This window comes from Amycolatopsis sp. NPDC049688 (genome assembly GCF_040674975.1).
Lineage (GTDB): Bacteria > Actinomycetota > Actinomycetes > Mycobacteriales > Pseudonocardiaceae > Amycolatopsis.
Genome location: NZ_JBFANY010000009.1, coordinates 57018 through 113953, shown reverse-complemented (window position 1 = coordinate 113953; position 56936 = coordinate 57018). Strand labels below are relative to the sequence as shown.

The following is a 56936-nucleotide window of genomic DNA, read 5'->3' as shown; positions in this document are numbered from 1 at the left end:
CACGAAGGCGAAGAGGTCGCTGTCGCCGTCGTCACCGGGGACGGCGTGGACGCGGAAAAGGTGCTGTTCGCGGCCAACGAAGCCCTGCGCGCGCACGGCAAGCCCGAGCTGTCCGTGGTGGAGGTCGCCACCGCCGACGAGGACTTCCCGCTCGGCGTCACCGGCAAGTCCCTCAAGCGCTACCTGCGGGACAAGTACCGCGACCTCGCCGTCCACGTCCGGGACCGCCGGGGCCGGCACCTCGCGACGATCGACGCGCTCGCATGACCGCGGCGCAGGCGCAGCAGGACCTGCTGCTCGTGTTCGACGAAACCGTGACCCGCGCCGACGTCGACGGCTGGCTGCGGCACCTGAGCTTCGCCGGCGCGCCGACGCGGGTGTACCGGCTCGGCGCCAGCCACGTGCTGCCGGTGTCCGGAGTGGACAGTGAAGAACTGCTCGCGGCGGCGCCCCACCTGCCCGCCCCGACCCGGCAGGTGGTGCGCGGCGGCGCGGCGTGGCTGGGCGGCCGTCCGCTGCGGCCCGCCGGGACCCGGGTGTCCCTGGGGCCGGCCACGATCGGCGACGGCTCGGTGGCGGTGATCGCCGGGCCGTGCGCGGTCGAGACGCCGGAGCAGATGACGGCCACCGCGGAGCTGGTCGCCGAGCACGGGGCCGTCGCCCTGCGCGGCGGGGTGTTCAAGCCGCGCACCTCGCCGCACTCCTTCCAGGGCCTCGGGTTCGGCGGGCTGGACCTGCTCGTCGAGGCCCGGCGGCGGACGGGCCTGCCGTTCGTCACCGAGGTCGTCGACGCGGAGCACGTCAAACGGCTGGCCGAGGTGGTCGACGGGTTCCAGATCGGCGCCCGGAACATGCAGAACTTCGCGCTGCTGAGCGCGGTCGGCCAGACCGGCCTGCCGGTGGTGCTCAAGCGCGGGTTCGGCTGCACCGTCGAGGAGACCCTCGCCGCCGGCGAGTACCTGCTGCTGGAGGGCAACGACCAGGTCGTGCTGTGCGAGCGCGGCATCCGCACGTTCGAGCCGTCGGCGCGGTTCACCCTCGACCTGACGGCGGTGGCGCAGTGGAAGCAGCACACGCACCTGCCAGTGATCGTGGACCCGAGCCATTCCGGCGGCCGCCCGGAACTGGTCGAGCCGCTGTCGCTCGCCGCGGTCGCCGCGGGGGCGGACGCCCTGCTGATCGACGTCCACGTCCAGCCGGAGCAGGCGCTGTGCGACGCGAACCAGGCGTTGCGGCCGGAGCAGTTCGCCGGGCTGATGACCCGGCTCGCCGGGGCGGCGGCCGGGCTGGGCCGAAGCCTGCAGGAACGCCGAAGCCGGCAGGAACGCTGAGGGCCCGCGCGGCCAGGGAGCAGGAGAACAGTGTCCGGTGAGACGTCGGAGATCGCCGTGGTCGGGCTCGGCCCGCGCGGGCTGTCGGTGGCGGAACGCCTGTGCGCCAACGCCGTCGGGCTCGTGCCGCCGGGACGGCGGCTCGTCGTCCACCTCGTCGACCCGCACCTGGCCGAGGGCGGCCGGGTGTGGCGGAGCACGCAGGACCGCCTGCTGCTGATGAACACCGTCGCCTGCCAGGTGACCATGTTCGTCGACGAGAGCGTCGGCTGCGCGGGCCCGGTCGTGCCCGGCCCGAGCCTCTACGAGTGGGCGCGGTCGATCGCGCTGCTCGGCACGCCGCACGTGCCCGCCGTCGTCCGGGCCGAAGCCGCGGCGCTCGGGCCGGACGACTACCCGTCCCGGGCGTTCTTCGGCAGCTACCTGCGCTGGACGCGGCGGCGGCTCACCCGGATCGCGCCGCCGTCGCTGCGGTTCGCGGCGCACGAGGCGCGGGCCGTCGACGTCCGGGACACCGGGGCCGGGCGGCAGGAGGTCGTCCTGGACGACGGCACGGTGCTCGGCGGCCTCGACGCCGTCGTGCTCGCCCTCGGGCACCTGCCGCACGAACTCGGCCCGGCCGAGGCGGAGCTGAGCCGGTACGCGGACCGGCACGGCCTGCGGTACCTGGCCCCGGGCAACCCGGCCGACACACCGCCGTGCGACGCCGCCCCCGGGGAACCGGTGCTGCTGCGGGGGATGGGCTTGAACTTCTTCGACCACCTGGCCCTGCTGACGCTCGGCCGCGGCGGCGCGTTCACCCGGACGCCGGCGGGCCGGCTGACCTACGTGCCGTCCGGCCGGGAACCCCGGCTGGTCGCCGGTTCCCGGCGGGGCGTGCCGTACCAGGCCCGGGCCCGCAACGAGAAGGGCGCCTTCGGCCGCCACGAGCCGCGGTACCTCACACCCGCGGTGATCGAGCGGCTGCGCAACGGCGGGGACTTCCGCCGGGATGTCTGGCCGCTGATCGACCAGGAGGTCCGGACGGTCTTCTACGCGGCCCGGGTGCGGGAACAGGGGTGTGCCTGCGACGCCGGTGAGTTCACCGAGGCGTTCGCGGCCGCCGGACCGGCGCGCGTGCCGCCGGCCGGGGATCCCCTCGACGTCCGGGAGACCGAGGCCCAGCGGATCGTCCTGGCCAAGTTCGGGCTCGAAGGGAGCTGGGACTGGCGCACCCTCGCGAACCCGTACGCGGCCGCCGACCTCGCGTCGACGCCGGCGTTCCGCCACCGCCTCCGGTCCCTTGTGGACAGTGAGCTGGCGGAGGCGGCGAAGGGCAACGTGACCGGGCCGCTCAAGGCGGCGGCCGACGTCCTGCGCGACCTCCGCAACGAGATCCGGCTGGTCGTCGACCACGGCGGGATCTCCGGCCGCTCCTACCGCGACGACCTGCAGCGCTGGTACATGCCGCTCAACGCGTTCCTGTCGATCGGGCCGCCCGCCGAGCGCGTCGAGCAGTTCGGCGCGCTCCTCGACGCGGGCGTGCTCGAGGTGCTCGGCCCGGACCTGCGGGTCGAGGGCGACGGCGGCCGGTTCGTGGCGTGGTCGGCGGCGTGCCCGGACGTCACCGTGTCCGCGACGACGCTGATCGAGGCCCGCCTGCCGGAGACCGACCTGCGGTGCACCACCGACCCGCTGCTGCGGGCCCTGCTCGCCCGCGGGGAGGGGCGCCCGTACCGCAACGGGGAGTACGTCACCGGCGGCCTGGCGGTCACCCGGCGGCCGTACCACGTGCTGGACGCGCGGAACCGGCCGCACCCGCGGCGGTTCGCGTTCGGCGTGCCGACCGAGGCGGTGCACTGGGTGACCGCGGCCGGCATCCGGCCGGGCGTCGATTCGGTGATCCTCGGCGACGCGGACGCCATCGCCCGCTCGTGCCTGCAGGTGGCGGCGGACGTCGATTCGGGGAGGGCGGCATGAGCGGATGGCTGGCTCCGGCGTGGGCCGGGACGGGTGCCGAGGCGCTCGTCGACGACCGCGCCCTGCTGACCGCGATGCTCGCCACCGAGGTCGCTCTCGCCGAGGCGCAGGCCGAGCTGGGCGTGATCCCCGCGTCGGCGGCGGCGGCGATCCGCGCCGCCGCGGTGCCGGAGCCGGACCTGGCCGCCGGGGTGCGGGCGACGGCGAACCCGGTGGTGGCGTTCGTCGCCGCGCTCACCGCGGCCGTCGGCTCGGACGCCGCCGAATACGTGCACCGGGGCAGCACCAGCCAGGACATCCTGGACACCGCCCTGATGCTGCTCTGCCGGGCCGCCTTCGGCCGCATCGAGCGTGACCTGCTCACGACCGCCGCGAGCCTGGCCGGGCACGTCCGCGCCCACCGGGACACGCCGATGGCCGGGCGCACCCTGACCCAGCACGCGGTGCCGGTCACCTTCGGGCTCAAGGCCGCGACCTGGCTGCACGGGGTGCTCGACGCGGTCGAGCGCCTGCGCCGGGTCGCGCTGCCGGTGTCGCTCGGCGGCGCGGCCGGAACCCTGGCCGCGTACCAGGAGTACAGCTCCGCCGAGGCGGCACTGCGGCTGCCCGACCTGGTCGCGCGACGGCTGGGCCTGGCCCCGCAGGTGCTGCCCTGGCACGGGATCCGCACGCCGATCGCCGACGTCGCCGCCGCGCTGCTGGTCACCACCGGCGCCCTCGGCAAGATCGCCGCCGACGTGCTGGTGCTGTCCCGCACCGAAATCGGCGAGGTCATCGAGGCCCCGGCGCCGGGCCGCGGCGCCTCCTCAGCCATGCCGCAGAAGCACAACCCGGTGTTTTCGACGCTGGTGGCGACGGCGGCCCGGCAGCTGCCGCCGCTCGCCGTCGTGCTCTTCGGGTCGATGGCCGCCGAGGACGAGCGGTCCGCGGGCGCCTGGCACGCGGAGTGGCAGCCGCTGCGGGACGCCCTGCGCATCGCGGCCGGCGCGGCGGCCAACGCGGCCTGCCTGGCGGAGTCGCTGCAGGTCTCACCGGCGGCCATGACGGCGAACCTGCAGCTCACCCGGGGCGCGATCGTGTCGGAGCGGGTCAACGCGGTGCTCGCGCCGAAGCTGGGCAAGGCGGCCGCCAAACGGCTGCTGGCCGAAGCCGCCGCCGAGGCCGGAGGACGCGAACTGGCCGAGGTGCTCGACATGGACGTACCTCCCGGCGTGTTCGATCCGGCCGCCTACACCGGGTTGTCCGGCCCGCTGGCCGACCGCGTCCTGGCCCGCTACGACGTCGTGAAGGAGAGCCGATGACCGCGCTCGAGCACGCCGGGCCCCGGCCCGCCGAAGAACGGGAAGCGCTGCTGCGCATGCCCGGGTTCGGCTCGCTGTGGTCCGATCACATGGTCACCGCGCGGTGGACCGCCGCGGACGGCTGGCACGACGTCCGCACCGGCCCGCTCGCCGCGTTCACGCTCCACCCGGCCACCATGGCGTTCCACTATGGACAGACGATCTTCGAGGGGCTCAAGGCGTTCTGGCGGCCGGACGGACAGCGCGCGCTGTTCCGCCCCGGCGACCACGCCCGCCGCTTCGCCCGGTCGGCGCGCCGGATGGCCATGCCCGAACTGCCGGAGGCGGACTTCCTCGCCGCCGTCACGGCCCTGACGCGCGTCGACCGCGAGTGGGTGCCGCAGGCCCGTGGCCACAGCTTCTACCTGCGGCCGTTCATGATCGCCGCGGAGACGCACCTGTCCAACCGGCCTGCCGAGGAGTACCTGTTCGCCGTCATCGGCAGCCCCGCGCGGCCCGCCACCGCCGAACCGGCGCCGATCCGGCTGTGGGCGTCGCCCGAGTACGTCCGCGCCGCCGACGGCGGCACCGGCACCATCAAGTGCGGCGGCAACTACGGCGGTTCCTACCTGGCCCAGCGCGAGGCCGCGGAGCACGGCTGCCACCAGGTCGTCTGGCTCGACGCGCGGGAACGCCGGTACGTCGAGGAGGTCGGCGGGTCCAACCTGTTCTTCGTCGAGGGCGACCGGCTCGTCACCCCGCCGCTGAGCGGCACGCTGCTGGCCGGCGTCACCCGCGACTCGATCCTGCGGCTCGCCGGCCGGCTCGGGCTGGCCGTCGCCGAGGAACCGGTCACGCTCGAAGACTGGGAACGCGGCTGCCGGGACGGCCGCATCACCGAGACGTTCGCCTGCGGCACCGCCCGCGCCGTCGCGCCGGTCGGGCACGCGGTCACGCCCGAGGGGGAGTGGGCCGTCGGCGACGGTGGCACCGGCCCGGTCACCCGCCGTCTGCTGAACACGCTGCTGGACATCCAATACGGCCACGCTCCCGACGACTTCGGCTGGCTGCACCCCGTCCGAGAGGAACCCTCGTGAAGGTCGACTTCTACTTCGATCCCGCCTGCCCGTTCGCCTGGATCACCTCGCGGTGGATCCTCGAGGTCGAACAGCGGCGGGACATCACCCTGCGGTTCCGCGTGATGAGCCTCGGGGTGCTCAACGAGGACCGCGAGCTCGAGCCGTGGTACCGCGAGTTCTGCGACCGCGCCTGGGGCCCGGTCCGCGTCTGCGTCGCCGCGGCGCAGACCTGCGGCGAGGAGGTGCTGCGCGACCTCTACACCGCCCTCGGCACCCGGATCCACAACGGACGGAACAAGGACTTCCCCGACGTCGTCGCGCAGGCGCTGGCCGAGGTCGGGCTGCCCGCGTCGCTCGCGGACGCGGCCGAAAGCACCGACTACGACGAAGCTCTGCGCAAGAGCCACGCCGAAGCGCTGGCGCCGGTCGGCGCGGACCTCGGCACCCCGGCCATCCACCTCGACGGCGTCGGCTTCTTCGGCCCGGTGCTCAACGCGATCCCGCGGGGCGAGGAGGCGGCGCAGCTCTTCGACGGGGCCGCCGCGCTCGCCCGCAACCCGCACTTCTTCGAGCTGAAGCGCTCGCGCACACCCGGTCTGAACTACGAGTGAGGGAACGGCGATGAAACGCATCGGGTTCGTCGAGTCGAACCGGGCCGGCTCGGGGTTCGACGCCCTGCGCGCGGCCCGCGCGCTGGGCCTGCACGTCACCTTCTTCAGCAGCGGGCTCGAGCGCTACCACGCCACGCCGGGCGGCACCGAGGTGCTGGAGAACTGCGTCGACGAGTTCGTGTCCTGCCCGACCCACGAGCTGGAACCGCTGCTGGCGGCGGTCAAGGCCGTGGACGCGCGGCAGCCGCTCGACGCCCTGCTCTCGGTGGCCGAGTACGAGGTGGTGCAGACCGCGGAGGCGGCCCGGCAGCTCGGCCTGCCCGGCCCGGACCCGGCCGCGGTCCGGATGGCCCGCAACAAGGCCGCCCAGCGGCGGCGGTGGGCCGAGCGGGGGGTGCCGGTGCCGGCGTTCCGCGTGGTCACCACGATCGCCGAGGCGGTGCGGGCGGCGGGCGAGGTCGGGTGGCCGTGCGTGGTCAAGGCGGTCGACGAGACCAGCGGCGCCCACGTCGTCCGGTGCACGACGCCGGGGGAGGTGGTGGCCGCGTTCGGCGCCATCCGGGCCGAGCCGGCCAACCGGCGCGGGCAGGCACGGGCGGCCGAGGTGCTCGTCGAAGAGTGCCTGGTCGGGTTCGAGGTCAGCGTGGAGGTGCTGGCCGATACCGGCGGCGTCCGCGTGCTCGGGGTGACCGACAAGATCGTCGGCGGCCGCAACCGGTTCGTCGAGCTCGGGCACAGCTTCCCGACGGCCCTGCCGGACGACGTCCGCCGTGAACTGGAGGCGGCCGCGGTGGCCGCGACCACCGCGGTCGGCTTCGACCTGGGCCTCGCGCACGTCGAGGTCAAGTACACCGCGGCCGGGCCGAAACTGGTCGAGCTCAACCCGCGGCCGGGCGGGGCCCGGATCACCGCGCTGATGGACCGCAGCTTCGGGCGGTCCACGATGGAGCTGCTGATCCGCCAGTCCCTCGGCGAGCCGGTCGCGGACCTGCCCACGCCGGCCCGCGGCGCGGCGATCCGGTACCTGACGGCGGAGCCCGGAGTCGTGGAGAGCGTCAGCGGCCTGGAGATCGCGGCCGCGGTGCCGGGCGTGTGCGAGGCGGTGGTGTCCGTCGGACCGGGCGCGCGCGTCGGACCGTTGCGGGTCAACGAAGACCGGATCGGGCACGTCCTGGCGACGGCGGCCGGCCCGTACCTGGCCGGCCGGCTCGCCGAGGCGGGGGCGCAGCAGATCGTGGTGACCACCCGCCGGGACTGACCGATGCGCGGCCGATGTCCCGCCGATGGCCGCGTCGGCGAGGCTGGTCACCGGAGTGCGACAGGAGGAGCGAGATGGCGAACCTGGTCATGGTCATGCCGTACCAGGCGTACCTGGCGAAGGCCCGGGCGGAAGGCTTCCGGGTGACCGCGCTGTGGGACACCACCGAAGCCCGCCGGCTGTTCGGCGCCGGGGCAGCGGAGTACCTCCGGCAGGTCGAGGCCCTCGCCGACGGCTTCCGCCTGGTCGAGTTCGCCGACCGGGCGGCCTACGCCGGCGCGATCCGCGCGGCGGTCCGGGAAACCGGGGCCGACCACGTCTGGCACGTCGGCAGCGAGGAAAGCATGCAGCTCGCCTACGGCGTCGCCGAGGAGCTCGGGCTGGCCGTCAACTCACCGCGGTCGATCGCCCTGCTCAACGACAAGCTCGTGATGCGCACCCTTCTGCGGGACAAGGGGATTTCGACGGTCCGGTTCGCCACCGCGGACCACTGGACCGGGGTCGCCGGCCTGCTGAAGGACTTCGAGCTGCCGGTCGTGGTCAAGCCGGCCGCGCTCTCCGCCAGCCGCGGGGTGCTGCTGCTCACCGACCCGGCGCAGCTGCCCGCGTGGGGCCGCGAACTCGGCGGCTACGCCGGGCCCGTGCTGGTCGAAGAGTACCTGCGGGGCCAGGAGTTCAGCGTCGAGACGATGACCGTGCGCGGCGAGCACCACGTCGTCGGCGTCACCCGCAAGCTGCTCGGCCCGCTGCCGCACTTCGTCGAACGCGGCCACCTCTTCGGCGAACCGGAAACGCCCGGGACGCGGCAGGTGGCCGCCCTCGCGGTGGAGCTGCTCGACGCCGCCGGGTACCAGTGCGGGCCCGCGCACACCGAGGTCATCCTGACCTCCGGCGGCCCGCGGATCGTGGAGTCGCAGGCAAGGCTCGGCGGGGACAAGATCCCGGACCTCATCGCGATCGCCCGCGGCTTCGACGTCAAGCGCGCGATGTTCGCCGCCCTCGCCGGGCGGACGTCCCTGCCGGAACCGGGCGGGCCGGTCGCGCACATCGCGTACTTCTCCTTCCCCGCGGGAACTCTGGCCCGAGTGTCCGGTTTGGACAAGGTCCGCGCCCTGGACTTCGTGCACACCCTGCACTTCCCGTTCGCCCCCGGGGACGTCCTCCCGGAGACGGTGAGCTCCAAGACCCGGCACGGCCACGTGATCCTCGCGGGTTCCGCGGACGCCGCCGAGGCCCAATCCCGCGCCGACCGCGTCCGCGCCCTGATCGAGGTGGAGGTCCGATGAGGCACTTCTTCGCACTGCACCGCAACGTCCGGCTGCGGATCGGCCTGGCGTTCGTCCACAAGCTGATCGACGCGATGATCCTCACCTTCATCGCGATCTACCTCGCCGCGCACGTCGGCGTCGCCCTGGCCGGCGCGCTGATCCTGGTGTTCGCCGTGTTCGCGGTGTTCGGCATGCTGACCGGCGGCCACCTGTCCGAACGGTTCGGCCGGCGCCCGGTGCTGATCACCGGTGACGTCGTCGGCACGACGTTCCTGGTGGTGATGGCGGTCGCCTACCACGCCGGCTGGGGCGCGCTGGCGGTCTACTTCAGCTACGCGATCGTCAAGTTCGGGACGAACCTCGCGCTGCCCGCGAACGACGCCACGATCATCGACGTCACCCCGCCGGCGGACCGCAAGTTCGTCTACACGGTCAACTACTGGATGATCAACCTAGCGCTGGGCACGGGTGCCCTGCTCGGCGCGTTCCTGTACAGCGCGCACTTCGGCGCGGTGATCATCGGCGGCGCCGTCGCCATGGCCTTCGCCCTCACCGTCACCGTCACGCTCGTGGCGGAGACGAAACCGGAGACGCCGCGGCCGCCCGTCAAGCTGACCGGGCTCGCCCAGTTCGTCGAGGGCTACAAGGTGGTGCTGGCCGACTCGACGTTCCGGCGGCTGATCATCGCCGCCACCCTGATCCTGACCCTGGAAGGGCAGCTGAGCACGGCGATCGGGATCCGGCTGTCGACGCACTTCCCGGTCCAGCCGGTGTTCGGGTTCGGCGCCGTCGACGGCGTGCAGATGCTCGGCATCCTCAAGGCGGTCAACACGGCCCTGGTCGTGGTGTTCGCGCTGGTCGTCAACACGCTGCTGCGGCGGATGCCCGACCGCACCCGCCTCTACGCCGGCATCGCGCTGTACGCGGGCGGGTTCGCCGTCCTCGCCGTCACGAACGACGCCTGGCTGCTGCTGGCCGCCGTCGTCGTGCTGACCGTCGGCGAGCTGATGAACCTGCCGGTCCAGCAGGCGCTGCTGGCCGAGCTGGCCCCCGAGGAGGGCCGGCCGCGGTACCTGGCCGCGTACTACCTGCACATCCGGTTCGGCCAGGTGGTCAACTCGGTGCTGATCAGCCTCAGCGCGGTGCTCGCCGCGCAGGCCATGGCCGCGATCTACCTGCTCTTCGGCGTCGTGGTCGTCCTGCAGTACCGGGTGATCCTGGCCCGCCGTCCGGCGCCGGCCGAGGCGTCCGTCTCCGTCTGAAACCCCCTGGGAGGGAACCATGTCGGCACGTGCCGATCGGGTCACCGAGGCCTACCTGGCCGGCTGCGCGGCGCCGGACGGCCCGCTGCGCCACGCGCGGGAGCAGCTGACGCTGTCGGACGCCCAACGCCGGTCGTGGCCGCGGCTGCTGCCCCGGCCGATCATCGTCGACGAGGCGGAGTACCGGGCGTTCGGCCGGGACCTCGTCACCGTCTTCGACCTGGTCACCAGCCTGCCGCAGCGGGTCTTCGACGGCGACTTCGCCCGGTTCCGGACCGCGCTGGGCATCGACGACCGGCACGCCGGGTTCATGTCCCGCCTGCTCGGCGAGGGGCCGCCGCCGCTGTACGGCCGGGCCGACGTCTACTACGACGGCACGGCGTTCAAGCTGCTGGAGTACAACATCGGCAGTGCGCTCGGCGGCCTGGACATGGTCGGCGCGCTGCCCAAGGCGTACCTGCGGGTCCCGGCGGTCGCCGAATTCGCCGGACAGCACGGCCTCGGCTACCTCGACATGGGCGCCGACCTCGCCGCGGCCCTGCGCAACGCGGGCAAGACGATCGGCGCGGGCGAACCGGTGGTCGCCATCCTCGAAAGCCCGGGCGGGCTGGAAACCTACGGCCGCCAGCGGCGGTCCGCCGCGGAAATGCTGCGGGACAACGGGCTCGACTGCCGGGCCGGGGAAATCGGCGACCTGGAGTTCCGCGGCGGCAAGCCGTACCTGGACGGCACCGGCGTCGACGTCATCCTGCGCTACTACGGGCTCGAGGAGATGCTCGGCCACCCGGACTGCGACGAGCTCCTGGAGCCGGTCTTCCGCGCCCACGAGGACGGCGAGGTCGTCGTCTGGACGCCGAGCAACGTGTACGGCAACAAGGGCACGCTGGCCATGCTCTCCGAACACGTCGAACTGTTCACAGTGGACGAACAGGCGGCGATCGGCCGCGTGCTGCCGTGGTGCCGCATGCTCGGCCGCCCCGGCGCCGGGCCGGACGCCGTCCGCATCGAGGAGTGCATGCAGCGGCAGGACCGGCTGGTGTTCAAGCCGACCGGGCTGTACGGCGGCCAGGGTGTCGTCATCGGCCGGGAGGTCGACGCGGCGACCTGGCGCGAGACCCTCGATGCCGGTTCGCGGACCGGCTCGCTGGTGCAGGAGATCGTCCGCCCGAACCTGGAGACGGTGATCGACCCGGACACCGGCGCCCGCAGCGAGTGGTACGCGCTCTGGGCCGCCTTCATGACGCCGTCCGGCCTCTCCGGCGGCGGGATCCGCGCGATCCCGCCCGGCGGCACGACGGTCATCACCATGAGCAACAACGCCAGCGTCCGCAACACGTGTCTTTTCACCTGCTGAGCAAGGAGATCCTCCGGTGGCCCGACTCGTCGACCTGACCCACGGCTTCTACGACGGAATGCCGTCCTACCCCGCCGACTGGTTCCCGAAGTTCGTCAGCGAGCATTCGATGACGCCGGAGACCGACCCGTACGGCACCAAGCGCACGTTCTCCTACCTGCACGTCTTCCCGCACAACGGGACCCACATGGAGTACCGGCTGCACTTCTACCCCGGTGCCGAAGGCATCGACGAGGTCCCGCTGGAGACGCTGATCGGCCGCGCCTGCGTCGCGGACCTGTCGGGCAAGGGCGAGCTGGAGCCGGTCACCGGCGAGGACCTGGAGCGGACGCTGCGGCCGGTGTGGCAGCCGGGCGACCGGCTCCTCGTGCGCACCGACTACCTGCGGCACAACTGGGGCCGCCCCGACTACTGGGACCGGCCGCCCTACCTGACGCCGTCGGCCGCGGAGTGGGCCATCGAAAACGGCGCGAGCCTCTTCGGTCTCGACTGCCTCACCGAACGACCCGGCGACGCCGAGTCGCCGGTGCACCACGCACTCCTCGCGGCCGGAATCCCGCTGCTGGAGTACGTCACCAACATGCACGAGCTGACCCAGCAGGTCGTGCAGCTGTTCGCACTGCCGACGAAGGTCGCCGGAGCCGAGGCGGCCCCGGCCCGCGTCATCGCCCTGGAGGAGACGGATGACTGAGCAGGTCGCCCTCACGGCCGTCGGTGACGACGCCGGCGTGCCGGACGGCCTGGACCGGCTGCTCGAGCTGCTCGGTGCGCCGCTGTCCGGGCTGCGGGCCGGGGACGAGGTGCTGATCAAGCCGAACCTCTTCCAGACGGCTCCGGGGTTCCACGTCCGCCCGGCGCTGCTGGCGGCGATCGCGAAGGTGGTCGCCGCGCACGGCGCCCGGCCGGTGATCGCCGAGCGCACGCACGCCATCTACGAGCTGCTGAACGACCACGAGGCCGCGGAGTACGCCCGGATCGTCAGCTTCGACGACCTGCCGCTGCGGATCACCGGCATCCCGGGTGCGACGTCGCTGCGGGTGCCGATCGCCGTCCCCGAGCTGATCCTCGACTGCGACTTCTTCATCGGCGTCCCGCAGCTGCGCACGCACGCGAGCGTCGTCTACTCCAACGCGATGAAGAACCTGGTCGGGCTGCTGCCCGGGTACACGACCCGGATCGTGCACATGGCGGGTGTCGACGAGTCCACTGTGGACCTGAACCTGATGCGGCCGCAGGACCTGGTGGTGTGCGACGGCACGACGGTGATCGAAGGCAACTACCCGATGGACGGCCAGGCGCGCGAGGCCGGGTTCCTCGCCGCGAGCCGCAACGCCGTCGCGCTCGACGTCGCCGTCGGCACGCTGGCCGGCTTCGACCCGGACAGCGTCGCGTACCTGCGGGACGCGCACGCGCGGGGGATGGGACCGCTGTCGCCGGACGACATCGAGCTGCTCGGCACGCCGCCGGCCGAGCTGGCGTTCGACATGGTCAAGGCGCCGGTCGAGATCGTCGTGCCGCGCGAGGGCATCCACGTCTACGCCGAACACGCGTGTCCGGCGTGCAGCCGGTTCGTGGCCGGGGCCATGAAGGCGCTGGCCGGTGAACTGTGCGCGTGGGACGGGGAAATGACGGTGATCTCCGGGCCGCAGGTGTCGCTGCCGCCGTTGCGCGGGGAAGTCGTGCTCGTCGGCAACTGCCTCTACGAGCGCCGGGACCTCGGGATCTTCGTCGAAGGCTGCCCGCCGCGGGCGATCCAGCTCGCCGCGTTCCGGTACGCCATGGGCAAGCCCGTCGGCGACCACGAGCGGACGCAGTTCCGGGTGCCGCCGAGCCGGGCCGTGGCCCGATGATCACGTCCGAGCTCGCCCCGGGGGACCGGCTGCACCGGCACGTCGTCCCCCTGGCCTCGGCGGTCGACCCGGTGGCGGCCGCCGCGGCCCTGCGCACGGCCGGGCGGGTCATGCTCACCGCCGGGGCCGGTGGCGCGGACCCGGTCCTCGCCGCCGGTGAGCTGGCCGTTCTTTCGCACCCCGGCGGCGGCACGCCGCTGACCGCCGCCGTGGACCTCCTGCAGGGCCTGGACCTCCCGCCGGAGGCCACCGGCGCCGAAGCCGCCTGGTTCGGCTTCCTCGGCTACGACGCCGCCCGCGACTTCGAGCGGCTGCCGAGCCGCCACCCGGCGACCGGCCGTCCGGGGTACGAGTTCTTCCTGCCCGAGGTACTGGTCCGGTTCGCCGAGGGGCAGGTGATCGGCCGCGGCGCGACCGCCGCGGCCGCCCGCACCGCGGCCGAGCAGGTCGCCCGGACGCTGAACGGCCTGGCGATCGCGCGGCTCGGCACGGTCGCCGTGGGCACCGGCCGGTTCGGGTTCGCCTACGACGAGTACGTCGACGCCGTCCGCCGCGCCCAGCAGCACATCCTCGACGGCGACGTCTTCCAGCTGGTGCTGTCGAACGGCTGGACCGCACCGGCCACTGTGGACGGACTTCGGGTCTACCGGCGACTGACGGAGATCAACCCGTCGCCGTACCACTTCTGGTTCGGCGGGCCGCACTTCGAGGCCGTGGGCGCGTCGCCGGAGCCGTGCCTGACCTTGACGGACGGGAATGCGCTGATCCGGCCGCTCGCCGGCACCCGGCCGCGCGGCCGCGACGAGCGCACCGACCGGCTGGCCGAAGAGGACCTGCGCGCGTCGGTGAAGGAGCTGGCCGAGCACCGGATGCTCGTCGACCTGGCCCGCAACGACCTCGGCCGGGTGTGCCGGGCGGGCAGCGTCTCGGTGGGACGGCTGATGGCCGTCGAGCGGTACTCGCACGTCATGCACCTGACGTCCGACGTGTGGGGCGAGCCGGCACCGGAGCGGGGCACCGACGAGCTGATCCGGGCGACGTTCCCGGCCGGGACGATGACCGGGACGCCGAAGGTGCGCGCGATGGAGATCATCGACACGCTGGAGCCGGCGCGGCGCTGGCTGTACTCCGGCGCGGTGGGCTCGTTCGGGGCGTCCCATGTGGACCTGTACCTGACGATCCGCAGCATGGTGTGGTGCGACGGCGAAATCCGCCTGCAGGCGGGCGGCGGCATCGTGCACGACTCCGACCCGGCGGAGGAGTACGCGGAAGTCCTGGCGAAGCTCGGCTCGGGCGCGCGGGCGCTCGGCGTGACGGTGGAAGGGACGGCCGCGTGATCTGCGTGCTCGACAACTACGACTCGTTCGTCTACAACCTGGTGCAGTACCTCGGCGAGCTGGGGGCGTCGTGCCGGGTGTTCCGCAACGACGAGGTGACCGTTGCGGAGATCGCCGCACTGGCCCCGGAGCTGGTGGTGATCTCGCCGGGCCCCGGTGCCCCGGCGGACGCGGGCATCTCGGTCGAGCTGGTCCGCGGGCTCGCCGGCCGCGTCCCGATGCTCGGGGTGTGCCTGGGCCACCAGGCGATCGCGACGGCGTTCGGCGCGAACGTGGTGCACGCGGCGGAGCCGATGCACGGCAAGTGTTCGGCGGTGGCCCACGACGCCCGCGGCGTGTTCGCGGGCCTGCGCAACCCGGTGACGGTGGCCCGCTACCACTCCCTGGTGGTGGACCCCGCGTCGCTGCCGGCCGACCTCGTGGTGACGGCGTGGTCGGACACGGGCGAGATCATGGGTCTCCGCCACCGGACGTTCCCGATCGAGGGCGTGCAGTTCCACCCGGAGTCGCTGTTCACCGAGGACGGCGTGGCGATGGTGGCGAACGCGATGCGCTCGCCGTCCTTGGTGCGCAGCTAGGCGAGTTCGGCGGAGACGACAGCCGGGAGCGTGCGCAGCCGGTCGAGCAGGGGCTCGGTCTCGTCGCCGGCCAGCAGGACGGAGCAGACCATGCTGCTCTCGCGGACACCGTCCTTGACGTCAACGGAAAACTCGTGGACGAGACGGCCTTCGAGCGCGCCGACCAGCGCGGGGATCTCTTCGGCACCCCCGACGAAGTAGGCGGCGATCCGGCGGCGCAGCAGCATGGCCGAGCGGGAGGCGGGAACGGCGAACGAAGTGGACATGGCGGATCTCCCGGGTTTCGAGAAGGGATGAGATCGGGGCCAGGTCCCGGAAAGCAGAGGTCGCCGACGCAGCGCGCCGGCGACCTGGGTTCAGCCGGCGCGCCGGGTTACGAGCCGCAAGGACGGCAGAAGGCGCTGCACGGCGACAGGCTAACACGGCCTCGGACGGCCGCGCACGGTTCGGTGGTCTCCCGCGGCCTCGTGAGTGGGAAACAGCGTTAGAACACTGTTTCCCACTCACGAGAGCCGCGGCAGACCCGTCAACTGGCGCGGATCAAGCCCAGCCCCAGCGGCGTCAGCTCGTGCATCTGCGACTTCCCCGACCGCGAACTGCTGATCAGCCCGCTCGCCCGCAGTACCGACGCGTGCTGGCTCGCCGTCGCCGGGGAGATCCCGGTCAACTCCGCCAGCTCGCTCGTGTTGCAGCGGGTCTTCGCCACCGTCACCAGCACCCGCGCCCGCGTGTGACCCAGCAGCGCCGCCAGGGAGGGGCCCGGCTCCGCGTCGGTGTCGAACCGCTGGTGGCTGATCGAATACACCAGGACCGGGGGCCGGTCCGGGTCCTTGTACGTCGTCGGCATCCCGTGCGCGAAGAACGCCGGGACCAGGCGCAGCCCGCGGCCGTCGAGGTGGAGCTCCTGCTCGATCGGGAACCGGACCCGCAGCACCGGCGGGGACCACGTGATGTCCGGGTGCAGCGTCGAGAGCAGCAGCTGGGGGCCGCCGCGGTCCAGGGCCGACTGCAGGCGGTGGCGGTCGTGGGCCACCGCCCTGCGCACCGCCGTCCAGTCCGGGGCGACGCACTGGCGGTAGTAGTCGTGCAACGCCGTGCCGAGGCGGCGCAGCTCGCGGGGCTCGCCGTCGGCGACGCGGCGCAGCCACACCGGGACGCGGGTGCCCTGGGCCGCCAGCTCGGCGACGTCGGCCGCCAGCGCGCGCTCCGGCGTCTCCAGCACCGTCGCGATGCCCTCGTCGATGCTGCGGGCGCCGGCCGGGGTCAGGAAGTCCGGGCAGTAGCCGTACGGCGGGACCGCGGACATCACCAGCCGGCCGGACGCCGGGACCGCCGAGCGCGATCCCCGGCGCCAGCGGCCGAAGAACGGCTCACCCTCCGGCCGCCGGATCCGGTAGCTGCTCATCAGCAGCTCCCACATCGGGTCGGCGTCCCCGGCGATGGTCACCTTCGCCAGGTCCGCTTCCGTGAAGTGAACTTTCAACACGCCGGGCGCACCCCCTTCCGGCCCGAGCGTAACCGCCGCCCCGCGGCCGCGATCAAGGGTGGTCGCCGGAAATTCACGCACCCGGCCGGGAATTCCGTCCGAATCCCGCCCTTCTTCACCCTCTGCAAGGGTAAAAAGCCGCGCCGTGGCAGTTCACGCTGTGTCATTGGTGCGTACGGGGGAAACGACCGGCGTTCCTTGACAACACCACCGCCGCCGGAGTTACGTCTTCGGCTGAATTCCGCGGAAAAGGAACCGGAAATCGTTCTCGGGCCACCGGTACGAATCGAGCCAAGCCACCGATGAAAGAAGACGAACCCCCAGCACGCCGTCCCGTCGCATCCTGGAATCCCGGCAGCTGGCGGTTGCGCACCAAGATCTCCGTCGTGCTGTTGCTGCCCGTCCTGGTCGCCCTGCTGCTGGCCGGCGGCCGGGTGCAGGGCGAGCTCGCCCGGGCGGGCGGGCTCAGCGCCGTCCGCGACCAAATGCCGATCGTGCAAGGGATCGCCGAGCTCGGCGGGCTGGTCGACGACGAGATGATCCACGACGGCGGCGCCGCGCAGACCGCCGCGGTCGACGAGAAAGCCGCCGTGGTCCGCCACGACGCCGCCTTTTCGCAGCTCAGCCCGCAGCTGTCCCGGACATTGGAAGATCAGCTGGGTAAATTGGCCGACCTGCGCCAGCAGACCGGTTCCCCGGCGGCGAAAACCGCGGCTTACCACGACTTCACCGTCGCGCTGAGCGAGGTGATCGCGGGCATCGTCGAGCAGGCCGGGAATGGTGATCTCGACGCGTCGGCAGGCATCGCCGAATCATTGGTGCAGGTGCGCACCAGCCTGGCGGGCCAGGAAGCGCTGGCGGGCCGCTCCGAAGCCGCTTCGGTCACCGCCGCCGAACGCGCCGCGGCCGAAGAAACCGTGCTCACCGGCCAGATCCGCCGGGCCCTGCCGCCCGGCGCGGCGGCCGCCCGGTTCGCGGCGGCGACCAGCCCCGGCGCCGGCGGCCCCGACGCGAAGCGGGCCACGCTCGGCACCATCCTCGCCGAGCAGGTCAAGGCGCTTTCGGACGCGGTCGGCGCGCAGACCAACACCGCCCGGTCCGACGCGCTGCGCGACGCCGCGCTGGTGCTCGCGTCCCTGCTCGGTGCCCTCGCCGTCGCGCTGGCCGTGGCCCGCTCGGTGGTCGCCCCGATCCGGCGGCTGCACGCGGCCGCCCTCGACACCGCGCGACGGCGGCTGCCGGACACGATCGAACGCATCCGCGAGGGCGAGGACGTCGACTGGCACGCGACCGCGCCGCTGCCGGTCGACTCGGAGGAGGAGATCGGGCAGCTCGCGCGGGCCTTCGACGACATGCACCGGCAGGCCGTGCGGCTGGCCGTCGGCGAGCAGGCCGAGATGCGGATCCAGGTCAGCGAGATGTTCATGACGCTGTCCCGGCGCAGCCAGTCGCTGGTGGAGCTGCAGTTGTCGGTGATCGAGGACCTCGAGGCCGACGAGCAGGACCCGCAGCGGCTGGCCGAGCTGTTCCAGATCGACCACATCGCCACCCGGCTGCGGCGCAACGGCGAGAACCTGCAGGTCCTCGCGGGCGGCCGGCCGGTGCGCCGGGACGTCGGCCCGGTCGCGACGGTCGAGCTGCTGCGCGCGGCGACCTCGGAGGTCAAGGACTACCAGCGCGTCTCGCTCGGCAACGCGCCGCGCGGGTCGGTGCAGGCCGAGGCGGCCGCGGACGTCGTGCACATCCTCGCCGAGCTGCTGGAGAACGCCATCCGCTCGTCCCCGCCGGACGAGCGGGTGGTGCTCACCGCCGACCGCGGCTTCGACGGCGGCCTGCTGATCGAGGTCGTCGACGTCGGGCTCGGCATGACCCGCGAGGACCTCGACGCGGCGAACGCCCGGCTGGCCGCCGGCGCCGCGGTGAGCCCGGAGACCACCCGCCGGATGGGCCTGTTCGTGGTCAGCAGGCTGGCCGCCTCCCACGGCATCACCGTCCGGCTGCGGCCCACGACCACCCGGACCGCGAGTGCCGGCATCACCGCCAGCGTGCACGTGCCGGGCGTGCTGATCCTGGTCGACCTGCCGCCCCGGGCCGTGCCACCCGCGCTCGGCCCGGCGGCCGGCCCGGTGAACGGCACCGCCCGGCACGAGCTCGAACCCCGGTGGCCGGCCGAAGAACCGCCGCCGGTGGCCGTGGCGGACCCGCCGACGCCGATCTTCGACCAGATGCTGTCGCACTGGTTCGCCGAGACCCCGGCGAAGGCGGAGCGGGCGGTCGCCTGGGCGTCGCCGGCCGACCAGGTCCGCCAGGCCGCCGAAGCCGCGGTCGTCGGCACCCTCGACGACTTCGACTTCACCAGCTCGGGGCTGCCGACGCGGGAGCCGGGCGCGCAGCTCGCGCCGGGTTCGGCGGCCCCGCGCCGCGCGCCGCAGGCGGACGCGTCCTTCCGGGACCCGGCCGCGGTGCGGAACAACCTTTCCCGGCACTACAGCGGCATGCGCGCGGCCCGGCACCGGGTCGCGGGCGAGCCGGAGGCGGAGCAGTGATGAGCACCCGGCAGGAAGGAACACAAGTGGCCGAGGGGTCCCGGAACTGGCTGGTCTCGGCGTTCACCCAGGAGGTGCCGGGCGTCGCGCACGCCGCGCTCGTCTCGGCGGACGGCCTGCTCGTGGCGGCGAACGACAGCCTGCCGCGCGACCGCGCCGACCAGCTCTCGGCGATCGCGTCCGGTCTCGCCAGCCTCGCGCTCGGCACCGCGGACCTGTTCACCGCGGGCCGGGTCGTGCAGTCGGTGATCGAGATGGAGCAGGGCTTCCTGCTGCTGATGAACGTCGGCGACGGCTCGAACCTGGTGGTGCTGGCCAATCCCGGCTGCGACATCGGCCTGGTCGGCTACGAGATGACGTTGCTGGTGGACCGGGTCGGGAAGGTGGTCGAGACCCCGGCCCGGCCCGCGGCGTCCCCGGGGGCGGCCCGGTGACCGAAGGCCGGCGACGCGGAGGCGGGCGGCACGCGGCGTCGCTGGCCCGCCCCTACGCGTGGACCTCCGGGCGCACCCGGCCGAAGGTCGACCTGGCGGTGGAGGCCCTCGTGGAGACGACGGCGGAGGGCCGCACCGCGCCCTTCAGCCCGACCAACCCGCTGGCCGCGGTGACGCAGCTGTGCCTGCACCAGCGGTCGGTCGCGGAGGTGGCCGCCCACCTGGGCGTGCCGCTCGGGGTGGCCCGGGTGCTCATCGGCGACCTGCTGGCCGCCGGCCAGGTGTCGATCCGCGACACGCTCACCGCGGACGCCTCCTGGGACGAACGGAACGACCTGCTCGAAAGGGTCCTCAGTGGACTACGTGCGCTCTGACAAAAGGATCACCTCGGCGAAGATCGTCGTGGCCGGGGGATTCGGGGCCGGCAAGACGACCTTCGTCGGTGCCGTCTCGGAAATCGACCCGCTGCGGACCGAAGCGCTCATGACGAGCGCGGCCGTCGGCGTGGACCGGACCGAAGCGGTGCCGGGGAAGTTCGCCACCACGGTGGCGATGGACTTCGGCAGGCTCACCCTCGCCGACGACCTGATCCTGTACGTCTTCGGCACGCCGGGCCAGCACCGGTTCTGGTTCATGTGGGACGACCTCGTCTGCGGCGCGGTCGCGGCGATCGTCCTGGTGGACACGCGCCGGCTGGCGGACTCCTTCGCTTCGATCGACTTCTTCGAGTCGCGCGGCCTGCCGTTCCTGGTGGCCATCAACCAGTTCCAGGACACCCGCCAGCACGGGCCCGAGCAGGTGCGCGAGGCCCTGAAGATCCCGCCGGAGGTGGACGTCGTCACGTGCGACGCGCGCTCGCCGGAATCGACGAAGCACACCCTCATCGCCGCGGCCGAGCACGCGCTCGCCGAACACCACGCGCCCAGAACACGCAACGCCTGAAGGAGTGCGGAAAATGCCCATGGACCACCAAGACTTCGCGATGGGCAACTGGCTCGTCGTGCTCGCCTACCTCACCTCGGTGGTGGGCTGCGCCCTCGGGCTGGCCTGCACGCTGCAGGCGCGCTCCACCGACAACCCGCGCACCCGGCTGACCTGGCTCGTGCTGGCGGCCGTGTCGATCGGCGGGGTCGGCATCTGGGTCATGCACTTCATCGCCATGCTCGGGTTTTCCACGCCCGGCCTGCCGGTGCGGTACGACATCCTGCGCACGGCGCTGTCGGCGGTCCTGTCGGTGGCGGCGGTGTTCTGCGGGCTGCTGGTGTTCGGCGTCCGCAACCGGTTCGCGTGGAAGCGGCTGCTGCTCGGCGGCCTGCTGACCGGGCTCGCGGTGGCCGTCATGCACTACACCGGGATGTGGGCGGTCCAGATCAAGGGCACGATCGGCTACGACCCGACGACGGTGGTGCTCTCGGTGGTCATCGCCGTCGTCGCGGCCACGGCGGCGCTGTGGTTCACGGTCGGGCTGGACAAGCTCCTGCCGCGCCTGGCGGCGGGCCTGGTGATGGGCGCGGCGGTGACGGGCATGCACTACACGGGCATGGCGGCGGTGCGCCTGCACCTGGACCCGGCGGCCCCCGACCCGTCCGGCACGGAGGTGTTCTCGTTCCTGTTCCCGGTGTTCGTGCTGGCGGCGCTGGCGATGGCGGTCCCGATCTGCGCGGTGCTGATGGCGACGTCGAGCTCGGAGGCACCGCGGCACACGACGCTGGTGCCCTAGTCCGATGTGGACACCGGGAACCGGTCGGCGCTGAAGTGGACGAGGATCGCCGTCGCCGAGGCGCAGACCACCTCACCCGCCTTGAGCTCGGCGGTGGCGTGGAGCTTGCGGCCGTCGCGGCGGACCAGGCGGCCTTCGGCCGTGAGGGGCACCGCGTACGGCGTCCCGTGGTGGTAGTCGACGGTCAGGGAGGCGGTCATCCCCGGGAACCCGGCGGCGGCGGTGGCGCGGCCGAGCACGTGGTCCAGGACGGCGGCCACCCAGCCGCCGTGCACGCGGCCGGGCGGCCCTTCGTGCGCGGCACCGAGCAGGACGTCGGCGCACACGGACTCGCGGTCCACGTGCACCCACGACAGCGGCGGGGCGAGGGGGTTCCCCGGCCCTTCGAGCGGGTTGTTGATGCTCAGGTGACCCCCGCCTTCGAGGGCGGCGAGCAGCAGCGGTTTCGCGCTGCCGGCGGCCCGCAGGGCGGCGGTGACGGCCTCGACCCGGCTCGCCGCGGCGGCGAGGTCGGCTTCGTCGTCGCGCACGCAGACGGAGGCTTCGATCAGCTCGCGGATGCGGTCGCCGAGCAGCGCCCGTCCCGGAGGAATGCCGTCGACGACCGGAAACGGGTTTTCGGACATCGCGCGCTCCCCGGGCCCGGAACTAGAACACGTTCCATTCTAGCAGGCGGACGGGATCACCAGGTCGGGCGCGCCGTGACCCCGCCGTCGACGATCAGGTCGTGGCCGGTGATCCAGGACGCCAGCGGCGAGGCCAGGAACAGGCACGCGTTGCCGACGTCGGCCGGTGTCCCCAGCCGGCCCAGCGGCGCCGCGCGACGCCAGCGTTCGACACCCTCCGGCCAGTCCTCCGCCAAGCCCGGCCGGGAGATCAACCCGGGCGAGACGGTGTTGACCCGGATCCCGCGCGGCCCGTATTCCAGGGCCGCGCCGCGGGCGTGCATCACCAGTGCCGCCTTGGCCGCGCTGTAGTGGACGTGCCCGGGCGCCGGCTGCCGGGCCTCGATCGACGCGATGTGCGTGACGCTCCCGCCGTCGCGCAGCACCCGTGCCGCGGCCTGGGTGCAGGAGAACGCGCTGGTCAGGGTGCTGTCCAGCATCTCCTGCCAGCGCGCTGCGGTCAGCTCGCCGAGCGCCTCGACCGGCTGGATCCCGGCGTTGTTCACCAGCGCGTCGAGCCGGCCGCCCCAGTCCGCCACGGCGTCGAGCAGGCGGTGGCAGGCCTGGTCGTCGGTGAGCTCGGCGGCGAACGCGCGGGCCCGCCCGCCCGCGGCTTCGATCGCCGCGACGACGTCGTCGGCCGCGCCGGGGCGGCGGTGGTGCACCGCGACGGCCGCGCCCGCTTCGGCGAACCGGAGCGCGATTCCGCGGCCGACGCCGCCGGACGCGCCGGTCACGCAGGCGACCGCGCCGGAGAGGTCGGGGATCATCGCGCCGATCGTAGCTGTGCGCTCCGGTCCGTCGTAGGTTGTGGGGCATGGCCGAAACCCGGAAGTTCGCCGAACTGCTGCGGACGCAGATCCGCCACGAGTTCACCGCCGCCCAGCAGTACATCGCCCTGGCCGTCTGGTTCGACGCCCGTGACCTGCCCCGGCTGGCCAAGCGCTTCTACCGGCAGGCGATCGAGGAGCGCAACCACGCGCTGGCGATGGTCCGCTACCTCCTCGACCGCGACGAGCCGGTGGCGATCCCCGGCAGCGGCGACGTGCGCAACGACTTCTCCAGCGCGCACGAAGCGATCGAGCTGGCCCTGGCGCAGGAACGAGCGGTCACGGCCGACATCGAGGCGATGGCGAAGGCGGCCCGGACCGAGGAGGACTACCTCGGCGAGCAGTTCGTGCGCTGGTTCCTCAAGGAGCAGGTGGAGGAGGTGGCGCAGATGTCGACGTTGCTCACGGTGGTCGAGCGGGCGGGTGGCAACCTGTTCGAGGTGGAGAACCACCTGTTCCGCGAGTCGGCGACGGAGGTGGCGGACGCCCCGGACATGCCTCCGGTCGCGGGTGGCAAGCTCTGACCGGCGGCGCCGGCCGTCGAATGCGGTGAAATGACTCCCTGACCGCATCCCGGCCCATCCGGTTGCCCGTTGTCACCTTTCGCGCTGCGTATTAAACTGACCTCCCGCTGCGAATGTTATCGCTAACACTCGTAGCGAAAGTTTCGAGGCTTCGTCGATTTTCGGAGCCGATGGCGAAAGTTTCGGCCGCCACCGGTTCACTTCCGCCTGCCTCAAGGAGGTTCCGTGAAATTCCGGCCCCTGCTGGTCCTCGCGTCGGTGCTGCTCGCCGCGCTGGGGACCGCGCCCGCCGCGGGTGCCGCGCTGCCGGGGAGTTTCCGGTGGAGCTCCAGCGGTGTGCTGATCAGCCCCAAGTCCGACGCCACGCACAACATCGCGGGCATCAAGGACCCGACGGTCGTCTACTCCGGCGGCAAATACCACGTGTTCGCCAGCACCGCGAACGCCGCCGGCTACAACCTCGTCTACCTCAATTTCACCGACTGGTCGCAGGCCGGTTCGGCCACCCAGCACTACCTGGACAAAACCGCGATCGGCGCGGGTTACCGGGCGGCGCCGCAGGTCTTCTACTTCGCGCCGCAGGGAAAGTGGTACCTCGTCTACCAGAACGGCAACGCCGCCTACTCCACGAACAGCGACATCTCGAATCCCAACGGCTGGAGCGCGCCGAAGAACTTCTACGGCGCGATGCCGGACATCATCAAGCAGAACATCGGCAACGGCTACTGGGTCGACATGTGGGTCATCTGCGACGCCGCCAACTGCTACCTGTTCTCCTCCGACGACAACGGGCACCTCTACCGGTCGCAGACCACCGTGGCGAACTTCCCCAACGGCTTCGGCAACACGGTGATCGCGATGCGGGACTCGAACAAGAACAACCTGTTCGAGGCGAGCAACGTCTACAAGATCGCCGGCCAGAACCAGTACCTGCTGCTGGTGGAGGCGATCGGCTCCGACGGGCGCCGCTACTTCCGCTCCTGGACGTCGTCGAGCATCGCCGGCAGCTGGAGCCCGCTGGCGGCCAGTGAAAGCAACCCCTTCGCGCGGGCGAACAACGTGACCTTCCCCGGCGGCCAGTGGTCGAAGGACATCAGCCACGGCGAAATGATCCGCTCCGGCAACGACCAGACGCTGCCGGTCAACCCGTGCCGGCTGCAGTACCTCTACCAGGGCAAGGACCCGAACGCGGGCGGCGACTACAACAGCCTGCCCTGGCGGCTCGGCCTGCTCACCCAGACGAACTCGACCTGCTGAGGAGGACGGCGATGAAAACCCGGCTCCTGGCCGCCGCGGCGGCACTGGCCCTGGCGTTCACCGGCCTGACCGGTGTCGCGAACGCGGAGTCGAACGGCGGCGTGCGGATCATGCCGCTGGGCGACTCGATCACCTACGGCACCGGCGTGCCCGGCGGCTACCGGATCGGCCTGTGGCAGCGCCTGGCCGCCGGCCGCTACACCAACGACTTCGTCGGCTCGCAGTTCAACGGGCCGGCCAGTCTCTGGGACCACGACCACGAGGGCCACCCCGGCTGGCGCATCGACCAGATCGACGCGAACATCACCGGCTGGCTGCGCACCTACAACCCCCGCTCGGTGCTGCTGCACATCGGCACCAACGACATCCTGCAGAACTACAACGTCGGCGGCGCGCCCGGCCGGCTGTCCACGCTGATCGACCACATCACCGCGACCGCGCCGAACGCCGACGTGTTCGTCGCCCAGCTCATCCCGATCGGCTGGGCGAGCGGGGACGCCGCCGTGCAGACGTTCAACAACGCGCTGCCCGGGATCGTGCAGGGCAAGGTGAACGCCGGCAAGCACGTGCACCTGGTGAACCTGCACAGCGCGGTGTCCACCGCCGAGCTGCCCGACGGCGTCCACCCGAACGCGGCAGGCTACGACAAGATGGCGGCCGTCTGGTACAGCGCCCTGCGGTCGGTCCCGGGCAGCATCGGGAACCCGCGGCTCGCCGCGGCACCCGGAGGAGTGTCATGAAGCGCGTGCTCACCGCGGTCCTGGCCCTGCTGGTCACGATGGCCGGCCTGGCCGCGCCCGCCCACGCGGCCGCGCTGACCAGGGTGACGAACTTCGGTAACAACCCGACCAACCTGAACATGTACGTCTACGTGCCGGACCGGGTCGCGGCCAAGCCGGCGCTGCTGGTGCTGGTGCACTACTGCGGCGGCTCGGCGAGCTCGGTCTTCGGCTGGAACGGCAAGGACTACGTCACCGCGGCCGACCGCTACGGCTACGTCATGGTGCTGCCCGAGGCGACCCGCAGCGAGAAGTGCTTCGACGTCTCGACGCCGAACGCGCTGCGCCGCAACGGCGGCGGCGATTCGACGGGCATCATGTCGATGGTCGCCTACGCCAAGTCGCGCTACAACGTCGATCCGGCGCGGGTCGTCGTGAGCGGGTTCTCGTCCGGGGCGATGATGACGAACGTGCTGGCCGCCCAGTACCCCGACGTGTTCGCCGCGGGTTCGGCGTTCTCCGGCGTCCCCGCCGGGTGCTTCGCCACCACGAACGGCTCGCTGTGGAACAGCACCTGCTCGGGCGGGCAGTCGATCAAGACCGCGCAGCAGTGGGGCGACCTGGCCCGGGCGATGTACCCCGGCTACACCGGCCGCTACCCGCGGATGCAGCTGTGGCACGGCACCACCGACACGACGCTCGCGTACCCGAACTTCGGGGAAGAGATCAAGCAGTGGACCAACCTGGACAAGGTGGGCCAGACCCCGGCGTTCACCGACCACCCGCAGTCGTCGTGGACGCGGACCCGGTACGGCTCCACGAGCACGCAGGCCACGGTGGAGGGCGTCAGCATCGCCGGCGTCGGGCACCAGCTGCCGCTGACCGGCCAGCTGGCGTACGCGATTTCGTTCCTCGGCCTCGACCACTGAACAGGGGGAAGCGGCACCCCCAGTGCCGCTTCCCCCGTGGTTTCAGTGGCAGAAGGTGACTTCCGGATAGCCCGGCTGATCGAGCACCGGCCGCGTTTCGCCCCGCAGGTGCCGGTCGAAGAACGCGTTCACGTACGTCCGCGTGATCTCCTGGGTCCGCAGCGCGGACGTCGTCGCGCCGTAGTCGGCCCCCAGCTCGTCACCCACCAGGCCCACGTCGGTGAACGACGCGTGCTGGGCGCCCCGCACGTCGGCCCAGCGCCGCCAGCCGGTGAGCTGCGGCCAGTCCCGTTCCCACGTCGGGTCGCCCGGCACGCAGGCGGTGGCCCCGAGCTGGTGGCCGAGGAACATGAACGGCCGGGACAGCCCGGGCGGGGTCAGCGGGACGTGGGTCGTGCCGTCGATGTCCATCCCGGCCTTGATCCTGCGGTCGGAGACCATCGCCGGGATGGTGCTCGCCCCGCCGATCGAGTGCCCGGCCATGCCGATCCGGGAGCTGTCGATCAGCGGCGCCCACCGCGAGTGCGTCAGCGAGTCCAGCACGAACGACACGTCCTTCGCCCGGCCCAGCTCCAGTTTCTCCCAGAACGCGTCGTCGTGCGGGACGTCGCAGGACGCGCACCCGGCGAAGTGCCCGTCCGGGAAGCTCTGGCCGGCGTTCTCGTAGGTGTGACCGACCAGCGCGACGGCGTACCCGTGGCTCGCCAGGTCCTCGGCCAGCGCGCTGAGCGTGGCCCGGGGCTTGGTGTACCCGGGCGACAGCACGATCAGCGGCAGCCGGTGTCCCGCCGGCCGGGCGTCGGCCACGGAGTTCGTCACCATCGTGGTGAGCAGGTCCGGCGGCACGTCGAGGCCGCTGCCGGTCAGCAGGGCCGCGGACTCCGCCGCGGTCAGGTACTGCGTCTTCGGCCCGTCTCCCGAGGCGGCCGGGTAGAAGAGCGAGACCATCAGCTCCCGGTAGGGGACCGACGGCACCCAAGGGTCGGGGCGCGAAGTGTCCTTCAGGTACACGGACGTGCTGCCCACCGGCCGGTTCCCCGTCGGGGCGGGCAGGTACGGCGTGGTGGTCATGGTGGGGTGGGCCTCCTGGTGGGGGGTGTCCGCCGACGCGGGCGGCGCCGTGAGGGCGAGGGCGGCTGCGGTGGTGGCCACGAGGCTGCCGATTCTCATCCGATGAAGCTCACTTCCGGGTAGGCGGGCGAGGGCGCGGCCAGCAGCGGCTGCGGACGGCAGCGCAGGTGCTGGTCGAAGAAAGCGCTTACGTAGTTCCGCGTGACGGTCAGTGCGCGGTAGGGGTCGATCGAGTCGCCGATGTCGACCCCCAGCTGCGCGGCGAGCACGCCGAGGTCGGTGAACGACGCGTGGACCGTGCCGGAGACCATGATCCAGCGCTTCCAGCCGGTCAGGTGCGGCCAGTCGGTTTCCCAGTCGTCGTACGGCCCGGGCGCACCCGGGGTGTAGTTGTCCATGCTGCCCACGAACAGGAACGGCCGGGCCAGCCCGGACGCCGGGAGCGGGACGTGGATGCTGCCGTCGAGGTCGGCACCCGCGCGGATGCGCCGGTCGGCCAGCATCGCCTGGGTGGTGATCGCGCCGCCCGCGGAGTGGCCGGTCATGCCGATGCGCTGCGGGTCGATCAGCGCGCCCCACTTCGAAGCCAGCAGCTCGTCGAGCACGAACGTCGTGTCCTTCGTCCGGGCCTGCGCGAACTTCTCCCAGAAGCCGGGCCGGTCGTCGACCTCGCAGGCGGCGCAGCCGGTGACGTGGCCGTCGGGGAAGGTCGTGGCGCGGTTTTCGTAGGTGTGGTCGATCGCCGCCACGGCGTACCCGCGGCTGGCGAGGTCCTCGGCCAGCGCGGTGAGCGTCGCCCGGGGCTGCGTCCAGCCCGGGGACAGCACGACCAGGGGCAGGCCGTGCCACCGCCCGGCCGGCCTCGCGTCGGCGACGGCGTTCGTCCGGACCGTGCTGAAGACGTCCAGCGGGAGGCCCGGGATGTTCTGCCGCTCGAGGTTGCGTTCGGACTCGAGGGGAGTCATGTACTGTTTCTTCGGCCCTCCTCCCGAGGTCGCCGGGTAGAAGAGCGAGACCATCAGCTCCCGGTAGGGCACCGACGGCACCCACGGGTCCGGGCGTGAAGTGTCCTTCATGGACAGTGTGGTGACGCCGACCGGCTGGTGCCCGGTCGGGGCGGGCAGGAACGGCGTCGTGGCCGCCGAGGCGGGCGACGCGGACAACGTGAGCGTGATTGCGGTGGCCACCGCGAGAGTGCGCATGGTTCCCCCAGTCGGAATCGGTCAGGACAGGTGGCGGAGACGGCGGAAGCAGAACCAGGTGAGCAGGGCCGTGACGGCGAGGTAGAGCGCCAGTTCGAGCCACTGCAGCGGCCAGAACCGCGAACCCGGCTGGAAGGTCAGCCGCTGCTGGTAGCCGTGGGTGCCCAGCTGGGCCACGCACGCTTCCAGCGTGCCGCGCTCCGGCGGGCCCTGACCCGGTTTCGGGGAGCAGTCCTGCACGAAGGACGGCAGCGGGTCGGCCACGTTCCCGGCCGGGTCCACGGTTTCGTTCGCCAGTTCCCAGGCCCCGGCCGGTTTCCGCACGCCGATCTCGGTGATCCCCTGCTTGTCGTTGCCGGTGATGTTCGTGACGTCCTCCGCGACGATCGGGACCGTCTGGACCTGCGGCGGCAGCAGGTACGGGCGCACGAAGGCCGGCACCAGGACCAGCACGGCGGCGAGCGTGACGAGCGTGACGGCCATCGCGGGCACGGTCCGCTTGAGCAGCATCCCGACCGCGACGCCGAGGACGAGCGCGAAAGCCGCGTACCCGATCGGGACGATCCCGCGCGCGCCGAACACCACCGGCGAGATGCGCGGCAGCATCCCGCGGTCGGTCTGGACCGCGGCGAGCGCGTCGATCGGGCTCGCCCACCACGAGACCGCCCAGCCGAGCAGGGCCGCCGCGATCATGGCGGCGAGCAGGCCGAACCCGAGTTTGGTGGTGAGCCACCGCCTGCGGGTGACGGTCTGGTTCCACACGAGACTGTGCGTGCCGCTCTCCAGCTCGCGGGTGATCATCGGGACGCCCCAGAAGACGCCGATCACCGCGGGCAGCAGGTACAGCACCAGGATCGTCCCGCTGAAGAGCACGTCTTCGTCGTTGAAGTCCGTGCGGCCCACCAGTTCCGGCCCGGTGATCGCGAGCACGACGGCGATCGCGATCAGGGCGGCGAGCACCGACAGCGCGGGCGTGCGGAACTGGCGCCAGGTCAGCCAGGTCATCGGAGGACCTCCAGGGCGGGGCGGGCGGCGACGGGGTTGCTCATGTACTCGAGGACGAGGTCTTCGAGGCCGATCTGCCCGACCGTCCACGCGGGATCGAGGATCGGCGCCTCGGTGCGGACGAGGACGGTCGTCTGGCGGTCGGTGTGCTTCGCCGAGACGACGTGCTGGTCCGCCGGCAGCGTGTCGAGGTCCCGGCGCGGCCCGGAGAGCCGGTGGTGCGTGGCGAGCAGTTTCTCCACCTCGCCGATCACCCGGACCTGCGAGGCCACCAGCACGACGAGGTGGTCACAGACCCGCTCGAGGTCGTTGACCAGGTGCGAGGACATCACGACCGACAGCCCGTGTTCGGCGACGGCTTCCATCAGGTCCTGCAGGAACTCCCGGCGCGCCAGCGGGTCCAGCGCGGCGACCGGCTCGTCGAGCAGCAGCAGTTCGGGGCGCTTGGCGATGCCGATCGTCAGGGCCAGCTGGGCGCGCTGGCCGCCGGAGAGCTTGCCCGCGTGCTGCTTCGGGTCCAGCCCGAGGCGTTCGACACGCTTTTCGGCGAGCGAGGCGTCCCAGCCCGGGTTGAGGTGGGCGCCGAGCCGCAGGTGCTCTTCGATCGTCAGTCCACTGTAGACCGGTGTGTTCTGGGCGACGTAGCCCACCTTGGCCAGCTGCTCCGGGCCGCTGCCCGGTACCCCGCCGCACACCTCGATCGTGCCGGTCGTCGGCTCCAGCATGCCGGCCGCGATGTTCAGCAGCGTCGACTTGCCGGCCCCGTTGGGCCCGACGAGCCCGGTGACGTGGCCGGCTTCGATCTCCAGCGTGCAGCCGGTAAGCGCTTGCTTGCGCTGGTAGTTCTTGCCCAGTCCCTGGGCCTTCAGGACGATCACGCTATGTCCTCTCTGGCGGAGTCGCGAAACGTGGACATCAGCAGGGCCTCGATGCTCTCTTCGTCGAGGCCGGCCCGGCGCGCCTTGGCCAGCCAGCGGCGGAGGTCCTGCCGCAACGGCGCCATCGCGGCGAACGAGGCGCCGTTCAGGGTCGCCGTCACGAAGGTGCCGACACCGGGGCGGGCCGAGACGAGGCCGTCGTGCTCCAGCTCGCGGTAGGCCTTCAGCACGGTGTTCGGGTTGATCGCGAGGCTCGCGACCACGTCCTTGACCTTCGGGAGCTGGTCCCCCTCGGTGAGCAGGCCGAGGCGCAGCGCGTGCCGCACCTGCTGGACCAGCTGCTGGTACGGCGACAGGCCGGACCTCGTGTCCAGGTGGAACTCGATCATCGGCAACTCCATTTATCTAGTTAACTAGTACTATAGCTAAGTGCTCCGGTTGTCCGCCAGAGATCTTTTTCGCCCCGGCGATCAACCTCGCCACCCCCTCGCCCGTCTGGAGGGATGATCGTTCCCTTCCCGAGAGGATTTCTCGTGCGTCGTTTTCCTGGGGGAGGCATCGTGCGCGGCCTCGTCGTCGCGCTCGGTGTCTCGATGGCCGTCTCGGCGGGTCCCGTGGTCGCGTCCGCGGCACCGGTGTCCGTCGACAAAGTGCCGACGCCACAACTGAGCTGGACCGGCTGTGAAGACGGGTTCCAGTGCGCCACCGCTTCGGTGCCGCTGGACTACGACCGGCCGTCCGGCGCGAAGATCGACCTCGCGCTGATCAAGCTGCCCGCCACCGATCCCGCGCACCGGATCGGCTCGCTGTTCGTCAACTTCGGCGGCCCCGGCGCGTCCGGCCTGCAGCGGCTGCGGGAACGCGGCAAGTGGCCGTGGCTGTTCTCCGACGAACTGCGCGCGCGGTTCGACCTGGTCTCGTGGGACCCGCGCGGGATCGGCCACAGCACCGCCGTCCGGTGCTTCGACTCCCTGGCCGAGCAGGAGTCGTTCTTCGGATCGTTCCCGGAGATGCCGGGTGACCCGAGCGGGAACGCGGCCTTCTACGCCAAGTCGAAGGAGCTGGCCGACCGCTGCTCGGCCAAGGCGGGCCCGATCCTGGAGCACGTCTCGACGGCCAACACCGCCCGCGACCTGGAGCTGCTGCGCCGGGCGGTCGGCGACCCGAAGCTGAACTACCACGGCATTTCCTACGGGACGCAGCTCGGCGCGACGTACGCGAACCTGTTCCCGAACCGGATCCGGGCGATGGTGTTCGACGGCACCATGGACTTCGCCGGCAACGCGACCGGCCAGAACGGCAACGGCAAGAGCGTCCCGCTGGACACCCGCCAGGACGTCGCGACCGGCATCGCGCAGACCTTCGAGCAGTTCCTGCGGCTGTGCACGGAAGCCGGCCCGAAGTGCGCGTTCTCCTCGGGTGACCCGAAGGCGAAGTGGGTGGCGCTGACGGCTCGCGCGAAGCAGGCTCCGATCGTCAGCAACGGCGAGACGTGGACCTACTCCGGCATCATCAACGCGGCCGCCGACCTGTCCGACTCGCGCGGCTGGCCGGACATCGCCGCGCTGCTGCAGCGGCTCTACGACGCTCCGGCCACGCCGGCCCTGCGCTCGGCCGCCGTCAAGGGTGAGCAGTACACCTCGAACCGCACCGAGGCGTTCAACGCCATCCAGTGCAGCGACAGCGACGTGCCCACCGACCCGGCGGTCTACAGCCGGTACGCCGAGTCCGAAGACCAGCGCGTGCCGTACTTCGGGCGGATCGCGGTGCTGGACATGATGAGCTGCGCTTACTGGAAGGCGAAGGACACCGACCGGTACACCGGCCCGTGGAACCGCCCGACGTCGGCGGAGATCCTCGTGCTGAACAACCACTACGACCCGTCCACGCCGCTGCCCGGCGCGCGCGACGGCGCGGCGGAACTGGCGCGGGCGCGGGTGTTCGTCACCGAGGGCTACGGCCACTCGTCGATGTACGTGCCGAGCACGTGCACCGAGAAGGTCAAGCGGGACTACCTGATCTCGGGCACCTTCCCGGCCGCGGGCCAGACCTGCGGGATCGACGCGAGCCCGTTCGCGGGCTGATGGTCGGGGCGGGCCGCATCGGTGACGGTGCGGCCCGCCGCCACGAAGGCGTCCCGCGGGTGCTGCACCGAAGCCAGGCTGAGGATGTCACGGCCGAACAGCGCCTGCGTCAGCCACACCGCGAGAACGCGGACCTTGCGTTCCCAAGTGGGCACGGCCAGCACGTGGTAGCCGCGGTGCATCAGCCACGCCGGGAGTCCGGTGAGGACGATCCGCTTGTACTGGAAGATCCCGCGCCCCAGGCCGAGCGTGGCGATCGCGCCCAGGCTGTGGTGGACGTACGGCTTCGGTTCCCGGCCGCGCAGCGTCGCGACGATGTTGCGGGCCAGCAGTTTTCCCTGCCGGTAGGCGTGCTGGGCGTTGGGTACGGTCCGCGCGCCCGGCATCGTCAGGTCGGGCACCGCGGCGGCGTCGCCCGCGGCCCAGGCGTCGGCCACACCCTCGACCCGCAGATCCGGGCGCACCACGAGGTAACCGCGGTCGTCGACCGGGAGGTCGGTGTGCCGGCCGATGACCGGGTTGGCGCCGTTGCCGGCGGTCCAGACGATGAGCCCGGCGTCGAACTCCTCGCCGGTCGAGAGCGTCACGTGGCCGTCTTCCGCCGACGTCACCAGGGTGTTCAGGTGGACGCGGGCACCCCGGCGTTCCAGTTCCCGCACGACCCAGCGGCCCGGCCGGTCGGTGACCTCGGGCAGGATGCGGCCCGACGCCTCGACGAGGTGGAACCGCAGTTCGTCGCGGCGCAGTTCCGGGTAGTGCTCGAGCAGCGCGGTCGCCAGCGACAGCAGCTCGCCGAAGCCCTCGACACCCGAGAAGCCGCCGCCGACGAACGTGACGGTGAGCAGCTTCCGCCGTTGTGGCCCTGCCGGCAACGCGGCGGCGCGGTCGAACCCGGTGAGCAGCCGGTCGCGGATGGCGACGGCCTCTTCGACGTGCTTGAGGCCGATGGCCTGCTCGGCGATGCCGGGCACGGGCAGCGTCCGGGTGACCGCGCCGGCGGTGACGACGATCAGGTCGTAGCCCAGTTCCCGGGGGCCGCCGTCGGCCGGCTGCACGGTGACGACACGGTGGCCGTGGTCGATGGCGGTCACCGCCCCGGCGACGACCCGCGTGCGGCGCAGGTGCCGCCGCAGCGGCACGGCGGCGTGCCGCGCCTCGACCGAGCCGGCCACGACCTCGGGCAGGAACGGCTGGTAGGTCAGGTAGGGACGGGGATCGACGAGCGTGACCTCCGCCTCGCCGTGCCGCAGCTGCTTCTCGAGCTTCCAGGCGGCGTAGAACCCGGCGTAACCCCCGCCGACGATCAGGATTCGGCGCATTTCGTCCTCTTTTCTCGCTTCACCCCCTGGACGAGGCAGCGGACGAGGCTGTGACGGCGACCCGCGTCACACCCCTGGATGCGGCAGACTCCGGGGGATGGCGTACACCGTCCGAGCCCTCGACGCCTCGACGTGGGCGGCGTTCGCGGAACTCGTGGAACGCAACAACGGCATCTTCGGCGGCTGCTGGTGCCTCGGGTTCCACCCGGAACGCGCGCAGCGCGGCCCGGTCCGCCGCGCGATCAAGGAGGACCGCGTCCGCACGGGTGGCGCGCACGCGGCGCTGGTGCTGGACGACGACGGCGTCGCCCAGGGCTGGTGCCAGTACGGCAGCCCCGCCGAGCTGCCCGGGATCAAGCACCGGCGGGCGTACGACAAGGCGACGCCGCCCCGGCCGGACTGGCGGATCACGTGCGTCTTCGTCGACCGGAAGCACCGCGGCCGCGGCGTCGCCCGCGCGGCGCTGGGCGGGGCGCTGGCGCAGATCGCGCAGGACGGCGGCGGGCTCGTCGAGGCGGTCTCCGAGGTGACGGCGGGCCGTGCCGCGCCGGCCCGGTTCCTGTTCAGCGGGACGGTGGAGCTGTTCGAGGAACACGGGTTCACGCGCGGGCGGCAGCTGGGCGAGCACGCGTGGATCGTGAGCCGGATGATCTCGCCCGGGTGAGGTCCGCCCGTCCGGCTTGACAGCGGGGCCGGTCGTCTCGCACTATGCGAACAAGTGTTCGATAAGTGTTCTGGGTTCGCCTGTGGCTTCCTCACGCGGGTGTCTCCGGTACGAGTACGTGGTGCTGGAGGTGGGTGGTGGCGGTGCCCGAGGCGCTGGCCGGGCTCACGGCGATTCCGGGGGTCGGCACGGCCGCGCAGCTGCGTGAGCCGTCCCCGGACGCGGAGCTGCTGGCGGTGCTGCCCCCGCTGGCGGCGCTGCTGCCCGGCGGCGGCCTGCGCCGGGGAAGCACGATCGCGGTGCGCGGAGCGACCTCCCTGGTGCTGGCCCTCCTGGCGGCGCCCACCCGCGCCGGTTCCTGGGCGGCGGTGACGGGCCTGCCGGAACTGGGCCTGGCCGCGGCGGCGGAACTCGGCGTGGACCTGGAGCGGATCGCGCTGGTCCCGGACCCCGGAGCGGAGCTGGTGCCGGTGGTTTCGGCCCTGGTGGACGGGTTCGACGTGGTGGTGCTCGGCCAGGCCCGCGGGCTGGCCCCGGAGACGGCCCGCCGGCTGGCGGGCCGGGTCCGCAACCGGGGCACGGTCCTGCTGGCGGTGGGGTCCTGGCCGGGCGCGGACCTGGAGCTGAGGGTGTCGGGACGACGCTGGCACGGCCTCACCCAGGACGGCCACGGCCACCTGAGAAGCCGCGAGGTACTGGCGACGAGCCACGGCCGCGGCGCGGCGGCCCGCCCGCGGACGGTCCCGTTGCAGCTCCCGGCCCCGGAGGGAACGGTAGCGCCCGGCGCCCAGCGGGGGCGGCGGCTGGTCGAGGTGGCAGGGTGAGGCGCGCGATCGCCTTTGCGCCGCTGCACCCCGCCCCCCGCCCACACGGGCCGCGAGCTCCCCGGCAGCCGCGCAGTGGCCTGCGGCTTGCTGGTCGGGTGCGCGGTGGGCTGCGGCCTGCTCGGCGGGCGCTCGGCGCGCAGCGGGAGTGGCGGCTGGTCGAGGTAGCGGGGTGTGCCTTTGCGCCGGTGCACCCGGCCGACCGCCCGCGCGGGCCGCGAGCTGTTCGGCAGGTGTGCGGTGGGTTGCGGGTTGCTCGGCAGGCGCTCGGCGCGCAGCGGGAGTGGCGGCTGGTCGAGGTGGCGGGGTGAGGCGCGCGATCGCCTTTGCGCCGCTGCACCCCGCTACCCGCCCACACGGGCCGCGAGCTGCTCGGCAGGCGCGCGGTGGGTTGCGGCTTGCTGCTCGGGCGCGCGGCGGGCTGCGAGCTGCTCGGCGGGCCCGCGATGGGCACCCCCTCACCGACCAAGCCCGCCGCGGCCACGAGTGCCGAGGCCGGGGAGGGCGGCAGCATCGTGTCGTCCCTCCAGTCACGCGTGTCGACCCTCCAGTCACGCGTGTCGACCCTCCAGTCACGCGTGTCGTCCCTGCAATCACGCGTGTCGTCCCTCCGATCACGTGTGCTGCCCGCCGCGCGGCGTCCGGGGATGACTGATGCGCCACGGCTGCTCGTCCTGTGGTGTCCCGACTGGCCGGTCGTCGCCGCCGGGGCTGCAGCCGGTACTTCGCCCACTTCGGCCGCCGCCGTCTTCTCCGGGAGCCGCGTTGTTGCCTGCTCTGCCTCCGCGCGGCGCAGTGGCGTCCGGCGGGGGATGCGGCGGCGGGATGCCCAGTCTCGGTGTCCGGAACTCGTTGTGCACCAGCATGATCCCGATCGTGATGCCCGGCTCTTCGAACCCGTCGCCGCCGCCGTCGAGGCGCAGGCCGTCGGGGTCGAGGTCGTGCGGCCCGGTGTGGTCGCCGTTCCCGTCGACGGGGCCGCCGGGTACTTCGGCGGGGAAGCCGCGCTCGCCGAGCTGCTCATCGACGAGGTTGCCGCGCGGGCCGGGGTCGAGTGCCAGGTCGGGGTCGCCGACGGGCTGTTCGCCGGGACCCTCGCCGCCCGCCGGTCCGCCGTCGTTGCGCGCGGGCGGGCGGCGGAGTTCCTCGCGCCGCTGTCGATCGCCGAACTGGACCAGCCCGGTGACGACCGGGGCGAGCTCGTCGACCTGCTCAAGCGGCTCGGCCTGCGCACCCTCGGTGCGTTCGCCGCGCTGCCCGAACGCGACGTCGCCGGCCGCTTCCCGAAGGACGCCGTCCTTGCCCACCGCCTCGCCCGCGGCCTCTCCGAACGCCCGCCGCTGCGCCGCGCCCTGCCGCCGGACCTGGCCGTCACCGAGACGTTCGAGACGCCGCTGGCCAGGGTCGACGAAGCCGCCTTCGTCGCGAAGACGCTCGGCGAACGCTTCTTCGCCGGCCTGGCCGACCACGGCCTCGCCTGCACGCGCTTGGCCATCGTCGCCGTCACCGAAGCCGGCGAAGAACGCGTACGCGTCTGGCGCTGCGCGGAACCCCTCACCGCCCGCTCGACGGCGGACCGCGTGCGGTGGCAGTGCGAAGGCTGGCTCACCGCCCGCGACCGGCCCACGGCGGGCATCGTCCGGCTGCGCCTCGACCCCGAAGAGGTCGTCGGCGGGCAGGCGCTGCAGCTGCAGCTGGGTTCGGTGGGCCGCGACGCCGACGCCGCCGAGCGCGCCGCCCGCGCGCTGGTGCGGATCCAAGGCCTGCTCGGCCCGGACGCGGTGGTCACCCCGCTGCTGGACGGCGGCCGCGGCCCGGCCGAACGCGTCCGGCTGATCCCGTGGGGCGAGCCGCGCCGCCCGCTGGCCGCCGACCGCCCGTGGCCCGGCCGGCTGCCGGCCCCCTCGCCGACGGTCGTGCCCCGCCGCCCGGTCCCGGCGGAGGTTCTCGACGCGGTCGGTGACGTCGTCCGCTGCACCACCCGCGGCGAACTCGGCTACCCGCCGTCCACGGTGGCCGTCGACGGCGGCCCGGCCCGCCGCGTCCTCGGCTCGGCGGGCCCGTGGGTGGTCCACCCGGCCCTGCCCACCCGCCGCGGTGAGCGGCCGCTCGTGCGGCTGCAGGTGGTGCTGGAAGGCGACGCCGACGGTGATATCGCTCTGCTGCTCACGGCTCCCATCGGTGATAGTCCACAGTGGATAGTTGAAGGGTGTTACGACTAGGGGCGGCTCACGGACACACTTCGAGATTACCGGCTCTCGAACACCTGTCATCACACGAAAAGGTGGCCGACGTAGATCCGCCCCGGAAGAGTGAGAGTGCGTCACCGACAGAAACCGTTCCACCGAAAACAACCCCACATCGGGGAGAGCACATCAGACTTCCGGCCGATCGACCACGCCCGGACCGGCGCCTATAACGGAAAGACGCGCGGGGAAAGGAAGCCAACGTGCCCGGTTCGACGGTTCTGCTGGCGTTGAACGACATCCCGCCGGGGTCGGTGCTCGACGCCCAGCTGGCCCGGATCTGCGCGCACCTCGCCGAAGACGGCCACGACGTCGTGCGCGCCGGCACCGGCGACGACGCCCTCGCTCTCGTGCAGAGCCGGGCCGACCTCGCCGCCGCGCTCGTCAGCTGGGACCTCGGTGACGGGGAAGGCGTCCTCAAGGCCCTGGTCGGGCGGTTCACCCGGCTGCCCGTCTTCCTGGTCACCGCCGCCGCGTCGGTGGACGACCTGCCGCTCTGGGTTTCCGAGGTCATCTGCGGGTACGTCTGGCTGCTGGAAGACACCCCCGGGTTCATCGCCGGGCGGATCGGGGTGGCCGCCCGGCGGTACCGGGACGACATCCTGCCGCCGTTCTTCCGGGAACTGCGGCGGTTCGACGACACCCACGAATACTCCTGGCACACCCCCGCCCACGCCGGCGGCGTCGCGTTCCTCAAATCCCCCGTCGGGCGGGCGCTCTTCGACTACTACGGGGAACGGCTGTTCCGCACCGACCTCTCGATTTCCGTGGCCGAGCTCGGGTCGCTGTTCGAACACAGCGGGCCGATCGGCGACGCCGAGCGCAACGCCGCCCGGATCTTCGGGGCCGACCTCACGTACTTCGTGCTGCACGGCGATTCCACCGGCGACCGCATCGCGCTGCACGCCAGCGTGGCCACCGACGAACTCGTGCTCGTCGACCGCAACTGCCACAAGGCGATCTACCACGGCCTGACGCTGACCGGCGGAAGGCCCGTCTACCTCGTGCCCACGCGCAACGGCTACGGGCTGATGGGCCCGATCCCGCCCGCCGCGCTCGCCCGCGACGCCGTCGGCGAGCTCGTTCCGGCCAGTCCGCTCGCCGCCGAGGCCGCGGCGCCCGATCCCGTGTACGCCGTCATCACCAACTCGACCTACGACGGTCTCTGCTACGACGCCGTCCGGGTGGCCGAGCTCCTCGGGGCCAGCGTGCCGCGGCTGCACCTGGACGAGGCGTGGTTCGCCTACGCCCGGTTCCACCCGCTCTACGCCCGCCGCTTCGGCATGGCCGTCGGCAGCGACGTGGTGCCTGACACCGTCCGGCCCACCGTGTTCAGCACCCAGTCCACGCACAAGCTGCTCGCCGCGATGTCCCAGAGCGCGATGCTGCACGTCAAGAACTCGCCGCGGTCGCCGGTCGAGCACCGGCAGTTCAACGAGACCTTCATGATGCACGCGACCACCTCACCGCTGTACCCGATGATCGCCGGTCTCGACGTCGCCGCCGGCATGATGGACGGGCCCGGCGGGCGGTGGCTGGTCGACGAGGCCGTCACCGAAGCCATCCGGTTCCGGCAGGCGGTGGCCCGCATCGGCCGCCGCATCGCCGCGGCCGGGGACCGGCCCGCCTGGTTCTTCGGCACCTGGCAGCCGGACGAGGTTGACGACCCGCGCACCGGGCAGCGTCATCCCTTCGCCGACGCCCCGCTGGAGCTGCTGCGCACCGAGCCCGCCTGCTGGGGCCTCGAACCGGGCGCGGCCTGGCACGGCTTCCCCGGCCTGGAGCCCGGCTACTGCCTGCTCGACCCGGTCAAGGTCAGTGTCACCTGCCCGGGCACCGACGCCCGCGGCACCGCGGCCGAGCAGGGCATCCCGGCCCGGATCCTCACCGCCTACCTCGAGACGCGGCGCATCGTCGTCGAGAAGACCGACGCCTACACCTGCCTGATCCTCTTCTCCATGGGCATCACCAAGGGCAAGTGGGGCACCCTCGTCGACGGCCTCCTCGACTTCAAGTCGCTCTACGACGGCGGCGCGCGCCTCGCCGACGTCCTGCCCGCCCTGGCCGGCGCCCACCCCGCCCGCTACGGCGAGCTGACCCTGCGGGACCTGTGCGACCAGATGCACGCCCACCTGCGCAAGAGCGACCTGATCCCGCTGCTCGACGCGGCCTTCACGCACCCGCCGCGCCCCGAGCTCACCCCGGCGCAGACGTACCAGCGGCTGCTGCGCGGCGGCACCGAGCCGGTCCGCCTCGCCGAACTCGCCCACCGCACGGTCGCCACGCAGGTCGTCACGACGCCGCCGGGCATCCCGGTCCTGATGCCGGGCGAGAACGCCGGCGGGCACGACGAGCCCACGCTGCGATACCTGCGGGCGCTGGAGGACTTCGACCGCCACTTCCCGGGGTTCCCCAGCGAAACCCACGGCGTCACGCGCGGCCCCGAAGGCGACTACTGGATCACCTGCCTGCGCGCCGGGTGATCGTTGTGACGGACGTGACTTCGCACCGTCCACAGTTGACACCGGCCGCGTCCCGCCGCAGGATCGGACCACAGCAGTAGTACGTGTGTTCGAACAATGGTCGCTGGCTTCCCCACAGCGAGATCGGTGGGAGCTGGCCTTGGCGTTCAACAATCCGCGCGTTCCGTGGTCCGAAGTGGAACGGATCGCCTCCGGGCGCCCGCCCGTTCCCGGGGACGGGAACGACGCCCCCGCGTGGTCGCGCAAACGCGAAGGGTATCCCGGGGCGCCGGCCGATCTCGCCGGACGGCGGGGCCGCGACGACGGCGGGGACCGGATCCGGGCGCCCTACGCCGAGCTGCACGTCCACTCCAACTTCAGCTTCCTCGACGGCGCGAGCCACCCCGAGACGCTCGTCGAGGAGGCCGCGCGCCTCGAGCTCGACGCGCTCGTCCTCACCGACCACGACGGCATGTACGGCGCCGTGCGGTTCAACGACGCGGCGCGGGCGCTCGGGGTCCGGGCCGGGTTCGGGGCCGAACTCTCGCTCGGGCTGCCCGGTCCCCAGGCCGGCGTGCCCGACCCGGCCGGTTCGCACCTGCTCGTGATCGCGCGGCAGCAGAGCGGTTACCACCGGCTGTGCCGGGTCATCTCCCGCGCCCAGCTCGCCGGTGGCGAGAAGGGGCGGCCCGTCTACGACTTCGACGAGCTGGCCGACGAACTCGCCGGGCACGTGGTCGTGCTCACCGGCTGCCGCAAGGGCGCCGTCCGGCAGGCGCTCGCGCGGACCGGCCCGGCCGCCGCGCACGCCGAACTCGCCCGGCTCGTGGACCGGTTCGGGCGGTCGCACGTCGCCGTCGAGCTGATCGACCACCGGCAGCCCCGCGACCACGCCGCCAACGACCTGCTCGACGCGCTGGCCAAGGACCTCCGGCTGCCCACCGTCGTGTCCAACAACGTGCACTACGCCCGTCCGGAGGACGCCGTCGTGGCGGACGCGGTCGCCGCCGTCCGGGCGCGGCGGCCGGCCGAGGAGCTCGACGGATGGCGGCCGCCGTCGGGACAGGCGTTCCTGCGGTCCGGGATGGAACAGCGGCGCCTCTTCGAACGCCGCTACCCCGGTGCCGTCGGCCGGGCCGCCGTGCTGGGCGTCGAGGTCGCGTTCGACCTGAACCTCGTCGCGCCGGACCTGCCGCCGTTCCCCGTCCCCGCCGGGCACGACGAAATGTCCTTCCTCACCGAGCTCACCTGGCGTGGCGCGGCGAAACGCTACGGCCCGCGTGAAGAGAACCCGAAGGCGTACGCCCAGCTCGACCACGAACTCGCCGTCATCGGGAAACTCGGCTTCCCAGGGTACTTCCTCGTCGTCTGGGACATCGTCCGGTTCTGCCGGGAGGTGAACATCCTGTGCCAGGGCCGCGGCTCGGCGGCGAACTCCGCGGTCTGCTACGCGCTGGAGATCTGCCACGCCGACCCGGTCAAGTGGAACCTGCTGTTCGAGCGGTTCCTCGCGCCGGAGCGGGACGGGCCGCCGGACATCGACGTCGACATCGAGTCCGGGCGCCGCGAGGAGGCCATCCAGTACGTCTACGAGAAACACGGCCGGTTTCACGCCGCGCAGGTCGCCAACGTCATCACCTACCGGGCGCCGTCGGCGATCCGCGACGCCGCGAAGGCGCTCGGGCACAGCCCGGGGCAGCAGGACGCCTACGGCAAGCTCGTGGACCGCTGGGGCGGGGTCGCCGCCACGAAACAGCAGGCATCGGGGGCGATCCCGGACGACGTCCTCGACCTGGCCGCGCGGATCGAGGACTTCCCGCGCCACCTCGGCATCCACTCCGGCGGCATGGTCATCTCGAAGCAGCCGGTGTCCGAAGTGGTCCCGGTCGAGTGGGCGACCATGGCCGACCGCAGCGTGCTGCAGTGGGACAAGGACGACTGCGCCACCGTCGGGCTGGTCAAGTTCGACCTGCTCGGCCTCGGCATGCTCTCGGCGCTGCACCACATGCTCGACCTCGTCGCCGAGCACCACGACACCCCCGTCGACCTCGGGCAGCTCGACCTGGCCGACCCGGCGGTCTACGACATGCTCTGCGAGGCCGACGCCGTCGGGGTGTTCCAGGTGGAGTCCCGTGCCCAGCTGGCCACGCTGCCGCGGCTGCGGCCGCGCGAGTTCTACGACCTCGTCGTCGAGGTGGCGCTGATCCGGCCCGGCCCGATCCAGGGCGGCTCGGTGCACCCCTACATCCGGCGCCGCCGGGGCGACGAGGACTGGGACCACGCCCACCCGCTGCTGGCCGCGTCCCTGGACCGCACCCTGGGCGTGCCGCTGTTCCAGGAGCAGGTGATGCAGATGGCCGTCGACGTCGCGAGCTTCACCCCGGCCGAAGCCGACCAGCTCCGCCGCGCCATGGGCGCCAAGCGGTCCAGCGCGAAGATGAAGGCCCTGATGGCGCGGTTCTTCAAGGGCTGCGAAGCCAACGGCCTCGACCGCGAGCTCGCCACCCGGATCTTCGAGCAGATCCACGCCTTCTCCGGCTACGGCTTCCCCGAAGCGCACTCGATGTCCTTCGCGCTGCTGGTCTACGCGTCCGCGTGGTTCAAGCGCCACTACCCGGCCGCGTTCTGCGCCGGGCTGCTGCGCGCCCAGCCGATGGGCTTCTACAGCCCGCAGACGCTGGTCGCCGACGCCCGCCGCCACGGCGTCCACGTCCGCGAGCCCGACATCAACACCAGCCTCGTCCACGCCACCCTCGAACCGGACGAGGACAGCACCGGCGGGGTCGCGCTCCGGCTCGGCCTGGCCGGGGTCCGCCACCTCGGCGAGGACACCGCCGAGGAGATCGTCGCCGAACGCGACGCCCACGGCCCCTACCCGGGCATCGGCGACCTGACCCGCCGTGTGCGGCTCAAGAAGAACGCCGTCGAAGCGCTGGCCACGGCGGGCGCGTTCGGCGGCGACCGGCGGCAGGACCTCTGGGCCGCCGGCGCGGCCGCGGCCACCCGGCCCGGCCACCTGCCCGGCCTCGCGCCGGGGCTCGACGCGCCCGCGCTGCCCGGGATGACGCGGCTGGAGGTGACGGCCGCGGACCTGTGGGCCACCGGCGTGTCCCCGGACAGCCACCCGGTCGAATACCTGCGCGGGATCCTGACCGGGCGCGGCGCGATCACCGTCGCCGAGCTCATGCGGGCCGAAGACGGGACGCGGGTGTGGGTCGGCGGCGCGGTCACCCACCGGCAGCGGCCCGCGACGGCCGGCGGGATCACGTTCCTGAACCTCGAAGACGAGACCGGGATGGCCAACGTCGTCGTCTCACAGGGACTGTGGCACCGGCAGCGGCTGGTCGCCCGCGCCAGCGCGGCGCTGCTCGTGCGCGGACGGGTGCAAGCCGCCGAAGGGGTCGTCACGCTCGTCGCCGACCGCCTCGAAAACCTCGAACTCCCCATGCGGAACGGGCCTTCGCGCGACTTCCGTTGACTTTCGGGTCCCCTCGGTGGTTCTCTCGCTGAGAGCGCTCCCAGTCATCCGTTCGTGCCCGACGAAGTGAGGATGGACCTTCATGACAGCTCGACGTCTGCGCTGGGCAGCGTGGCCGGTGATCGCCGTGCTCGCCGCGGCGGTGCCGGCGATCGGTACCGCCGGGGCGGCGACCACGCCCGCGGCGACGGTCACCGTCAACGCCCGAGCCGGGCTGGCCACCGTGCCGGACACCGGGATCGGCATCAACCACGCGGTGTGGGACAGCCAGCTGGGGACCGACGTGGTGGCCGACCTGTTCGGCGCGGCCGGGGTCCGCACGATGCGCTACCCCGGCGGTTCCTACGGCGACATCTACCACTGGAAGGACAACACCGCGCCGGGTGGGTACGTGGCGCCGAACACCGATTTCGACACTTTCATGGGCGGCGTCCGCAGAGCCGGCGCCCAGCCGATCATCATCGCCAACTACGGCACCGGCACGCCGGAGGAAGCCGCGGACTGGGTGCGGTACGCCAATGTGACCAAGGGCTACGGCGTCAAGTACTGGGAAATCGGCAACGAGCTCTACGGCAACGGGCACTACGGCGCGAACTGGGAAGCCGACAACCACGCGGACAAGAGCCCCACCGCGTACGCCAACGGTGTCGTCGCCTACGCCGACGCGATGAAGGCGGCCGATCCGGGCGTCAAGATCGGTGCGGTGCTGACGACCCCGGCGAACTGGCCGGACGGCATCGTCGGTGCCGGCGACACCGCGACCTGGAACCAGACCGTGCTGTCGATCGCGGGCCCGCACATCGACTTCGTCATCCTGCACTGGTACCCGACGGGCTCGACGGCGGCGGAGGCGCTCGCCAAGCCGGAGCAGATCGACGACATGATCTTCGCCGCCCGCGAGCAGATCACCCGGTACGCGGGCGCGAACTCCGGCCGCATCGGCATCTCGATGACCGAAACGAACACCCCGGTGGGCATGGACACCCAGCCCGGCGCGCTGTTCGCCGCCGACACCTACAGCTCGCTGCTGGAGAACGGCGTGTTCACCGTCGACTGGTGGGACACGCACAACGGCGGAACGAAACTGTCCACAGTGGCCGGTTACCCGGACTACGGCGACTCCGGCCTGCTCTCCAGCGCGACCTGCCTGGAGGGCGGTGCCTGCGAGCCTGCGCTCAACACGCCGTTCGCGCCCTACTACGGCCTGAAGATGCTGAGCACGTTCGCGCACCCGGGTGACCAGTACGTCCGGGCGGCGGCGGACGACCCGCTCGTCGGCGCGCACGCCGTCCGGCGGCCGAACGGCGACCTCGCCGTGCTGCTGCTGAACAAGGACCCCGACCAGGCCAGGACGGTGACGCTCGACTACGCGGGCTACACCCCGGCGGCCGGCGCGCCGCGGGTGTTCACCTTCACCAACGGCGCCACGGCCATTGCGGACTCGGTCACCGGGACGAGCACGTCCCAGACGCTGCCGCCGTATTCGCTGACCACCGTGGTCCTGCACCCGGCGGCCGCGGTGTCCGGCGGCCCCGGCACGCCCGGGCGGCCGGCCGCGACGGCGACCGACCGGACCGCGGCGATCAGCTGGCCCGCCGCCGCGTCCGGCGCCCACCCGATCGCGAAGTACGAGGTCTACCGGCAGGTGGGTGCGGTGAGCGAACAGTGGGGCGAGACGACCGGCACGTCACTCGACGTCGGCAACCTGGTCCCGGGCAGCCGGTACACGATCAACGTGCTGGCGCGCGACACGGCGGGCAACGTGTCGGCGGCATCCCCGCCGCTGACGTTCACGACGGGCGCGCCGGCGGCGAGCAGTTGCACGGTCCGGATGACCGACGTCACCGACTGGGCGAGCGGCTTCGTCGGCGGCATCCACGTCACCGGCACCGGAGTGGTGGGGGACTGGACGCTGACGTTCACCTGGCCCACCGCCCGCCAGCGGCTCACCGGCGGCTGGAGCGGTACTTGGGCGCAGAACGGGACGACGGTGACGGTGTCGTCGTCGGCCCCGCCGGCGTCCGGGGTGGACGTCGGGTTCACGGCCGACTACAGCGGCCCGAACATCCTCCCGACGGCGTTCACCCTCAACGGCGTCCTCTGCGCGGTGGGCTAACGTGCGGCTTCGACGCGTTCGCGGACGGCCCGCAGTTCCTCGCCGACGACCGCCATCTGGGCGTCGATCGCCGCAGGGTCGGTGTCCTCGGGGAAGAACAGGCTGAAGATCAGCTCGGCCCCGGTCAGGTTCGGGACCGCGCGGGTGAACAGGCCCACGGTGGGTGCGTCGGCGCTGACGACGTCGACCACACCGTGGGCCGCCGCAACCCGCACGGCCACGCGCCGCGGGCCGCCTTCGGTGTGCACGTGCCAGATGTCACCGTGGTCGTGGTCGACCGCGGTGGCGAAGCCAGGAGCCCATTCGGGCAGGTGGCGCGGGTCGGCGAGGTATTCGACGACCCGCGCCGGCGGGGCGGCGATCGAGATGGTCCGGGTTTCGGCTCGGGCTAGTGTCATGCCGAAAACGATACGCACCTGCGTATCATTTTTTCAAGCGTAAAATCCGCCGGGTGAACGAGGACGACGATCTCGGCGCCCTCTGCGCCGGCGCGGGACGCGCCCTGGCCGAAGCCGAACGCCCGGTGCTGGAGCGGCACGGGCTCACGATGTGGCAGTACGTGGCCCTGTCGGCCCTGGCCCCCGGGGCGGCGCCCAGTCAGCTGGTGCTGGCCCAGCAGATCCGCTACGACAAGACCAGGTTGATCGCCCTGCTCGACACGTTGGAGGCGGCGGGCTTGGTGATCCGCGAGCCCGACCCGGCCGACCGGCGGGCCCGGGTGGTGCGCTTGACCCCGGAAGGCATCCGGCGGCACGCAGTGGTGCGGGCGGAGATCCGCGAGGTGGAGAACCGCAAGCTGGCCGGGCTGCCGGCGGAGGTACAGCGGACGCTGCGATCGGCTTTGGCGCACCTGGCAAACGCGGACTGATACGGCCGAAACTGTCGGTGGTGCCCGATAAGCTGGAGACCGGGGGCCGGAGGCCAGCCACGGACACAAGCGAACGGCGGCCGCGCGCTGCGAACCGGCGGGTCTTCGCCGCAGCGCGGCAGGGGTAGCCGGACACGAACCGGCGGCCGGCAACGCGAGCCGGCCAACGACGTCACCAGACCTCCCCCGCCCCTCATCCTCAGCCTTCCCTTCAGCCGGTGGGCGGGTTTGTCAAGGCACGCTTTCCCGCCTTGACAAACCCGACCGGCGGCTGAAACTCCCACCGGAGGGGCGGGGGAGGTCGGACCCGCTCCCCCGCCACGGCAGAACAAAGCCACGGCAGATCCTTCTGCCGCAGCTTCAAAGACATGTCCTCGCCGGACGGGCAGGCTCCGGGATGACCCCTCGTCCCGCTGCCACCTCCCGTTGAGGAGGTGGGCCGCTGGGTGGTCATCCCGTCGCCTGATTGAGGCCTATCACTTTGAGCCGGGCCCGCAATCTCGCGCTGTCACCCGCACGTAGCGCTCTGTGTTGCGAGCCCGGCTCAAAGTGATTTGACGGCCTCAGGCGACGGGATGACCACCCAGCTCCTTTGTCGGGGTCGGGCGGATCAGCTCCTCCGCCACCCACTCCGCCACTTCCTCCGGGTACGGATCCGCCAGTCCCAGCACGAAATGCCCGAAGCCGGCCTCCGCCGCCTCTGCGATCTTCCCCCGTGTCACCGCCGGTCGCTCGTAATCCACCGGCAGGAAGATCGACCGTACGATCTCCGCCGGGTCGCGCCCGATCTCCTCGCAGTACTTGTCCAGCAGCCGGCTTCGCGCGGCCAGATCCGCGATGTCGCCGCCGCCCGGGATGTTCCACAGGTTTGCGTGCTCCGCCACCACCCGCAGCGTTGCGCTGGCTCGGCCGCCGATCATGATCGGTGGGTGGGGCCGCTGGACCGGGTGCGGGTTTCCGAACGCCCCGGTCAGCGAAACATGTGAACCCGAGAAGTCGAACGGTGAAGTCGATGTCCACAAGCGACGGATCACCGTGCACGCCTCGGCCAGGGCCGCCACCGCGTCGTCCTGGCTGTGGTACGGCAGGCCGTGGGCGTCGTACTCCCGCCGGGCCAGTGGGTGGCTCGGGCGGGATCCCGCGCCGATGCCGAAATCCAGACGGCCGCCCGACACGATGTCGACCGTTGTCGCGATCTTTGCCAGCATGGCCGGGGGGCGGAAGCGGTTGCTGGTCACCAGCAGGCCGATGCGCATCCGGGATGTTTGCGCCGCCAGTGCCGAAAGCAGCGTCCAGCCTTCGAAGATCGGGCCGGAAGGGTCGCCGGCGATCGGCATCAGGTGGTCGAACAGCCATGCGTGCTCGATCTCCGGGACCGTGTCCGCTTCGCGCCACACGCGCAGGATCTCGTCGTACCCCACCTGCTGCGGTGCGGTCATGATGCCGAAGCTCATCGGCGCCGTCGCAGGGACGGGTCGAGCAGGGACGGCGGGGTGTCGAACTTCTCGTCCGGGGCCAGGTCGATGCCCGGTGCGACGATGCTGTCGATCTCGTCGAGGACGTCGGCGGGCAGCACTGTGTCGGCCGCCGCGAGCTGGGAGGTCAGGTGGTCCAGGGTGCGCGGGCCGATGAGCGCGCTCGTCACGCCGGGGTGGGTGGTGACGAAGCCGAGGGCCAGCTGGATCAGCGTCAGGCCGGCGGCCTCGGCGACCTTGGCCAGCTTTTCGACGGCGTCGAGCCGGGCCTGGTTGGCCGGGACGTCGAGGTCGAAGCGCTGCGGCACGACCTTCGCGCGGCTGCTGCCGATTTCCCGGCCCGCGCGGATCGCGCCCGACAGCCAGCCCGAAGCCAGCGGGCTCCACGCCAGCACGCCCATGCCGTACTCCTCGGTCACCGGCAGCACGTGGGCTTCGATGCCGCGCTGCAGGATCGAATAACTCGGCTGCTCGGTGACGTACCGGCCGAGGTGCAGCGATCGGGCGGCCCACTGGGCCTGCACGATCCGGTACGCCGGGAACGTCGACGAACCGAAGTACCGGATCTTGCCCGCGCGCTGCAGGTCGGTCAGGGCGGAAAGCGCTTCCTCGTCGCTCGTCGCGGGGTCCCAGCGGTGGATCTGGTACAGGTCGACGTGGTCGACATCGAGGCGGCGCAGGCTGTCCTCGAGCGCGCGGACCAGCCAGCGGCGAGAGTTGCCGCGGTGGTTGCGCTCTTCGCCCATCGGCATGGTCGCCTTCGTGGCCAGTACCAGGTCGTCGCGGCGGCCGGCGATCGCCCGGCCGACGATCACCTCCGACTCGCCCTGGCCGTACATGTCGGCGGTGTCGATCAGGTTGACGCCGCCGTCGAGGGCGGCGTCGACGATGGCGGTGGCCTCGTCCTGGGCGACGCGCCCGATCGCGCCGAAGTTCATCGCGCCGAGCGCGAGGGTGCTGACTTGGACGCCGGTGCGGCCCAAGGTGCGGTACTGCATGGGGGGTGCCTCCGTGGCATCATGAACAAACGGAACGTTGCTCCGCCAACCATACGGAACATTGTTCCGGTTAGCAAACCCGGGAGGATCGGTGGGCGAGCGCAAGCCCAAGCGGGCGGACGCCCGGCGCAACGAGAAGACGTTGCTGGACGCGGCGGCCGCGGTCTTCGTCGCCTCCGGCGTCGACGCGCCGGTGCGCGACATCGCGGCGAAGGCCGGCGTCGGCATGGGCACGATCTACCGCCACTTCCCGACCCGGGCGGACCTCGTCATCGCCGTCTTCCGGCACCAGGTGGACGCGTGCACGGAGGCCGGGCCGGCCCTGCTGGCCGCGAACGAATCGCCGTACGCCGCGCTGGTGCAGTGGATCGACCTGTTCGTGGACTTCCTGGTGACCAAGCACGGGCTCGCCGGGGCCCTCCAGTCGGACAACGCCGGTTTCGCGTCGCTGCACGCGTACTTCCTCGACCGGCTGGTGCCGGTGTGCGGCGAGCTGCTCGACGCCGCCGCCGCGGCCGGCGAAATCCGGGCCCAGGTGCCGCCCCTGGACCTCATGCGCGGGGTCGGCAACCTCTGCATCGGCGCGGACGACCCCCGGTACGACGCGCGCCGGATGGTGAAAGTCCTTCTCGCGGGGCTGCGGTGCGGCACGATGGGCGCATGACGGCGTGGCGGGAGTTCGAAGCGGCGGAGCCGGAGTTCGCCCGGCGGGTGCGGGTCCTGTTCGACGCGCACAAGCACAAGACGATCGCGACCCTGCGGGCTGACGGTTCCCCGCGCATCTCCGGGATCGAGACGGCCTTCGAGAACGGCGAACTGGTCTTCGGGTCGATGCCGCACGCGCGCAAGGGAGCGGACCTGCAGCGCGACCCGCGGTTCGCGCTGCACAGCGCGACGGTCGACCCCGTCGAGGGCGAAGAGGCGCAGTGGCCGGGCGAGGCGAAGATCGCCGGGCGCGTGCGCACCGGAGACGGCGAGCGGTTCGAGGCCGACGTCGCCGAAGTCGTGCACACCCACCTGAACGAGGCGGCGACGCTGCTGGTCGTCGAGTGGTGGACGCCCGAAGGCGGGCTGCGCAAGGTCGAGCGCGAATAACCCGGAACGCACCGGATCGGGCATGAGTACCACCGCCGATTAAATCAACTGCTTGACTTAATCAACGATCGTGGCCATCCTCGGGGCAGGGGACATTCACCAACGAGAGGTCCGCCATGACGCCCAGCCACACCGATCCGCTGCCGCGCTTCCCGTTCGAAGCCGCCACGGCGCTCGAGCCGCCTGCCGAGTGGGCCGAGTTCCGGGAGAAGTGCCCGGTGGCGCGCGTCGCACTGGCCAGCGGGGACGAGGCCACGCTGATCACCCGGTACGACGACGTCAGGACCGTCCTGTCCGACCCGCGGTTCACCCGGCCGACGCCGGCGGACAACGCGGCCCGGGTCGCCGACACCGAGTCCGGCGGGGTGTTCAACAGCGAAATGGCGACCGTGCTCCCGCAGCACGGCGAAGCGCACCTGAAGTGGCGGCGGCTGCTCGGCAAGTGGTTCACGGCCAAGCGGATGACCGCGCTGCGGCCCGGCATGGCGGCGATGGCCGAGCAGCTCGTCGACGACCTGGTCGCCAAGGGCGCGCCCGGCGACCTCAAGGCGGGTCTCGCCTTCCCGCTGCCGGTCTGGGTCATCTGCGACATGCTCGGCGTGCCGGACACCGACCGGGACCGGTTCGCCCACTGGTCCGACGTCATGCTCAGCATGACCCGCTACACCCAGGCCGAGTTCGACGCGGCGCAGGCGGAGTTCGGCCGGTACATGGGCGGGCACATCGCGCGCAAGCGGGCCGAGCCGGGCGAGGACATCCTCAGCGCGCTGATCGCCGAGGGCGTGGACTGGCCGGACGCGATGCTCACCGCCACCGGCATCGGCCTGCTCATCGCCGGGCACGAGACCACCGCGAACATGATCGCCAAGATGGTGGCGATGCTGCTGGCCGACCGGAGCCGGTGGGAGCAGCTGCTCGCCGACCCGTCGCTGGTGCGCACGGCGGTCGAGGAAGCGCTGCGGCTGGACGCCAACGCCGGCGTGGGCATGCAGCGGTACCTCACCGAGGACTTCGAGGTCGGCGGCACGGTGCTGCCGGGCGGCACCACCGCGATGTGCAGCATGGCCGCGGCCAACCGCGACGAACGCGCCTTCGCCGACGCCGCCGCGATGGACCTGACCCGCAGCCCGAACCCGCATCTGGCCTTCGGGGCCGGCGCGCACGCGTGCCTCGGGCAGCCGCTGGCCCGCACCGAGCTGCAGGTCGTGCTCGAGGTGCTGCTGCGCCGGCTGCCGTCGCTCGACCTCGCCGTCCCGGCGGGCGAACTGCGCCGGGTCGAGGGCCTCGCGGTCGGCGGGCTGCGGGAACTGCCCGTCCGCTGGTGACCGACCGGGCGCAGGCGACGCGGGAGCGGATCCTGGTGGCGGCGGAACGCCTCTACGCCGAGCACGGCGTGCTCGCCGTGTCCAACCGGCAGATCGGCGAAGCGGCCGGGCAGGGCAACAACACCGTCGTCGGCTACCACTTCGGCACCCGGGCCGAGCTGGTGCGGGCCATCGTCCGCAAGCACACCGGGGCGATCGAACGGTTGCGTGACCGCAGGCTGAGCCGCGGCCCCACGCAGCTGCGGGACTGGCTCGGGTGCCTGGTGCACCCCAGCATCGAACACCTGGCCGAGCTGGGTGCGCCCACCTGGTTCGCCCGGTTCGCCGCCCAGGTGCTGACCGAGCCGTCGCTGCGCGCGGTCATCGTCGAAGAGACGCTGACGTCCCCGTCGCTGGCGCGCACCCTCGAGGGGCTCTACCGGTGCCTGCCCGGCCTGCCCGCCGAGGTCCGCGCCGAGCGCAACGACCTCACCCGGCTCCTGGTGATCCACGCGATGGCCGAGCGGGAGCGCGCCCTCGCCTCGAAGGCCGGCTGGCGCGGCACCGCCACCGGCCTCACCGACGCACTGGCCGGGCTGTGGCTCGCGCCGGTCACGAAGTAACGCCAACGAAAGGAACCACCATGAAGGTCACCGTGGACGAAGCCAAGTGCTGCGGAGCGGGCACCTGCGTCATGCTCGCCCCGGACGTGTTCGACCAGCGTGACGACGACGGCATCGTCATCCTCCTCGACGAGCACCCCGGCGAAGACCGGTACGCCACCGTCCGCGAGGCGGCGAGCGTGTGCCCGGGCGTCGCGATCTCGGTCAGCGAGGAGGGATGACCGGCGACGTCCTGGTCGTCGGCGCCTCGGCCGCCGGGCTTGTGACGGTGGAAGCCCTGCGCCGCAAGGGTTACGCCGGCCGGGTCACCGTGCTGGGCGCCGAGGCGCACCTGCCCTACGATCGGCCGCCGCTGTCCAAGCAGGTCCTGGGCGGCAGCTGGACGCCGGCGCAGGCGCAGCTGCGGACGCCCGACGCGCTGTCCGCATTGGACACCGAGTTCGTGCTCGGCGACCCGGCCGTGCGGCTGGACGCTCGGACGCGGACCGTGCACACGGCGGCCGGACGGGCGCTGACCGCGGACGCCGTCGTGCTCGCCACCGGGCTGCGGCCGCGGGTCCTGCCCGGCCAGGACGGTCTCGCCGGGGTGCACGTGCTGCGCACCCTCGACGACACGCTGGCCCTGCGCGCGGAGCTGGTGCCGGGCCGGCGGGTGGTGGTCGTCGGGGACGGCGTGCTCGGCGCGGAGATCGCCGCGACCGTGTGCGGGCTGGGCGTGCCGGTCACGATGACCGGGCCGCAGCCCGCCCCGCTGGCCTGCCAGTTCGGGCCGCTCGCCGCGGGCTTGCTCGCCGAGCTGCACGCCGCTCGCGGGGTCGGGTTGCGGCTGGGCTCCGCGGTCACCGGCCTGACCGCGGAAGCCGGGCGCGTCGCCGGGGTGCGGCTGGCGTCCGGCGAGGTGCTGGCCGCCGACGTCGTCGTGGTCGCCTTCGGGGCCGCGCCGGCGACGGACTGGCTGGCGGGCAGCGGAGTGCTGTGCGACAACGGCGTCGTGTGCGACTCCCGGTGCCGGGCGGCGGACGGGATCTACGCGGCGGGCGACGTCGCCCGCTGGCACCACGAAGGGCTCGATGCGTTGCTGCGGCTGGAGAACCGGACGAACGCCACCGAGCAGGCGGTCGCCGTGGCCGGGAACATCCTCGGCGAAGACCGGCCGTACACGCCGGTGCCGTACTTCTGGACCAACCAGTTCGACGCCCGGATCCACGTCCACGGCACGCTGTCCGCGGACGCCGAGGTGTCCATTGTGGAAGGAGACCCGGGTGAGGGCCGGTTCGTGGCGCAGTACCGCCGCGGCGGGATCGTCACCGGGGTGCTCGGCTGGAACATGCCCAAGCAGGCCCGGCTGCGGCGCCAGGACATCGCGGGTGCGGTCCTCGCCGGGAAAACCTGAAACCCCCCATCCGTCGGTTGACGGCCGTGGGGTGGCGGCCGATCCTTGTTCGCGTTAACACCGCGGAAAGGGTGGGTCATGGCCACAACGAAGAGAGCGCTTTCCCGGATGCTGGGCGTCCTGGTGGCGGCGGCGCTGCCGCTGCTGCCGGCCGCGCCCGCCGAAGCGGCCGTGTCCGTGGTGAAGGTCGGCGACACCCAGCTCGACGCGACGGCGCTGTACTTCGTCTCCTACGACGGGCTGGTCAACAACGACTCCTTCCAGCAGAGCGGCATCTTCAGCTACGCCGGCTACCAGTACGCGGCCTGGTACACCGCCGACCGCAGTGCCGTGGTCGCCCGGCGGCCCGTCTCCGCCGGTGCGTGGCAGACCGTCGTGCTGCCGCACAAGCTGACCGTGGACGACTCGCACAACGTCATCTCGATGGGCGTCTCGGCCGACGACGGCCGGCTGCACGTGGCCATGGACACCCACGGCAACCAGGTCTACTACGTGGAGTCGGTGGCCGGGCTGCTGTCCGCGCCCGCGTCGCACGCCTGGACGGCGTCGGCGTTCGGCGCGGTGCAGCGCACGCTGAACGGCGTCGACCTCGGCGCGATCACCTACCCGCAGTTCGTCGTCACGCCGGAGCGGAAGCTGCAGCTCAGCTACCGCACGGGCGCGTCCGGCAACGGCACGAACGAACTCGCCGAATACAGCGGCGGCAGCTGGAGCAAGCTCGGGAAGTGGTCGTCGGCGACCGGCTCGTGGACGTCCGGCAACGGCGTGACCAGCACGACCCGCAACATGTACCTGCACGGCCTCACCTACGGCCCGGGCGGCCGGCTGCACGCCGCGTTCACCTGGCGCGAAGGCAATTCCGGCGTGCTGTGCAACGCCGGCGGACTGGCCAACCACGACACCGGGTACGTCTCCAGCGACGACCGCGGCCGGACCTGGCGGAACAACGCCGGCGCGGTCGTCGCGACGACGGGCGGCGCGCCGGTGGCCGTGGGCTCGCCGGGCACCGTCGTCGACCCGCTCGGCGTCGACCACGCGCTGATGAACCAGGAGAGCCAGGCCGTCGACTCCGCCGGCCAGCCGCACGTCGTGATCAGCTACGTGCCCGGCCGGTTCACCCAGTGCGTCACGAACTACTCCGCGCAGCGCAAGCAGTACGGCCGGACGTTCTTCCTCAGCCGGGCCGCCGACGGCAGCTGGACCAAGCGCGAGGTGCCCGTCTCGCCGGAATCGACCCAGCGCACGAAGCTGGTCTTCGACCGCGGCGACAACGCCTACCTCGTGATGCCCTACGGCCGGATCGTCGCGGCGACGAAGGCGAGCGGCTGGACCGACTGGAAGACGGTGTACAGCCCGGATCTCCGCGCGTTCGGCGAGGTCGACGTCGACGACTCCCGGCTGGCGAGCGACGGGATCATTTCCGTGCTGTACCAGCAGGTGTCGAGCGGGACGACGCCCTCGCCGATCCGGGTGGCCGACTTCCGGCTGGGCTGAGCGCTATTCCACGGTGACGGACTTGGCCAGGTTGCGCGGCTTGTCGATGTCGTAGCCCAGGGTCAGCGCGGCGTGGTAGGCGAGCAGCTGCAACGGGATGGTCAGCAGGACCGGGTCGAGCTCCGGTTCGGTCCTGGGCACCACGATCCGCGGGACGTCGAGCTCGCCGAAGTCGACGTCCTCGTGCGTCACGGCCAGGACCGCGCCGCCGCGGGCCCGGATCTGCTGCACGGCGGCGAGGTTGCGCTCGGTCAGCTCGTCCGACGGGACGACGGCGACCGTCGGCAGGGCCTCGTCGATCAGGGCCAGAGGGCCGTGCTTGAGCTCGGAGGTCTGGTACGCCTCGGCGTGCCGGTAGGAGATCTCCTTGAACTTCTGCGCCCCCTCCCGGGCCACCGGGTAGCCGCGGACCCGGCCGACGAAGAACAGGCTGTTCGCCGCGGCCACGGTCTTCGCGTGCTCGGCGATCTCCGGTTCGCCGTCCAGAACGGACTTGATCTGGCCGGGAAGCGCGCGGATCGCACTGATGATCCGCTGGCCGTCCGCATTGGACAGATCGCGCACGCGGCCGAGGGCCAGCGCGATCAGCGCGAAGCCGACGGCCATGTTGGTCAGCGCCTTGGTCGAGGCGACCGCGATCTCCGGGCCGGCGTGCAGGTACACGCCGCCGTCGCAGGCGCGGGCGATCGTCGAGCCGACGACGTTGACCAGACCGACCACCCGGCCGCCCTTGCGCTTGATCTCCTCGACGGCGAAGGCGGTGTCGATCGTCTCGCCGGACTGGCTGACCGCGATGTAGAGCGTGTCGGCCTCGATGATCGGGTTGCGGTAGCGGAACTCGGACGCCGCTTCGGCGTCGGCCGGGATCCGGGCCAGCTCCTCGATCATCGTCGCGCCGATCTGCCCGACGTAGTAGGCCGAGCCGCAGCCGAGGATCTTCACGCGGCTGAACCCGCGCAGCTCCCGCGGGGACAGGTTGAGCCCGTCCAGGCGGGCGACGCCGAACCGGTCGTCGAGGCGGCCGCGGATCATCCGCGCGACCGAGTCGGGCTGCTCCTGGATCTCCTTGGCCATGTAGTGCGGGTAGCCGCCCAGGTCGAGGTCTTCGGCGGCGATGTCGATCTCGGTGGCCGGCTTGGTCGTGTCGCTCTCGTCGACGGTGAAGGTGCGGTAGCCGGTGGCGAAGACCGTCGCGAACTCGCCGTCGTCGAGGTGCGCGACCTGCGAGGTGTGCCGGACCAGCGCGGCGAGGTCGCTGGCGACGAACATCTCCCGCTCGCCGACCCCGATGATCAGCGGCGAGCCGTTGCGCGCGATGACCAGGCGGTCCGGGTGCGCGCTGTCGGTGACGGCGATCGCGTACGTGCCGGTGATCCGCGAGACCGCCTCGACGACGGCGTCTTCGAGGGTTTCGGCCGTGGAGCGCGCGATCAGGTGGGCGAGGACCTCGGTGTCGGTCTCGGACGTGAGGGTGACACCGGCGTCGGCGAGCTGGGCGCGCAACGCGTCGGCGTTGTCGATGATGCCGTTGTGGACCACGCAGACGCGGCCGTCTTCGGACGTGTGCGGGTGGGCGTTGGCCTCCGACGCGGGCCCGTGCGTGGCCCAGCGCGTGTGCCCGATGCCGACCTTGCCGGTGAGCCGCTTGGGCAGCGCCGCGGCGAGGTTGCGCACCCGCCCGACGACCCGGTGGACCTGCGCGGTGTTCTTGGCGCCGAGCACGGCGATCCCGGCCGAGTCGTAGCCGCGGTACTCCAGCCGGGTCAGGCCTTCGAGCAGGATGGGGGCGGCGTTCTGGCCGCCGATGTAGCCGACGATTCCGCACATGGGCGAACCTTCCTAGCCGTAGACGATGCGGCGCAGCTGCCGCTGCGACAACTCGGGCGCGGCCACCAGCCGGCCCCGGAGCTCGGCGGCGATCAGCGGGAAGATCTCGGGGTTCTTCCGGCCCTCGGCCTGCAGCTCGGTGTGCCGGCGGCGGACGTAGACCTCGGCCGGCATCCGGTAGAACGCCAGGACGTCGTCGACGACCCGCGCGGCGACCCCCGGCGGCAATCCGG

53 protein-coding genes (2 of these 53 cut by a window edge) are annotated in these 56936 nt (G+C 72.3%); 38 read left to right on the top strand and 15 right to left on the bottom strand.

The annotated features are described in order from the left end of the window. The 14 genes from AB0J55_RS27155 to AB0J55_RS27090 form a co-directional block, all read left to right on the top strand. Positions 1-267 carry the end of a class I adenylate-forming enzyme family protein gene (locus AB0J55_RS27155; protein WP_364254127.1) on the top strand. Its footprint begins 1398 nt before the window's first position, so the window shows 267 of its 1665 coding nt (coding positions 1399-1665); its start codon lies beyond the left edge, outside the window; the stop codon is at positions 265-267. Continuing rightward, a complete protein-coding gene (gene aroF, locus AB0J55_RS27150) occupies positions 264-1331 on the top strand; it encodes a 3-deoxy-7-phosphoheptulonate synthase (RefSeq protein ID WP_364254124.1) in 1068 nt (355 codons plus the stop codon). The genes AB0J55_RS27155 and aroF overlap by 4 nt, the downstream gene beginning before the upstream one ends. A 30-nt stretch (positions 1332-1361) precedes the next feature. Next, complete coding sequence (locus AB0J55_RS27145; protein ID WP_364254121.1) at positions 1362-3290, top strand: FAD/NAD(P)-binding protein; 1929 nt, start codon at positions 1362-1364, stop codon at positions 3288-3290. Beyond that, the gene (locus AB0J55_RS27140) at positions 3287-4591 is read left to right on the top strand and encodes a lyase family protein (RefSeq protein WP_364254118.1); all 1305 of its coding nucleotides are present in this window, start codon (positions 3287-3289) and stop codon (positions 4589-4591) included. The genes AB0J55_RS27145 and AB0J55_RS27140 overlap by 4 nt, the downstream gene beginning before the upstream one ends. Next, positions 4588-5667: a branched-chain amino acid aminotransferase gene (locus AB0J55_RS27135; protein WP_364254115.1), complete on the top strand. Its 1080-nt coding sequence runs from the start codon at positions 4588-4590 to the stop codon at positions 5665-5667. Before AB0J55_RS27140 ends, AB0J55_RS27135 begins: the two co-directional genes overlap by 4 nt. Then, positions 5664-6260, top strand: coding sequence for a disulfide bond formation protein DsbA (locus tag AB0J55_RS27130; RefSeq protein ID WP_364254112.1), 597 nt, complete (start codon positions 5664-5666; stop codon positions 6258-6260). The genes AB0J55_RS27135 and AB0J55_RS27130 overlap by 4 nt, the downstream gene beginning before the upstream one ends. 10 nt (positions 6261-6270) lie before the next feature. Further along, positions 6271-7518 (top strand): ATP-grasp domain-containing protein, encoded by a 1248-nt coding sequence (locus AB0J55_RS27125; RefSeq protein ID WP_364254109.1) that lies wholly within the window; start codon positions 6271-6273, stop codon positions 7516-7518. 74 nt (positions 7519-7592) lie between these two features. Further along, positions 7593-8804 carry an ATP-grasp domain-containing protein gene (locus AB0J55_RS27120; protein WP_364254107.1) on the top strand — a complete coding sequence of 404 codons (1212 nt, stop codon included), beginning with the start codon at positions 7593-7595 and terminating at the stop codon, positions 8802-8804. Then, entirely contained in the window at positions 8801-10048 is a 1248-nt protein-coding gene (locus tag AB0J55_RS27115) for an MFS transporter (protein WP_364254105.1), read from the top strand. Before AB0J55_RS27120 ends, AB0J55_RS27115 begins: the two co-directional genes overlap by 4 nt. 19 nt (positions 10049-10067) lie before the next feature. After that, positions 10068-11402 carry a hypothetical protein gene (locus tag AB0J55_RS27110; RefSeq protein WP_364254102.1) on the top strand — a complete coding sequence of 445 codons (1335 nt, stop codon included), beginning with the start codon at positions 10068-10070 and terminating at the stop codon, positions 11400-11402. A 16-nt stretch (positions 11403-11418) separates the two neighbouring features. Continuing rightward, on the top strand, positions 11419-12093 hold the full coding sequence (locus AB0J55_RS27105) for a cyclase family protein (protein ID WP_364254099.1): 675 nt from the start codon (positions 11419-11421) through the stop codon (positions 12091-12093). Then, the gene (locus tag AB0J55_RS27100) at positions 12086-13252 is read left to right on the top strand and encodes a DUF362 domain-containing protein (protein ID WP_364254096.1); all 1167 of its coding nucleotides are present in this window, start codon (positions 12086-12088) and stop codon (positions 13250-13252) included. Before AB0J55_RS27105 ends, AB0J55_RS27100 begins: the two co-directional genes overlap by 8 nt. Then, positions 13249-14589: an anthranilate synthase component I family protein gene (locus AB0J55_RS27095; protein WP_364254093.1), complete on the top strand. Its 1341-nt coding sequence runs from the start codon at positions 13249-13251 to the stop codon at positions 14587-14589. The genes AB0J55_RS27100 and AB0J55_RS27095 overlap by 4 nt, the downstream gene beginning before the upstream one ends. Then, on the top strand, positions 14586-15167 hold the full coding sequence (locus AB0J55_RS27090) for an aminodeoxychorismate/anthranilate synthase component II (RefSeq protein WP_364254090.1): 582 nt from the start codon (positions 14586-14588) through the stop codon (positions 15165-15167). The genes AB0J55_RS27095 and AB0J55_RS27090 overlap by 4 nt, the downstream gene beginning before the upstream one ends. On the opposite strand, the gene AB0J55_RS27085 is transcribed toward AB0J55_RS27090, so the two are convergent. Together AB0J55_RS27085 and AB0J55_RS27080 are read right to left on the bottom strand one after the other, a co-directional pair. Beyond that, positions 15164-15433, bottom strand: a complete 270-nt coding sequence (locus tag AB0J55_RS27085) for a hypothetical protein (protein WP_364254087.1) — start codon at positions 15431-15433, stop codon at positions 15164-15166. The two genes, AB0J55_RS27090 and AB0J55_RS27085, sit on opposite strands and share 4 nt — an antisense overlap. Positions 15434-15693: 260 nt before the next feature. Next, the gene (locus AB0J55_RS27080; protein WP_364254084.1) at positions 15694-16653 is read right to left on the bottom strand and encodes a winged helix-turn-helix domain-containing protein; all 960 of its coding nucleotides are present in this window, start codon (positions 16651-16653) and stop codon (positions 15694-15696) included. A 302-nt stretch (positions 16654-16955) separates the two neighbouring features. On the opposite strand from AB0J55_RS27080, the gene AB0J55_RS27075 reads away from it, so the two are divergent. Genes AB0J55_RS27075 through AB0J55_RS27055 form a run of 5 tightly spaced genes read left to right on the top strand, consistent with a single transcriptional unit; the run spans position 16956 to position 21353 of the window. Beyond that, a complete protein-coding gene (locus AB0J55_RS27075; RefSeq protein WP_364254081.1) occupies positions 16956-19199 on the top strand; it encodes an ATP-binding protein in 2244 nt (747 codons plus the stop codon). Then, positions 19199-19633, top strand: a complete 435-nt coding sequence (locus AB0J55_RS27070; RefSeq protein WP_364254078.1) for a roadblock/LC7 domain-containing protein — start codon at positions 19199-19201, stop codon at positions 19631-19633. Before AB0J55_RS27075 ends, AB0J55_RS27070 begins: the two co-directional genes overlap by 1 nt. After that, positions 19630-20007 (top strand): DUF742 domain-containing protein, encoded by a 378-nt coding sequence (locus AB0J55_RS27065; RefSeq protein WP_364254075.1) that lies wholly within the window; start codon positions 19630-19632, stop codon positions 20005-20007. Before AB0J55_RS27070 ends, AB0J55_RS27065 begins: the two co-directional genes overlap by 4 nt. Beyond that, the gene (locus AB0J55_RS27060; RefSeq protein ID WP_364254072.1) at positions 19988-20575 is read left to right on the top strand and encodes an ATP/GTP-binding protein; all 588 of its coding nucleotides are present in this window, start codon (positions 19988-19990) and stop codon (positions 20573-20575) included. Before AB0J55_RS27065 ends, AB0J55_RS27060 begins: the two co-directional genes overlap by 20 nt. Before the next feature lie 19 nt (positions 20576-20594). After that, positions 20595-21353 carry an MHYT domain-containing protein gene (locus tag AB0J55_RS27055; protein WP_364254776.1) on the top strand — a complete coding sequence of 253 codons (759 nt, stop codon included), beginning with the start codon at positions 20595-20597 and terminating at the stop codon, positions 21351-21353. Here the strand turns inward: AB0J55_RS27055 and AB0J55_RS27050 are convergent. Together AB0J55_RS27050 and AB0J55_RS27045 are read right to left on the bottom strand one after the other, a co-directional pair. After that, complete coding sequence (locus AB0J55_RS27050) at positions 21350-21979, bottom strand: PaaI family thioesterase (protein ID WP_364254069.1); 630 nt, start codon at positions 21977-21979, stop codon at positions 21350-21352. The genes AB0J55_RS27055 and AB0J55_RS27050 overlap by 4 nt on opposite strands. Before the next feature lie 56 nt (positions 21980-22035). Beyond that, a complete protein-coding gene (locus AB0J55_RS27045) occupies positions 22036-22788 on the bottom strand; it encodes an SDR family NAD(P)-dependent oxidoreductase (protein ID WP_364254067.1) in 753 nt (250 codons plus the stop codon). 47 nt (positions 22789-22835) lie between these two features. On the opposite strand from AB0J55_RS27045, the gene AB0J55_RS27040 reads away from it, so the two are divergent. The 4 genes from AB0J55_RS27040 (at position 22836) to AB0J55_RS27025 (ending at position 26277) form a co-directional block, all read left to right on the top strand. Further along, complete coding sequence (locus AB0J55_RS27040; RefSeq protein ID WP_364254064.1) at positions 22836-23372, top strand: ferritin; 537 nt, start codon at positions 22836-22838, stop codon at positions 23370-23372. A 225-nt stretch (positions 23373-23597) separates the two neighbouring features. After that, entirely contained in the window at positions 23598-24629 is a 1032-nt protein-coding gene (locus AB0J55_RS27035) for a non-reducing end alpha-L-arabinofuranosidase family hydrolase (protein ID WP_364254061.1), read from the top strand. An 11-nt stretch (positions 24630-24640) separates the two neighbouring features. Continuing rightward, positions 24641-25369, top strand: coding sequence for an SGNH/GDSL hydrolase family protein (locus tag AB0J55_RS27030; protein WP_364254058.1), 729 nt, complete (start codon positions 24641-24643; stop codon positions 25367-25369). Then, positions 25366-26277: a PHB depolymerase family esterase gene (locus tag AB0J55_RS27025; protein WP_364254055.1), complete on the top strand. Its 912-nt coding sequence runs from the start codon at positions 25366-25368 to the stop codon at positions 26275-26277. The genes AB0J55_RS27030 and AB0J55_RS27025 overlap by 4 nt, the downstream gene beginning before the upstream one ends. Before the next feature lie 42 nt (positions 26278-26319). On the opposite strand, the gene AB0J55_RS27020 is transcribed toward AB0J55_RS27025, so the two are convergent. The 5 genes from AB0J55_RS27020 to AB0J55_RS27000 are packed head-to-tail and all read right to left on the bottom strand — an operon-like array spanning position 26320 to position 30822. Continuing rightward, the gene (locus tag AB0J55_RS27020) at positions 26320-27447 is read right to left on the bottom strand and encodes an alpha/beta hydrolase (protein ID WP_364254052.1); all 1128 of its coding nucleotides are present in this window, start codon (positions 27445-27447) and stop codon (positions 26320-26322) included. Further along, the gene (locus tag AB0J55_RS27015; protein ID WP_364254049.1) at positions 27444-28550 is read right to left on the bottom strand and encodes an alpha/beta hydrolase; all 1107 of its coding nucleotides are present in this window, start codon (positions 28548-28550) and stop codon (positions 27444-27446) included. Before AB0J55_RS27015 ends, AB0J55_RS27020 begins: the two co-directional genes overlap by 4 nt. Positions 28551-28571: 21 nt before the next feature. Further along, positions 28572-29555: a transporter gene (locus tag AB0J55_RS27010; RefSeq protein WP_364254046.1), complete on the bottom strand. Its 984-nt coding sequence runs from the start codon at positions 29553-29555 to the stop codon at positions 28572-28574. Next, entirely contained in the window at positions 29552-30433 is an 882-nt protein-coding gene (locus tag AB0J55_RS27005) for an ABC transporter ATP-binding protein (protein WP_364254043.1), read from the bottom strand. The genes AB0J55_RS27010 and AB0J55_RS27005 overlap by 4 nt, the downstream gene beginning before the upstream one ends. Beyond that, a complete protein-coding gene (locus tag AB0J55_RS27000; RefSeq protein ID WP_364254040.1) occupies positions 30430-30822 on the bottom strand; it encodes a GntR family transcriptional regulator in 393 nt (130 codons plus the stop codon). The genes AB0J55_RS27005 and AB0J55_RS27000 overlap by 4 nt, the downstream gene beginning before the upstream one ends. A 171-nt stretch (positions 30823-30993) precedes the next feature. On the opposite strand from AB0J55_RS27000, the gene AB0J55_RS26995 reads away from it, so the two are divergent. Next, on the top strand, positions 30994-32517 hold the full coding sequence (locus tag AB0J55_RS26995) for an alpha/beta fold hydrolase (protein ID WP_364254037.1): 1524 nt from the start codon (positions 30994-30996) through the stop codon (positions 32515-32517). On the opposite strand, the gene AB0J55_RS26990 is transcribed toward AB0J55_RS26995, so the two are convergent. Beyond that, positions 32445-33836: an NAD(P)/FAD-dependent oxidoreductase gene (locus AB0J55_RS26990; RefSeq protein ID WP_364254034.1), complete on the bottom strand. Its 1392-nt coding sequence runs from the start codon at positions 33834-33836 to the stop codon at positions 32445-32447. The genes AB0J55_RS26995 and AB0J55_RS26990 overlap by 73 nt on opposite strands. A 97-nt stretch (positions 33837-33933) precedes the next feature. Between AB0J55_RS26990 and AB0J55_RS26985 the strand changes: the two genes are divergently transcribed. The 6 genes from AB0J55_RS26985 to AB0J55_RS26960 all read left to right on the top strand — a co-directional run bounded on the left by AB0J55_RS26985 (position 33934) and on the right by AB0J55_RS26960 (position 45626). Then, positions 33934-34500: a GNAT family N-acetyltransferase gene (locus AB0J55_RS26985; RefSeq protein WP_364254031.1), complete on the top strand. Its 567-nt coding sequence runs from the start codon at positions 33934-33936 to the stop codon at positions 34498-34500. 137 nt (positions 34501-34637) lie between these two features. After that, positions 34638-35324, top strand: a complete 687-nt coding sequence (locus AB0J55_RS26980; RefSeq protein ID WP_364254028.1) for a hypothetical protein — start codon at positions 34638-34640, stop codon at positions 35322-35324. 647 nt (positions 35325-35971) lie between these two features. Next, the gene (locus AB0J55_RS26975; RefSeq protein ID WP_364254025.1) at positions 35972-37546 is read left to right on the top strand and encodes a DNA polymerase Y family protein; all 1575 of its coding nucleotides are present in this window, start codon (positions 35972-35974) and stop codon (positions 37544-37546) included. A 227-nt stretch (positions 37547-37773) separates the two neighbouring features. Continuing rightward, positions 37774-40053 carry an Orn/Lys/Arg decarboxylase N-terminal domain-containing protein gene (locus AB0J55_RS26970; RefSeq protein WP_364254022.1) on the top strand — a complete coding sequence of 760 codons (2280 nt, stop codon included), beginning with the start codon at positions 37774-37776 and terminating at the stop codon, positions 40051-40053. A gap of 139 nt (positions 40054-40192) precedes the next feature. Next, entirely contained in the window at positions 40193-43510 is a 3318-nt protein-coding gene (locus AB0J55_RS26965) for an error-prone DNA polymerase (RefSeq protein ID WP_364254019.1), read from the top strand. Between the two features lie 82 nt (positions 43511-43592). Continuing rightward, positions 43593-45626: a cellulose binding domain-containing protein gene (locus AB0J55_RS26960; RefSeq protein WP_364254016.1), complete on the top strand. Its 2034-nt coding sequence runs from the start codon at positions 43593-43595 to the stop codon at positions 45624-45626. Here AB0J55_RS26960 and AB0J55_RS26955 read toward each other — a convergent pair. Further along, positions 45623-46024 (bottom strand): SRPBCC family protein, encoded by a 402-nt coding sequence (locus AB0J55_RS26955; protein ID WP_364254013.1) that lies wholly within the window; start codon positions 46022-46024, stop codon positions 45623-45625. The two genes, AB0J55_RS26960 and AB0J55_RS26955, sit on opposite strands and share 4 nt — an antisense overlap. Before the next feature lie 53 nt (positions 46025-46077). On the opposite strand from AB0J55_RS26955, the gene AB0J55_RS26950 reads away from it, so the two are divergent. After that, positions 46078-46494: a MarR family transcriptional regulator gene (locus tag AB0J55_RS26950; protein WP_364254010.1), complete on the top strand. Its 417-nt coding sequence runs from the start codon at positions 46078-46080 to the stop codon at positions 46492-46494. 563 nt (positions 46495-47057) lie between these two features. Here the strand turns inward: AB0J55_RS26950 and AB0J55_RS26945 are convergent. Both AB0J55_RS26945 and AB0J55_RS26940 read right to left on the bottom strand, forming a co-directional pair. Continuing rightward, a complete protein-coding gene (locus AB0J55_RS26945; RefSeq protein ID WP_364254007.1) occupies positions 47058-47948 on the bottom strand; it encodes an LLM class flavin-dependent oxidoreductase in 891 nt (296 codons plus the stop codon). Then, complete coding sequence (locus tag AB0J55_RS26940) at positions 47945-48967, bottom strand: aldo/keto reductase (RefSeq protein WP_364254004.1); 1023 nt, start codon at positions 48965-48967, stop codon at positions 47945-47947. Before AB0J55_RS26940 ends, AB0J55_RS26945 begins: the two co-directional genes overlap by 4 nt. 91 nt (positions 48968-49058) lie before the next feature. Here AB0J55_RS26940 and AB0J55_RS26935 point away from each other — a divergent pair, with 91 nt between their 5' ends. The 7 genes from AB0J55_RS26935 to AB0J55_RS26905 all read left to right on the top strand — a co-directional run bounded on the left by AB0J55_RS26935 (position 49059) and on the right by AB0J55_RS26905 (position 54876). Next, positions 49059-49631, top strand: a complete 573-nt coding sequence (locus tag AB0J55_RS26935; RefSeq protein ID WP_364254001.1) for a TetR/AcrR family transcriptional regulator — start codon at positions 49059-49061, stop codon at positions 49629-49631. Next, a complete protein-coding gene (locus AB0J55_RS26930; RefSeq protein ID WP_364253998.1) occupies positions 49628-50062 on the top strand; it encodes a pyridoxamine 5'-phosphate oxidase family protein in 435 nt (144 codons plus the stop codon). The genes AB0J55_RS26935 and AB0J55_RS26930 overlap by 4 nt, the downstream gene beginning before the upstream one ends. A gap of 116 nt (positions 50063-50178) precedes the next feature. After that, a complete protein-coding gene (locus tag AB0J55_RS26925; protein WP_364253995.1) occupies positions 50179-51387 on the top strand; it encodes a cytochrome P450 in 1209 nt (402 codons plus the stop codon). After that, positions 51384-51989 (top strand): TetR/AcrR family transcriptional regulator, encoded by a 606-nt coding sequence (locus AB0J55_RS26920; protein ID WP_364253993.1) that lies wholly within the window; start codon positions 51384-51386, stop codon positions 51987-51989. Before AB0J55_RS26925 ends, AB0J55_RS26920 begins: the two co-directional genes overlap by 4 nt. 20 nt (positions 51990-52009) lie before the next feature. Continuing rightward, complete coding sequence (locus tag AB0J55_RS26915; RefSeq protein ID WP_364253990.1) at positions 52010-52210, top strand: ferredoxin; 201 nt, start codon at positions 52010-52012, stop codon at positions 52208-52210. Next, positions 52207-53382: an FAD-dependent oxidoreductase gene (locus tag AB0J55_RS26910; RefSeq protein ID WP_364253987.1), complete on the top strand. Its 1176-nt coding sequence runs from the start codon at positions 52207-52209 to the stop codon at positions 53380-53382. Before AB0J55_RS26915 ends, AB0J55_RS26910 begins: the two co-directional genes overlap by 4 nt. Positions 53383-53460: 78 nt before the next feature. Beyond that, entirely contained in the window at positions 53461-54876 is a 1416-nt protein-coding gene (locus tag AB0J55_RS26905; RefSeq protein ID WP_364253984.1) for a BNR repeat-containing protein, read from the top strand. A 3-nt stretch (positions 54877-54879) separates the two neighbouring features. On the opposite strand, the gene glmS is transcribed toward AB0J55_RS26905, so the two are convergent. Both glmS and AB0J55_RS26895 read right to left on the bottom strand, forming a co-directional pair. After that, positions 54880-56703 carry a glutamine--fructose-6-phosphate transaminase (isomerizing) gene (gene glmS, locus AB0J55_RS26900; RefSeq protein ID WP_364253981.1) on the bottom strand — a complete coding sequence of 608 codons (1824 nt, stop codon included), beginning with the start codon at positions 56701-56703 and terminating at the stop codon, positions 54880-54882. A 12-nt stretch (positions 56704-56715) separates the two neighbouring features. After that, on the bottom strand, positions 56716-56936 hold the 3' portion of the coding sequence (locus tag AB0J55_RS26895; RefSeq protein ID WP_364253978.1) for a hypothetical protein. Its footprint extends 52 nt past the window's final position; the window shows 221 of its 273 coding nt (coding positions 53-273); its start codon lies beyond the right edge, outside the window — the gene reads right to left on this strand; its stop codon occupies positions 56716-56718.

Coding starts and splice junctions, on each gene's coding strand:
- AB0J55_RS27000 (WP_364254040.1), bottom strand. CDS start 30,822: ATGATCGAGTTCCACCTGGACACGAGGTCCGGCCTGTCGCCGTACCAG.
- AB0J55_RS26985 (WP_364254031.1), top strand. CDS start 33,934: ATGGCGTACACCGTCCGAGCCCTCGACGCCTCGACGTGGGCGGCGTTC.
- AB0J55_RS27040 (WP_364254064.1), top strand. CDS start 22,836: ATGGCCGAAACCCGGAAGTTCGCCGAACTGCTGCGGACGCAGATCCGC.
- AB0J55_RS27140 (WP_364254118.1), top strand. CDS start 3,287: ATGAGCGGATGGCTGGCTCCGGCGTGGGCCGGGACGGGTGCCGAGGCG.
- AB0J55_RS27110 (WP_364254102.1), top strand. CDS start 10,068: ATGTCGGCACGTGCCGATCGGGTCACCGAGGCCTACCTGGCCGGCTGC.
- AB0J55_RS27120 (WP_364254107.1), top strand. CDS start 7,593: ATGGCGAACCTGGTCATGGTCATGCCGTACCAGGCGTACCTGGCGAAG.
- AB0J55_RS27100 (WP_364254096.1), top strand. CDS start 12,086: ATGACTGAGCAGGTCGCCCTCACGGCCGTCGGTGACGACGCCGGCGTG.
- AB0J55_RS27115 (WP_364254105.1), top strand. CDS start 8,801: ATGAGGCACTTCTTCGCACTGCACCGCAACGTCCGGCTGCGGATCGGC.
- AB0J55_RS26915 (WP_364253990.1), top strand. CDS start 52,010: ATGAAGGTCACCGTGGACGAAGCCAAGTGCTGCGGAGCGGGCACCTGC.
- glmS (WP_364253981.1), bottom strand. CDS start 56,703: ATGTGCGGAATCGTCGGCTACATCGGCGGCCAGAACGCCGCCCCCATC.
- AB0J55_RS27045 (WP_364254067.1), bottom strand. CDS start 22,788: ATGATCCCCGACCTCTCCGGCGCGGTCGCCTGCGTGACCGGCGCGTCC.
- aroF (WP_364254124.1), top strand. CDS start 264: ATGACCGCGGCGCAGGCGCAGCAGGACCTGCTGCTCGTGTTCGACGAA.
- AB0J55_RS27085 (WP_364254087.1), bottom strand. CDS start 15,433: ATGTCCACTTCGTTCGCCGTTCCCGCCTCCCGCTCGGCCATGCTGCTG.
- AB0J55_RS26955 (WP_364254013.1), bottom strand. CDS start 46,024: ATGACACTAGCCCGAGCCGAAACCCGGACCATCTCGATCGCCGCCCCG.
- AB0J55_RS27125 (WP_364254109.1), top strand. CDS start 6,271: ATGAAACGCATCGGGTTCGTCGAGTCGAACCGGGCCGGCTCGGGGTTC.
- AB0J55_RS26990 (WP_364254034.1), bottom strand. CDS start 33,836: ATGCGCCGAATCCTGATCGTCGGCGGGGGTTACGCCGGGTTCTACGCC.
- AB0J55_RS27095 (WP_364254093.1), top strand. CDS start 13,249: ATGATCACGTCCGAGCTCGCCCCGGGGGACCGGCTGCACCGGCACGTC.
- AB0J55_RS26945 (WP_364254007.1), bottom strand. CDS start 47,948: ATGAGCTTCGGCATCATGACCGCACCGCAGCAGGTGGGGTACGACGAG.
- AB0J55_RS27010 (WP_364254046.1), bottom strand. CDS start 29,555: ATGACCTGGCTGACCTGGCGCCAGTTCCGCACGCCCGCGCTGTCGGTG.
- AB0J55_RS27070 (WP_364254078.1), top strand. CDS start 19,199: ATGAGCACCCGGCAGGAAGGAACACAAGTGGCCGAGGGGTCCCGGAAC.
- AB0J55_RS27020 (WP_364254052.1), bottom strand. CDS start 27,447: ATGAGAATCGGCAGCCTCGTGGCCACCACCGCAGCCGCCCTCGCCCTC.
- AB0J55_RS27075 (WP_364254081.1), top strand. CDS start 16,956: ATGAAAGAAGACGAACCCCCAGCACGCCGTCCCGTCGCATCCTGGAAT.
- AB0J55_RS27055 (WP_364254776.1), top strand. CDS start 20,595: ATGGACCACCAAGACTTCGCGATGGGCAACTGGCTCGTCGTGCTCGCC.
- AB0J55_RS27030 (WP_364254058.1), top strand. CDS start 24,641: ATGAAAACCCGGCTCCTGGCCGCCGCGGCGGCACTGGCCCTGGCGTTC.
- AB0J55_RS27025 (WP_364254055.1), top strand. CDS start 25,366: ATGAAGCGCGTGCTCACCGCGGTCCTGGCCCTGCTGGTCACGATGGCC.
- AB0J55_RS26940 (WP_364254004.1), bottom strand. CDS start 48,967: ATGCAGTACCGCACCTTGGGCCGCACCGGCGTCCAAGTCAGCACCCTC.
- AB0J55_RS26910 (WP_364253987.1), top strand. CDS start 52,207: ATGACCGGCGACGTCCTGGTCGTCGGCGCCTCGGCCGCCGGGCTTGTG.
- AB0J55_RS27015 (WP_364254049.1), bottom strand. CDS start 28,550: ATGCGCACTCTCGCGGTGGCCACCGCAATCACGCTCACGTTGTCCGCG.
- AB0J55_RS26960 (WP_364254016.1), top strand. CDS start 43,593: ATGACAGCTCGACGTCTGCGCTGGGCAGCGTGGCCGGTGATCGCCGTG.
- AB0J55_RS27050 (WP_364254069.1), bottom strand. CDS start 21,979: ATGTCCGAAAACCCGTTTCCGGTCGTCGACGGCATTCCTCCGGGACGG.
- AB0J55_RS26905 (WP_364253984.1), top strand. CDS start 53,461: ATGGCCACAACGAAGAGAGCGCTTTCCCGGATGCTGGGCGTCCTGGTG.
- AB0J55_RS26975 (WP_364254025.1), top strand. CDS start 35,972: ATGACTGATGCGCCACGGCTGCTCGTCCTGTGGTGTCCCGACTGGCCG.
- AB0J55_RS26925 (WP_364253995.1), top strand. CDS start 50,179: ATGACGCCCAGCCACACCGATCCGCTGCCGCGCTTCCCGTTCGAAGCC.
- AB0J55_RS26930 (WP_364253998.1), top strand. CDS start 49,628: ATGACGGCGTGGCGGGAGTTCGAAGCGGCGGAGCCGGAGTTCGCCCGG.
- AB0J55_RS27135 (WP_364254115.1), top strand. CDS start 4,588: ATGACCGCGCTCGAGCACGCCGGGCCCCGGCCCGCCGAAGAACGGGAA.